This window comes from Desulfovibrio cuneatus DSM 11391 (assembly GCF_000430005.1).
Classification (GTDB): Bacteria; Desulfobacterota; Desulfovibrionia; order Desulfovibrionales; family Desulfovibrionaceae; genus Frigididesulfovibrio; species Frigididesulfovibrio cuneatus.
On the sequence record NZ_AUCY01000025.1, the window covers coordinates 1 to 50,184 of the forward strand.

The following is a 50,184-nucleotide window of genomic DNA, read 5'->3' on the forward strand; positions in this document are numbered from 1 at the left end:
TGCTGTCGCAAACCTTCGGGTAGTTGTTCCACCCCTTTCCCATCAATGGTCTTTGGTATTTCCCCTACTGCGCTTTCTCCATGAGGGGCACCAAAGGGGTGCGAAATGCCTTTATGTGAAGCGCCGCCAGAGCTTGCCTCGGCCGCAGTAAATTCCAACCCCTGCGGGTCAATACAACTTACGGGGTCATCCACACAGTAGTCGTACAAATCAGCATCGCCGCGCAAGTCGCGGGCAGGGTCTTGGGCGGTGAAGCGTCCGGTTTGCGGGTCATAGTCGCGGTAGCCGAAGCGCACGAAGCCCGTGTGTTCATCCACCAGCCCACCCGCAAAACCGAGGGGAAACGACAGTTGCGGGAAGGAGTCACGCAGGACGTTACCAAAGCTATCGTAGGTAATTTCCTTCACCATGCGCCCGTCTTCCGTGCTTAAGGTGCGGATGCTGCCCACCTGGTCGGCCCCGATGTGCAAAAATAGGGAGTCTGTGGCCCCTTGTGCTTGGAACATTGGGGAATACTGATCCAGATTGCCGCGTTGAAAGCGCTCCTTAATGAAGGCCGCCCCCGTACCACTAATATTTACCCCGGTGGGAGCACGTTGGCCCTTGTACTGGAATGTGTAGCGGGTTTTCTATGGGTGTACGAAGTTTTTTGCGGCGTGCCGTCGCGTCCTACCTCTTTTCTTCATTAGTTTGCCGCTCCGCTAGGGTTAGGGGGCCCTTGTGCGGCCCCCTAACAACCCCACACCCACGGGGCTGCACCCCGTGACCCCGCTGGGCCAGTGGCCCGCGCTCAGGTAGATTTGTTCCGCTCACTCGAAGACTCGTACGCTGCACAAATATATTCGCGCGGGAGGGCACCGTGCTGCCTATAAGTAGGCTCGTCTAAGGTGGTGAAGCGGTACAGAGATGGCTAGTGCCACATAAGGTCATTGCCACGCAGGCAGGGAGTGCTGCAAAAGCGTTCCACACTCCGTATGAGTGGGCGGGCGCAGCAAAGCGCGCGTAGGGTGGGGGTGACTCGAAGAATTACCTGTAAGGTGCGGCGAGGACGCCGCGATTTTACATACATACTGGGCAATTTCCCAGGATAGGAAAGTTTTTTGTACAATCAGATAATTTACTCTTGGAGAAGTAATAAGCGTTGCAACTGCAATTGAACGTTGGTGACAATTTTTTGCTCTAATTCTTGGCGAGTAATAAGAAAATCTTTTAATTCAAAATCGATATTTTTCTTTGCATAGATATGTTCAACTAATTCATTACTCATTGCAGTTGCTTTTCCATACAAAACATCAACTTCCTTTGAAAGATCACTATCGAGCAATGGCTTAATTAATTTATACTTTTTTTCAATTTTGTTAAATCGTTCTGACACTTTGCTTACAGTATCTTTTTCACGCTTTGAATCAGAGAGATCAAAAGTTACGTCCTCTAGATTGGTTATTTCTGATAAGTTGGCGTGCAGTGTTGTATATCTATATTTAATCAAATCATTAATTGCCTTTTGGCTTTCGATTTTGCGTATATTACGGTTGTTGCTAAATGAAATTATTACATTAAATATACCTGTTAGCGCGGCTACAATTACAGCAGAAGAAATCAGTATGTTAAATATTGTATTTTCCATGCATTCACTCCGTTTTGTTTCTGTCTTTCAATAGTCAGAAGTGAAAGAAAAAGGCAACCTTTCTGATGTATCAAGATGTACGGATGTATGAAGCGCCTTCGGCAAATATGTGTACAAAATCAGTGAGTACTCGACACCTTTCCTCGTCATGCAGAATTGCCCGCATGCCCACTTATGCTAATTGCGATTATTAAATTAACACTTCCATGCTTTTTGAGAATGAACTTCTGTGGCAATTCCCATTGCTCCTTCGCCACCCTTATCAGACGAGCCTACCCATAGCCCCCCCTAGCCCACGCGCGCTTTGCTGCGCCCGCCCGCCCATACGGGGTGCGGTAGTTTTGGTGTTGCTAGCCAGATTCGAAGCAATTACCTTTTGTGGCACAGCAATTAATTGCAGCAAGCAACCGATAAGCGCCATTACTCATTTCCAGCAGGGTGTACTCTCCGCGCGAATATATTTGTGCAGCGTACGAGTCTTCGAGTGAGCGGAACAAATCTATCTGAGCGCGGGCCTCAGGCTTAGCGGGGTCACGGGGTGCAGCCCCGTGGGTGTGGGGTTGTTAGGGAGCCGCACAAGGGCCCCCTGACCCAAGCGGAGCGGAAGAATAAAGAGAAAAGAGGAATGGTGTGGCGCTTGCGCCGCAAAAAATTAGCCTAACATCCTAAGAATACTGGATCCCTGCCTTCGCAGGGATGACAGTGCTTAGGCTGGGGTGGCGGCACGCCGTACAAAACTACGCGCTATCATATTGAAAATACTGGATCCATGCCTTTGCAGGGATGACGGCGGCTGGTGTGGCGGCACGCCGCACTCTCTCACCCCCTCCCCCCTCTAAACCAAAAAAGGGAGGGGAGGCCCCGCCTCCCCATTCCCCCATTCTCTTATTGCCCCTGCGCTTCCGCATGTGTTTTATGCTTCAAGCTGGTGCCTTCCACCATAAAATACGCATGTTCCGCAATGTTGGCCGCACGGCCATAAATCCTCGTTAACGCCCGCGCCACCAGCAATTGATGCATGGTATGCAATTGTCTGCCATAGCTGTTTGGTTCTGCGCTTTCCGGGCTTGGCAAGCTGTCATGCAGCAGCCGCACTTCCAGTTGTGTTACGTCGGCACTGCCCCTGCTTACCTGCAAGGCCAGTGGCATGTCTTCCTGCTGGAAGGCGGTAAGGGCGCTTTGCAGGGCACGCCGGGCCACCTGCATAAGCTCGCGCAGTTGCGGGCTGGTGCATTGGTCTTTGTCTTGTTGTATAAGCAACGCGCGTTCCGCAATGCTTACCGCTTCATCCCCAATGCGTTCCAAATCTACTGCCATGCGCAGGGTGCTTACCAGAAAGCGCAAATCCCGTGCCACGGGCTGGGCGCGGGCCAGAATGGAAAGGGCAAGGCTGTCAATTTCATTTTCCAGGGCATTAATGGTGTGGTCGTGGTCAATAACCTGAACCGCCAGGGGGGTGTTGCCCTCTTCAAGGGCGATGCAGGCGCGTTCCACCGCTTCGCGTGCTTCTGCGCACATCACAAGCAGGCGGGTGCGCAGGTGGGTAAGCTGGGTGTGCAGGTGTGTGTCGTGTGCTGTCATGTGGTTACCCGAACCTTCCTGTAATGTAGTCTTCAGTTTGTTTTTTCGCGGGGCGCGTGAACAGGGTGTCGGTTTCGCCGTGTTCCACCAACGTGCCCATGTAGAAAAAGGCTGTGTAGTCGGAAACACGCGCGGCCTGCTGCATGTTGTGCGTTACAATGATAATGGTCAAGTGGCTTTTCAGTTCGTGAATGCTTTCTTCAATTTTTTGCGTGGCAATGGGGTCAAGGGCGCTGGCTGGTTCGTCCATAAGCAGTACTTCTGGTTCCACGGCCAGGGCGCGGGCAATGCACAGGCGTTGCTGCTGCCCGCCGGAAAGCCCCAGGGCGGAAGCGTCCAGCCTGTCTTTTACTTCTTGCCAAATGGCGGCGCGTTTCAGCGCGGCTTCTACCCTGTCGCCTATTTCCGTTTGGTTTGCAAGGCCGTTTACCCGCAGGCCATAGGCCACATTTTCAAAAATGGTTTTGGGGAAGGGGTTGGGCCGCTGGAACACCATGCCCACCCGGCGGCGCAACTCCACCACATCCAGGGAGGATGCATAAATATCTTGCCCGTCCAGCAGGATGCTGCCTTCCACCCGCGTGCCGGGAATAAGGTCGTTCATTCTGTTGAGGCAGCGCAAAAAAGTACTTTTGCCGCAACCGGAAGGGCCAATGAGGGCTGTTACCTTATTGGAAGGAAAATCAAGGGAAACATCATGCAAGGCATGATGCTTGCTGTAATAAAATTGTACATTTTTTGTTGTAATGCCAGTGTTTGATTGTGTGGTCATATGGCTCCGCTCCCGATTAGGGGAAGTGTAAATAAAAATGCGGTGGCGGCGTTTTGGCTTGGGCTTTCCACCCAAATGCGCCCGTGCAGCCGCTCAACACTGTGCTTGCAAATGGCAAGGCCAAGGCCGCTGCCACCACCCCGGTGCTTTTCCACCCGGTAGAAACGTTCAAAAATACGGGGCTGGTCAGCCAGGGGAATGCCGGGGCCATTATCAGCCACCATAAACAGGGCGTGGTCCCCGTGGGCTTGGCCTGTAACGGTTATGGTGCTGCCTTGGGGGGCATAGCGGCAGGCGTTTTCCAGGAGATTACGGAAAATTTGCTCCAGCAGTTGCTTGTCTGCCTGCACTTGTACACCAGGGGAAAACGTAGCGGTTACCTGAAGGTCATTGGCCTGTATGGGGGCTTGCAGCATATTTAGTGCCGCATCAAATGCTTCTTGCGGGGCAATGGCTTCCTGGGCCGGGGCAAATGTTTCTGCCTCCAGCCGGGAAAGGGCCAGCAGCTCGTTCACCATGCTGCTAATAACCGTGCTGTGTTTATGAATAATGGTGGCAAAGCGTTTGCCGTCTTCCGGCATGTTTTCCATGTCTCTAAGGGTTTCCGCATAGCCTTGCAGGGCCGTGAGGGGGGTGCGCAGTTCGTGGGAAACATTGGCTACAAAGTCGCGGCGTATGGTTTCCAGGCGTTTAAGTTCTGTTACGTCATGGAACACTGCCACAAGCCCCAATGAGGCAGCCGCCTGCTGGGCCGGGCGGGCCAGCAGCACCATAAACACGCTGCCATTGTGGGCGCGTACCTGCACCGTTTGGTTGGTACCGTAATTTCCTGCGGTGGCCAGCAGGGCAGTCACGGCTTCCTGCAATTCCCGGCAGGGCACTGCTTCAATAATCTGCTTGCCATCGCAACGCTGGGCCGCAGGGAACAGGTGGGAAAATGCCCCGTTCATGCGGCGAATGCCCCCTGCCGGGGCAAGCACCAGCACCCCTTCGGCCATGGTTTCCAGAATGGCGTTTAACTGGGCTGTTTGGTCGGCCTCTGCCTGCACAAATTCTTCCAGCGACTGGGCCATGCGGTTTACAGCGTGGGCCAGGGGCATAAATTCCTGCCCAGGCAGCTTGTGCAGGCGGCGGGAAAATTTACCCTGTGAAATACCTTCAACAATGTGCACCATACCGGAAAGGGATTTTTCCAGCCGGGCGGAGAACACCCAGGCCAGCAGCAGGGAAAGGGCCACAATGCCCCCGGCAGCCAGGGAAAGGCCCTGTAACTGCCCTTCCACCTGTTGGCTTACCCCGGCAAAAGGCGTGGCAAGGCGCACAATGGTGCCATCTTTTTGCAGGAAGGCGGCATACACCAATTCTGTTTGCAGGGTATTGCTAAAGCGCGTGGCAAAGCCTTGCCCTTGCTGCACTGCCTGAATGACTTCCGGGCGGTCTGCGTGGTTGTCTGTTTCACGGGTATTTTTGGCGTCGGAGTCGGCCAGCACTGCCCCGGTGGCATCCAGCAGGGTAAGGCGAATGTGGGTACGCACCACCGCTTCCAGTGCTGCATTTTTACTGTCTTTGGTGTGCAGCAGGGCTTCCACCAGCAGGGCTTCCTGGGCAAGGCGGTTGTATGCTTCCTGCAACAGGGCCTCATGCAGCATGGGGCGTATGTACAGCAGGGGGAACAAAAGCCCCACTGCGGCTACCGCAAGAAAACAGCTAAATAGCCGGAACCGGAATGAGCGGAATTTCATTGGATTTCCTTATTTTTCTTTAAAGCGGTAGCCAACACCACGAACAGTTTCCAGCAGTTCTGCCGCTTCTCCCAGTTTGGCCCGCAGGCGGCGCATGTGGGTATCAACGGTGCGGGCATAGCCTTCAAACTGGTAGCCCCACACGCTGTTGAGCAATTGTTCCCGGCTGCAAACTTGCCCTGCGTGGCGCATAAGGTATTCAAGCAGGCGAAATTCTGTTACAGTAATGTCAAGGGGAACCCCATTGAAGTGGGCTGTGTGCGCTTCCGGGTGCAGGGCAAGGCCATGGCGTTCCAGTGCCCCGGTGGGTGCTTCGGCTGTGTGGCGTTGCAGTACATTGCGCACCCGCAGTAGCAGTTCACGCACGCTGAAGGGCTTTACCACATAATCTGCCGCGCCCAGTTCAAGCCCCACAACCCTGTCCATTTCCTCGCCTTTGGCCGTTAGCATAATAACAGGGGTGGCGGCAACTTCCGGCTTTTGGGCCAGTGCCTTGAGCACGCCAAAACCATCCAGCCCCGGCAGCATCACATCAAGTAACACCAGGTGCGGCTTGCGCTGCTGTACAAGGGCAAGTCCTTTTTTTCCATCTTCGGCACTTATGGTGGCATACCCGGCTTTTTGCAGGTTGTAGGCCAACAGTTCCCGAATGTCGTTTTCGTCTTCAATAATACAAACCAGTTGCTTTTCCATGCTATGGCTCCATGCAAACACGTGGGCGGTGAACGGTTCCACTTGTTAGGCTAAGGCAACATTTAGGACGTGTTTGCGACAATCTTGTGAAGGCAGTGTGTCATTTCTGTTACAACTATCGTATTTTTTTTGTCACACAACAGTACGTTTTTTGTCACCGTTTTGCCACATTCAAATCGCATATATTTCTCACATGCAGCAAATACCGCTGTACATCACTTGTAAAAAATTCAAAGGGAGTTCTGTATGTCACTACAATCTTTCATGAAAAAGACGCTGTTCACCCTGCTTTTGGGGGCTACTACCCTGGCAACCCCCGCTTTTGCCAAAGAAGAAATTGTGATTAACGGTTCTACCACCGTGCTGCCAGTTATGCAAAAGGCTGCGGAAAGCTACATGGCCATTAATAATGATGTGGACCTGGTGATTTCCGGTGGCGGTTCTGGCAACGGCATTAAAGCCCTTACCGATGGCCTGTGCCAGATTGCCATGTCTTCCCGCGATATGAAAGATAACGAGCGTGAGCTTGCCAAGAAAAAGGGTGTAGACCCGGTGCGTATTGCTGTGGCAGTGGATGCCCTGTTGCCTGTGGTGCACCCCTCCAACCCGGTGAAGTCCCTTACCCTTGAACAACTGCGCGGCATGTATGCTGGTGAAATTACCAACTGGAAGCAAGTGGGCGGGCCAGACAAGACCATTGCCGTGATTTCCCGCGACACCTCTTCCGGCACGTACGAATCATGGAACGATTTGGTCATGAACAAGGTGAAAGTAGCGCCTTCTGCCCTGCTTCAGGCTTCCAACGGGGCTGTTGTGCAGGCTGTTTCCAAAAACCCTAACGCCATTGGCTACATTGGTTTTGGCTACCTGGATAAAAGCGTGAAAGGGCTGGATATTGGCAGCATCAAGGCCACTGCGGAAACCGCCCTGGCCCGCCAATGGCCTGTGGCACGTGAACTGTTCCTGTTCACCAACGGGCAGCCCACCGGCAATACCCAAAAGTTCATTGAATACCTGCTTGACCCGCAAAAAGGCCAAAAGGCCGTGGCTGAAGTGGGCTTTATTCCCCTGCCCAAGAAGTAGCCCGCTGTTTGGTGGTATTCTAAGAAAAGAGCATTATGCACGGGTTTTACTTGCTTTCATTGGGGACGCTGTCCCCTAGCCCCTGCAAGGGGCGTGACGCCCCTTGACCCCCATTTGCGCTTACGATCCAGCGTTGCGGGAAAGTAAGCGCTGATGCGGGTTCCAAGGGCATCATGCCCTTGGCGGAGGGGGCTGGGGAGGCAGAGCCCCCCCAAGTAAAAAGAGTAATAGCACTAGGCTAATTGGCCCAAAAAGGATTTCCCATGGGTTCTTCCTCATCACTCAGCGCCCTGCACAGGGAAAAAGCCGCCCACTGGTTACTGGCAGGGGTGGCTTGTACTGCCTTGTGCGTGCTGTGCGCCATTATGATTTTTCTGTTTGCCGAAGGGCTGCCCCTGTTTTTTGAATACAGTCCGGTGCAGTTTTTTGGTGGCAAGTTCTGGTACCCCACCTCTGAACCACCGGAGTTCGGTATTCTTGCCCTGCTGGCAGGTTCTGTAAGCGTTATGCTGCTTGCCACCGCCATTGCCGCGCCGTTGGGGGTGCTTACCGCAGCCTACCTTACGGAAATAGCCCGGCCCGCAGTGCGCCGCGTGGTAAAGCCCTTTGTGGAACTGCTGGCCGCGCTGCCTTCCGTGGTTATTGGCTTTTTCGGTATGGTGGTGGTTGCCCCGTGGATGCAGGAAACCTTTGGCCTGAACACCGGGCTGAACCTGCTGAACGCCGCCCTGATGCTGGCGTTTATGAGTGTGCCCACCATTTGCTCCATTGCGGAAGATGCGCTGTTCGCCGTGCCCCGGTCCTTGCGGGAAGCTTCCCTGGCGCTGGGGGCCACCCGGTGGGAAACCACGTTCCGGGTGGTGCTGCCTGCGGCCCTTTCCGGCATTGGCACGGCCCTTATGCTGGGCATGTCCCGTGCCATTGGGGAAACCATGGTGGTACTTATGGTGGCAGGCGGTGCAGCCATGCTGCCGGGTTCCATTTTCGACCCGGTGCGCCCTATGCCTGCTTCCATTGCGGCTGAAATGGCGGAAGCCCCGTTCCGGGGGGAACATTACCACGCCCTGTTTGCCATTGGCCTGGTGCTGTTCCTGTTTACCCTGTGTTTTAACCTGGCTGCCAGCTTTATTGCTGAACGCTACAAGCAAACCGGGAGTTCTGCCCTGTGAGTATAAGCACCGCACGAAACCGCCACCGCACAGAATTTTTGATGTTTGGTGTGCTGCGCCTGAGCGCCCTTATTAATATTGCGGCCCTGCTGGGCATTTGCGTTTTTTTGGTGGTGCAGGGTGCCCCTGCCATTACCTGGGAATTTTTAAGCCAGCCGCCGCGCCGTATGATGACAGCCGGGGGCGTGTGGCCCTGCATTGTGGGTACCTTGCTGCTAAGCTGCGGTGCCTTGCTGGTGGCTTTTCCCACCGGGGTGGCCACGGCGGTGTATTTGCATGAATATGCTGGCAGAAGTCCCTTTGCCCGTGTTATTCGCCTTGGGGTGGCCAACCTTGCCGGGGTGCCTTCCGTTGTGTTCGGCCTGTTTGGCCTGGCATTTTTTGTGACGTGGTGCGGCTTTGGGGTGAGTATTCTTTCCGGCATTTTAACTTTGGCAGCCCTTACCTTGCCAGTGGTTATTGGTACGGCGGAAGAAGCCCTGCGCCAGGTGCCGGATACCTACAGGGAAGCTTCCCTGGCCCTGGGGGCCACCAAGTGGCAAACCATAGGCCGGGTGGTGTTGCCTTCCGCCTTGCCGGGTATGCTCACTGGGGCCATTCTTGGGGTGGCCCGCGCCGCAGGGGAAACAGCCGCCATTATGTTTACGGCAGCGGTGTTCTACACCCCCAAAACGCCGGATTCCATTTTCAGCGCCGTTATGGCCCTGCCGTACCATATGTATGTGCTGGCTACTGCCGGAACAGATATTGAAAAAACACGGCCCCTGCAATACGGCACGGCCCTGGTGCTTATTGTGCTGGTGCTGGGCATGAACATTGGGGCTATTGTGCTGCGCGACAGGTTACGGGTGGAGTAGGGGGTACACTCTGCCATTTTGCCCTCTCACTGCGTCAGATTTCGCCGCGTATTTCAGTCGAGTACCGTAAGAGTACACTCCTTCATACGCGACTCATCTTTTTTGTGAGAGAACAAAATTGCTAGAGTGTACATGGGCAGTGAGAGAAGGGTAGAGGAATGGTATATACCCTTGCCTTGCTGTGCGCAGCAGCTTGGGCAATAGGATTTAGCTTTTCTTCAGTTGCTCAATCTCCACAAGGTTGTAGAGGTTTAGAATTACTTCAATAACACTCTGGCTGGCGTTATGTGCTACAGATTAAAATTTTGCCTATGGGTTTGGCGCAAACCAGTCAGTTTTTCGATAAGAAGCGTAAACATGCTTAAGGGCAGCAACGAATGCAAAAACGCTACTAATCTTGTGTCTGCGCCAGATCTGTAACGCATCCTCCACGTGTTTTCTGTTGCTGCTTGATAGATTGTTCTTGCACTCACATTCGGCATAAATCCTTTCTCTATATTTTTTAACAAGGATTTGTACGATGCTCTGAAATTTTCTACATAATCGGTGTGAATAGTGTCATTAACACCAGTAAGCGTGTCATATAAAGACGTTTTTACAACTCCTGGCTCAACGATTTTCACTTTAATATTTAGTGGTTTAAGTTCATATTGAAGCGATTCTGACAAGCCTTCCAGCCCCCACTTACTGGCATGGTAAATTGTCTGGAACGGAAAGGTGGTAAACCCCGCTATGGATGAAATATTAATTATAGTGCCAGACATTTTTTTTCTAAAATGTGGCAATACAGATTGTGTGCAGGTAATGACACCTTTGATGTTGGTATCAAGTATATCCGCGACTTCACCTTCTGACATGGATTCGAGCGGCTTGGTGTTATAAATACCGGCATTATTTACCAGAACATCTATTTCTCCGAAAGTTTCCAGAGCGATTGCAAACGCTTTTTTTACACTTTCCGGTTCTTTCACATCGCACCGAACTTGAATAATGTTATCAAAAACACACGATTCCATATCATTTTCAGGATTATGCATTGCCGCAATGACATTCCATCCTTTGGTGGCAAAAATTTTTACAGCTTCTTTGCCGATTCCAGATGATGCTCCAGTGATAAAGACTGTTTTCATGATTCTCTCGTTGTTGTTAAATTAATTTTTTGACCTGTAGATTTGATAAATCGACAAGCATCGAATTGTTATTTGAATTTTTTTTGTTCCCTCACTATTTATGAAAGACCAACTGAAATACCTCCTCTACGATGTCTTGGTTGACTCGGCAAATCAAAAGTTTACCTTTTTTTTCAGTTTCGATGAGCCCAGCATTTACAAGTTCCTTTATGTGGTGCGAGATTGTAGGAGCGCCAATACTGAAAGAGTTCATAATATTAATAAGAAAACATTCGCAACCAGCATCAAATTCGGATTCATGGCACTCCATTATTTTCAGGTAAAGCTCAAGCCTATTCGGGTTTGACAATGCCTTAAAAATTTTCGCAGCTTTTTTAGGTTCCACGCCATCATCCTTTATGTTTTGATAGTTGTCGAAACGTAAATTAATAATTCCTGCGTGTCAATTGTTATTGATTATGCTCAGAGTAATCCTCTTTACCATTTTGACGGATGGCTACTTGCCTCTCTTGCATTGCACAACCCAGTCCACTAATGTTCAATCCTGCCCACAAAAAATGCTGGTATGAATGCTGGTACAATTCCCGTTCGCTTTCTGTTTATCCATATTTATCGAGCACATAAAACTGCTTGACGAACAAGGCGGAAGAGCGACCAGTAAAACCACATGCCCGCAGAAATAGTGGGTAGCCCCAGCATGCCTGCGCCAATAGACGTGCCCGCAATAATCATGGAGCCGCCAAGGATACTGTTTTTCCGTCCTGGATCTGTCATGTTGCACGCTCCTTGTGAAAAGAGGGGAGCAAAGCCCCCCTCTCTAGTAGACAAGTTTAACTTTGAGAAGTTACACCCTGTTGCCGTGAAGCGCGTGAGATGCTCTATGTAACACATGGAGATATATAATAAAATGACACGCTTCGCGAGTGTCCGCTATGCGTCCACTGAACAATTTCAAAGTGAAATTGCTCTATCCACTGGTTATGATAACGGCTCAAATCTGGCAGTAAAGAACCGCAACACTTTGGGTTCATACACCATTTTCAGGCCCTTGATGTTGTTGCGATGTTTGTACAATTCAATACATGCCTCTGCCACTACGTCAAGGTGGGCATAGGTATATACGCGGCGCGGAATGGTAAGGCGCACCAGTTCAAGCTTGGGCCGGTTGTGTTCGCCTGTGTCTTTGTTGCGGCCTGAGGAAATAATGCCGCGCTCCATGCTGCGCACGCCGGATTCAATATAAAGCTGGGCTGCCAGCATTTGGGCCGGGAATTCTTCTTGCGCAATGTGGGGCAAAAAGGCCCGTGCGTCCAGGAACACGGCATGCCCGCCAATGGGGCGCACCACGGGCACGCCAGCTTCAATGAGCTTATCCCCCAGGTAACGGCACTGGGCAATGCGGTGGCTGATGTAGGCGTCGTTTACAGATTCCTTGATGCCCTGGGCCATGGCTTCCATGTCGCGCCCGGCAAGGCCGCCATAGCTGGGCATGCCTTCATACAGCACCACCAGCTCTGTGGCTTTCTGGTATAGCTCGTCGTCGTTCATGCACAAAAAGCCGCCAATGTTCACCAAACAGTCTTTTTTACCGCTCATGGTGCAGCCGTCGGCATAGCTCATCATTTCTTTGAGAATGGCGCGCACAGGGGTGTTGGCATAGCCTTCTTCCTGTTCCTGAATGAAAAAGGCGTTTTCCACACAGCGGGTGGCGTCATACATGACCTTGATGCCGTACTTGCTGCACAGCTCCTTCACCGCGCGCATGTTGGCCATGCTCACGGGCTGGCCGCCCGCCAGGTTTACGGTGACTGCCAAACACACATAAGGAATCCGTTCCGGGCCCACTTCATCAATAAGGGCTTGCAGCTTTTTCAGGTCAATGTTGCCTTTAAAGGGCACGTCAAGCTGGGCGTTGTGGGCTTCATCAATAATAATATCGCGGAAAGTGGCCCCGTTGAGTTCCTGGTGGGCTCTGGTGGTGGTAAAATACATGTTGCCGGGTACATAGTCCCCTGGTTTGATGCAAATGGAGGAAAGCAGGTTTTCCGCACCGCGGCCCTGGTGAGTGGGCACAATGTGCTTGAACCCGTAGTATTCACGCACTGTTTCTTGTAAGTGCATGAAGTTGATGCTTCCTGCATAGGCTTCATCCCCCAGCATCATGCATGCCCACTGTTTGTCGCTCATGGCGGTGGTGCCGCTGTCGGTGAGCAGGTCAATGTACACTTGGGAAGATTCCAGCAGGAACGTGTTGTACCCGGCTTTCTTGATGTATTCCTCCCGCTCTTTCTGGGTGGTCATGGTAATGGTTTCCACAGCCTTAATCTTGTAGGGTTCTGCCTGATACTTTTTCATGACGACCTCCAGTCGCGGTTGCAAATACGTGACAATTATGACCCTGTGGCACACCTGTGCAGCAAGGGAAGTTTCTGTTCCGTGATGCCACCATAAACAAAATGCACAGGGCATGCCTGTAGCCGCAACTACAGAAAAGCGAGTTTCTTCGATTTGCATGGAGTAAGCGCCAAGGGCACAGGGCAGGAAAACGGCCTGTGCAGCAGTTGCAATAGCAATTTTATTGGAAAAAGGGGGGCGGATAGCGTTGGACAAATAAAAAGGCTGCACTCTAAGTTTATTCAGAGTGCAGCCTTTTTGCGCCCATTGCTGGGCGAAAAACTGGTAGCCGGGGAGAGATTCGAACTCTCATGACCGTTGGCCGTCGCATTTTGAGTGCGATGCGTATACCATTTCGCCACCCGGCCAGGTGGGAAGTGCATTTACGAAGATGCGGAATCTATTTGCCACAGCTTAAGGGGATTGGCAAGCCTTTTCTGGTGGTGGCCAGCAGGAAGCCGCCATGGGTCTTTTTTGCTATGAAATAAATCAGCGTTTTCCTGCCGCTACTGTGGAGCGCCTTTCAGGACAGGCACTTCCGAAGGCAAGCCAACTGGGGCAACAAATTTGGCAAAACCTGTACTGTTCCAGCGAAAGAACACCCGGTTGGCCACAGGCACCTGCACCATGCCTTCCTTGCCCCAAAAACTTGGTTTTGCTTCAAGCTGTGCCCCTTCCAGGCAAATTTTGGTGGTGTACGTTATGCCGGGGGCCAGCAGCACATTGGGGGAAAGAAAGTCCTGCACCGGGGGGTCTTCCGGGTTTTGCAGGGGCACAATGCGGCCGGAAGCGTCAAAATTCCACAGTTCTGCCGCGCAGTTGTCCTGGGCGCGGGCGCCAATGGCCACCACGCCCCCCCCGGCGTTGCGGAACACATGCACAGCCACGTCGGCAAATTCACCCTTGATGGTGGAAATGAACAGGGTGTCTGCGTCGCTATGGGAAACGGCCCAGGTGGCGCTGTAACCACATTCCAGAATCAGTTCTTTTTCTTCTTCTGTAATGGAACTGGGGGTGTTGTCAAAAATACTGGGAGGAATTTGCATGAACAACTGTTTTGGCGTTAATTGGCGGGTGGTTTCTGCTGCATGGGCCGTTGTGGGCAGGTTTATAACCAGCAGGGCAGCCAGGGCAAACGCCGCAACAAAAGGGAGCACAGGGGGACAGAAGCAAAAATGGAACCGCATATTCCACTCCTTACGCATTGCGCGCAGATTCGTTGTATTCTGAAATGTCGTCATGCACTTACTATACGCGTAAAAGCGGAAATTGTCATGCCCGGGAAGCGTGTATTATGGTGTTTTTGGAAGGAAAAAGGTTCCTGCTTGCATTCCTGGCACGGCAGGTATACCGTGCCAAGGTGCAAACCGCATTGTAGCCTTCTGTGCGAAAAGGATGCCGAATATGATTCTTCCCATTGGTTCCCTGATAAATGCCACGGCAATTGTGGTGGGTGCGGGCATTGGCATGTTGCTGGGCGACAGGCTGCCCGGACGCATGCGTGAAAGTGTGTTCCAGGGGCTTGGGCTGTGCACCATGGCCATTGGCATGAGCATGACCTTGAAGACGCAAAACCCCCTGTACGTTATCGGCAGTATTTTGGTGGGTATTATTATTGGGGAAGCCCTGGACCTTGAAGGCCGCATTAACCGGGGGGGCGAAGCGCTGAAAAGAATTTTGCGTTCTCGTAACGGTGGTTTTACAGAAGGCTTTGTTTCCGCTTCCCTGCTGTTTTGCATAGGCTCCATGGCTATTATTGGCCCACTGAATGAAGGACTTTCCGGCGACAAAAGCATTGTGCTGACCAAGACAATGCTGGACTTTTTCGCCTCCATAGCCTTTGGTGCCGTGTATGGTTCCGGGGTAATGGCATCGGCCCTGCCCTTGCTCATTTACCAAGGCAGTATTACCTTGTTCGCTGAAGGCATTCGCCCTTACCTTAACGACCACATTCGGGCAGAACTGGAAGCCACAGGTGGTATTGCCATTATGGGCATCGGGCTCAACCTGCTTGGGCTGCTTAAAATACGGCTCTCCAACTTTTTGCCAGCCTTGCTGGTGGTGGTGTTGCTGTGCCTTCTCATTGGCTCCCTTATTTAGAGAAATTAACGAATGAAATGAGTCAATTGCTCTAGGGAAACACTGATTACATGATATTTTAGAAACGCGCAGTTATTTCGTTTGGCAAGGCGCGAGCTTTTTTTGAAGCAGGAGTGGACTCTTCCGTCCTCGACTGTTTCAAAAAAAGTGATGCAACGCCGCCAAACGGAATAAATCAGCGTTTCCCCTTACTATACGGGGGAAGCGTTGCCTCTTTCCCCTTTCCTCCTTTTACCCACACTGAACATAACGATAATGAGCGATACAAACAGCACCCAGCGTAAAAACAGCATTTATATTGAAGGCGCCCGCCAACATAACCTGAAAAACCTTACCCTGCATATTCCGCGTGAAGAACTGGTGGTTATTTGCGGGCCTTCCGGCTCTGGCAAGTCTACCCTGGCCTTTGACCTTGTGTACGCGGAAGGGCAGCGCCGCTATGTGGAATCGCTTTCCGCCTATGCCCGCCAGTTTTTACCGCAAATGGACAAGCCCGCCGTAGATAAAATTGAAGGGCTTTCCCCTGCCATTTCCCTGGAACAGCAAACCACAGGCCGTAACCCGCGTTCCACCGTGGGCACGGTAACGGAAGTATACGACTTTTTACGGGTGTTTTTTGCCCGGCTTGGGCGCATGCATTGCCCCAAGTGCGGCAAGCCCATTGAATCGCGTGCGCCCGACGAAATTATTGCCGATATTCTGGCCCTGCCGGAAGGCACGCGCTTTCTGGTGCTGGCCCCCCTGGTGGAATTGCAAAAAGGCACCCATGTGGACCGCCTGAAAAAGCTGCGGGCCGAAGGCTTTGCCAGGGTGCGGGTGAACGGGGAAGTGTATGCCCTGGAAGAGGTGCCTGCCCTTGATAAAAATAAAAAGCACCGCATTGACCTGGTGGTAGACCGCCTTGTGCTGCGCGAAGGCGTGCGCGGGCGGCTGGCCGATTCTGTGGAACTTGCCCTGCGTTATGGTGAAGGGCGGCTCACCGTGGTGGAACTGGATAAGGACGGGAAGGAAGAGCGGGAAACCATTCACAGCACGCTTTCTGCCTGTGCCAGTTGTAAAATCAGCCTGCCTGCCCTTTCCCCCCAGCTTTTCTCCTTTAACAGTCCGCAAGGAGCTTGTTCACGTTGCCTTGGCCTTGGCACGGTGGAGTATTTTGAGCCGGCCCTGATAGCGCCCAACCGGGGGGAAAGCCTTTCCACCGGGGGGCTTTTACCTTGGAAAAACCCCAAAGTGGCGGCGAAGTATGCCGATGAACTGCGCGCCCTGGGCAAGCGGTTTGGTTTTACCCTGGAAACGCCCCTGAAAGAATTTTCAGCCGATGCCCTGGACGCGCTGTTTTATGGGGAAGAAGAGCCCGGCACCCCCCGGCGCGCAGCGGAAAGTAACTTGCGGCGCAACTGGATGGGTGGTTCTGTAGAACGCGCAGGCAAGCGCGGGGCGGCTGGCGGGTGGCCCGGTGTGCTGGCCATTCTGGAGCGCGGCATGGCCTATGGCGACGCCTGGCGCGACGAACTTTCCCGCTACCGCCAAACCACACACTGCCCTGAATGCGGCGGTGCCCGCCTGAACCCCACGGCCTGTTCTGTGCGCGTGGGGGATGTGAGCATTGTGGATTTTTGCAATCTTTCCATTGAGCGTGCCCACGCCTGGGTGACAGAGCGTGAGTTTACGGGCAGGCAAGTGCTGGTGGCAGAACCACTGGTGAAGGAAGTGGGGCACCGCTTGCAGTTTATGGTAAGCGTGGGCCTTGGCTACATTTCCCTTGGGCGGAACATGGCCACCCTTTCCGGCGGGGAAGCGCAGCGCATTCGCCTTGCCTCTCAACTGGGTTCCGGCCTGGTGGGGGTAACCTATGTGCTGGACGAACCCTCTATTGGTCTGCACCCGCGCGACAACCTGCGCCTGATTGAAACCCTACGCAGCCTGCAACGGCGTGGTAATTCCGTGCTGGTGGTAGAACATGACGAAGCCACCATACGTGAGGCCGATAACGTTATTGAACTTGGTCCTGGTTCAGGCGAACTGGGCGGGGAAATTGTCTTTCAGGGAACTGTGCCGGAACTTTTGGCTTCCTCTTCCCTTACTGCCAAGTATTTGCGCGGCGACATGAGTGTACCGCGGCCTGAAAAGCGGCGGGAAGCCAAGGGCGAGTTATTAATGCAAGGCGTGACCACCAACAACTTGCGCAACATTGATTGCCGCATTCCCCTTGGGGTGTTTGTGTGCGTTACCGGGGTGTCTGGTTCGGGCAAAAGTTCCCTGGTGGTAGATACGCTGTACAAGCACCTGGCCCTTTCCCAGGGGCTGAAGGTGGAAAACCCCGGCACCATTGCAGGCTTTACCGGGGCAGAAGCCATTGAGCGCATTATTGCCATTGACCAAACCCCCATTGGCCGCACCCCGCGTTCCAACCCGGCTACCTATACCAAAATATTCGATGAAATTCGCACCATTTTTGCAGGCACGCCAGACGCCAAAAAACGGGGCTATACCCCTGGGCGGTTCAGCTTTAACGTGAAGGGCGGGCGGTGCGAGGCATGCAGCGGCGACGGGCAAATTCGGGTGGAAATGCACTTTTTGCCAGACGTGTTTGTGCAGTGCGATGTGTGCCAGGGCAAGCGCTATAACCATGAAACCCTGGAAGTGCGCTATAAAGGGCTGAACATTGCGGAGGTGCTGGATTTAACTGTGCATCAGGCCCGTGAGTTTTTTACAAACTACCCCATTCTGGAACGCCGCCTTGTGTTGCTTGAAGAAGTGGGCCTGGACTATTTGCGCCTGGGGCAACCTGCCACCACCCTTTCCGGTGGTGAAGCGCAACGCATTAAGGTTTCCCGCGAGCTGGGAAAACGCAACCTGCCCGGTACCATATATATTCTGGATGAACCCACCACAGGCCTGCATATGCATGAGGTGGGCAAACTGATAACCGTGCTGCACCAGTTGGTGGAACGCGGTGCCAGCGTTGTGGTTATTGAACATAACACCGACGTGATTATGTGTGCCGACCATGTTATTGACCTTGGCCCTGGGGGCGGGGAAAATGGCGGGCTAATTGTGGCCCAGGGCACGCCGGAAGAACTTCTGGAAGATGCTCAGTCTGTAACCGGAAGTTTTTTGAAAAATAATGGGTGATGTTTCTGATTACTTCCAGACGTTGGCGAACATTTGCGAGCTTATAGCCTTGCCAACGCTGTAGCGATTTCCCCCTGTTTCTAGGATTGAAAACTCTTTAGGTGGCTTCCCGCAGGGGAAACGTGCCAAAATGCATGAATAAAGGAAATAATTTCCCCTGTAAGATGAGTTTTTTTTGTGATTTAGGCCCTATTTCGCCCTGCCTGCGCAGAGCGGAATAGGGCGGGAAAAGTACGCAGAGCGCAAGCTGGCATTGCTCTTATTGCAGGCTGGGGGGCAAAAAAGACATTAGGTAGCCTATATGCTTGCTGTACTTTTCTTGAGAAAACCGTTATCATGGTTGTCAGGTGTTGTCATGCTGTGGTATGAGGTGAGTATGCACAGTGTTTTATATACTGTTGTGCACTCAGGTGTATTGGAATTGATGGCTTTTTTGTGGAAAGCAACGCTCTAGACAAAATAAATGACCATTACACGTGCAGCATCTTCTGTAGAGACCCATTGATTAATTATTATTAATCAACTCTATGCCCAAACAAACGAAAACCCGTTTGCTTGGTAACGTTACAGAGCCCGCATATTATACAGGAAAAGTGACTTCTCCTTATTCTTGGATTCTGGTCTTTTTATTACGTAAAAAGACACAGGGCAACACGTAAGCAGTGTTTTCCTTACTGCGCACAGGGAACTGCATTCCCTTTATTCGTGCCTGTTGGGTACCTTTCTTGCGGAAACCGCCATAAGGCTATGTTGTTATAGGCTTGTTTTGGAATTCTCTTCGCTGTTGGTGATAGTGGAGGAGAAAATAGTGAAAAAACCGTTTTAATTTAGGGTATTTACGAATGGAATGAGTTAGTTGCTCTATAAGGGTTTTTCGTAAAATCCTCGCCGCGACAATTCTGCAGGACAACGGAATTGGACGGGGGACCAACGTGACCCCGGCGTAAGGCGAGCCACAGGATGTGGCGAGTCAAATAGACGCAGCCTAGCTTTGCTTACTGTTCAGCGACTATTTCAAGGGCTACATGTTTCAGGGGGACTGGCTGTAAAAAAGAAGTATCCCAAGATGCTTGAAAGAGATACTGGACTAGAAACAAAGCGTTTATGCCGAATCTCCTATTAATGGGATTGCATAAATGGCGTTTTTGAGTATAAAATACCTCTCTTGCAGTGTACCGGCATGTACGGCTTTTTCGCTTCACTTTTTTCATGTTTCAGGAGTTTTTCATGGGACGTTTTCACAGCATTGATGAAGTCTACAGTGCACTTTTTGTAGACTTTGATAATATTTTTGCACGCCTTACTGAGCAGGACCCAGCGTTGGCACGCACTTTTGGTTCCTACCCTCAGCGTTGGCTGCGCTGGATTGAAAGCCATGCCTTGCGTATGATGTATGGCGACAACGTTCGGCGCCGCATTTTGAAAAAGGTGTGTTATTTAAACCCGCAGCGTTTTCTTGAATTCCGACCTTATTTTGTACGTACTGGCTTTCATGTGGTAGATTGCGCCGCCCATTCCAGCAATGGCCGTGCCAACACCAGCGTTCACGTTACCCTGGACTGTCTTGACGTGCTGAACCACTCTGTGCGCTATGACGAAGTTATCCTTCTTTCAGGCGATGCAGACCTGACTCCGCTTCTGCTCAGGGTGCAGGAACATGCAAAACGCAGCCTTGTGCTTGCCATTGGGTACACCCCGCCCGCGTTTTCTGCTGCCTGTTCCTGGCGCATTCGGGAAGACTGGTTTATTACTCAAGCCCTTGAAGAATCTCGTTTTGAAGACAGCGAGGCACCTGGGGGGGAGCGTGTAGCCGAAGCGCGTCATGAAGAGGCCCGCGACCTTCGGCCTGCTGAACCCAAGGCCTTGGCCCCGGTGGAAGCTCCTGCGCCTGCTGCCCCTAAATATGCCCCTGCCCCACATGCGCCAGCACCCAGCGCACCCCCTGCTGTGCAGCCTGCACAGCTGAAAAGAAACGTACGGCAAAAAGAAAAAACGGTGGAATTGAATATTCCTGTTTCCCGCCGTATTCGCCTTGTGGAAGTCATCAAGCAGTTGGTGCTTGAATCCAATGTGCCCATTCCGCTGCCTTCCATTGCCCAGGTGTTGCAGCATGAACAGGAATCTACCCCCGACTGGTTTGGGGCAGGTACCCTGCGCGAGCTTTTGGACCTTCTCGACCTTACCCCCCTGGCTTTTTCCCATGCCGGGCAAGGGTTTGTATACGACCCGCAACGCCATGAAAAGCCTGATAATGCCAGCATCCGCAGTGTGTTCAAGCAAAGTCACCCGGAACTGTATGATTTTGCCCTGCGCGTAAATCAACTGACAGATGTGCCCATGCTCAAGCCGGAATTGTATGCCCAGCTACTGCAAATGCTTTCAGAAGAATTGGCCGTGAACGGGTATTCCCGCAAGCACACTGTGCAGAATATTGAAGACCGCTGCTACGATGAAAGTGTGGGCGTGGATTCAGAACAACTCGGCTTTATTCTGGATGCTATTCAGCAAGGCGGGGCCACATTGCCCCCCCGCGCTGCTACGGTAACGGTTGACGTTTTGGAAACAGCCCTTTTGGAACGCGCTACCCAGCTTTGCAGGCAAGCCATGTTGCCGTGCGGTAAAGACGAAATGCGCCTGTTGCAACAGTGGCTTACCAGCCAGCCTGTTGCCCCAAAACCTGTGCGCCGCCGGACGACTCGCCCGTAACATACTGTATTTAATACCTATGCACGCAGCCCCATGGTGTGTGCTTATGCAAGGCATTTGCTGGCACTGGCTGGCAGGTGCCTTGTTGCTTTTGCAGGGGTGGGGCATGGGTAAGGCAGTTGCAGTCGGTATTATTTTCGTCCTGTTTTTTTAAAACCAATGCAGAATCAGGGGATTTTAGTAAAATATTCAGTGATTTCAGGCGAATGATATTTTCTTTGAAACGCTGGGGAAATAGGGTACTATGCAGGGCGCGGCGGTGCAGTTGGGCTTTATCTGCTGCTCGGTTCTTCTTTTCTACAACATCATGCCACCAGGTATTTTGCGTATATGACAACACCTTCTTCTCCTCTTGGGCAATCCTCTCCTTTTGGGCGTAAGCGCAGAATAGTATTATACGGTATCATTGCTTTGCTGGCCTTTGTTGGGTTCGGCGTGGGCGGCTATATGTATTATGCTGCCAACTACGACCTGGACAGCCCCGCAGTGGACCCTTCTGTGCTGTATTCGGAACAAACCAACAGTACCGCTGGCGCCACGGTAGACGAAGATTTGGCCCAAACAGAAGAACCTGCTGCCGAAGAACCCCCCACCAATGTGCAGCGCGGGGTTGTGGGCAAGGGTACCACCGCTGGCAACCTGTTGCAGGAGTGGCTGCCCCCGGCAGACGTGCAGTCGGTTCTTTCTGCCTCGCAAAAAGTGCATTCCCTCAGCAATATCCGTGTGGGGCAGCCCTTTGAGGTAACCCAAGAAAACGGTGGGCTGACCAAATTTGAATATGAAATTGATGACGACAAAAAACTAGTTGTTTCAAAGGATGAAAATGATGAATTCAGCGCATGCGTATTGCCCATTGAATACGACGTGCTGCTGGACAGGGTGGAAGGCACCATTGATTCCAGCCTGTTTGAATCCATGGCGGCCCTGGGGGAAACCCCTGTGCTGGCGGTGAACCTGGCAGAAATTTTTGCCTGGGAAGTGAACTTTATTCGCGATATCCAGCCCGGCGACAGCTTTAAGGTGCTGGTGGAAAAGCGTTTTCGCGATGGAGAATTCAAGGGCTACGGCAAGCTGCTGGCTGCGGAATTTGTGAACCAGGGCAAAAAGTTTGAAGCCTTTTCCTACAAAGATCAGTTTGGCAAAATAGTGTATTATAATACCAAAGGGGAAAGTGTGCGCCGGGCCTTTTTGAAGGCTCCCCTTTCCTTTTCCCGCATTACCTCGCGCTTTACCAACAGGCGCTTTCACCCTGTGTTGCAAACCTGGAAGGCACACCCCGCCGTGGATTATGCCGCCCCAACGGGCACCCCGGTAAAAGCCATTGGCAATGGGCTGGTGGTGTATTCCGGCTGGGGCACAGGGGCTGGTAACTATATCACCCTGAAGCACTCAGGCGGGTATGAATCCATGTATTTGCACCTTTCCGGGTTTGCCAGGGGGCTGAAAAAAGGGAAAAAGGTTTCACAGGGTGAGGTTATCGGGTTTGTGGGTAGCACAGGCTATTCCACTGGGCCGCATCTGGACTTTCGTATGAAACAAAACGGAAAATTCCTGAACCCGGAAAAAAGCCTTTCCCCACGGGCAGAGCCCATTACAGGCAAAGCGTTGCAGACCTTTCAGGCCCGCAGTGAACGCCTGCGCGGCTATATTTCTGGCACAAAAAGTTTGACCGAATACAACCGCGAGAAGGATTCTTTGTAACCATGAGCAACGAACTACTGACGCATAAAGCCCTTGCAGAATTACTTGGCGTTTCGGAAACCACGGTAAAAAGTTATCGCCGCAAGTTTCCTGGCTGTATTCCCGTTGCCAACCAGGGTAAGCCCATTCGTTTTACGTCGGAAGCAGCCGCGGTGGCCTTGCGCATACGCGACCTGTTTTCCACAGGCATGAGTGTGGAAGAGGTGCGCCGCCGCCTTGCTTCAGAATTTGCCTGGATTCAGGCCGAAGCGCCTGAAGACAGCCCCCCCCAGGCCGCCAGTGCCCTTGCCAGTGCAGCCATTGCCCCGGAGCTGACCTTGGGCGTGAGCAACATGGCAAAAAGCATGGTTACCATAACGGGGCAGCAAAAAACTATTCTTGAACGGGTGAAGGGCATTGAATCTGCCCTGGAAGATATGGGAGTTGCCGGCGTTGCTGTGAGCGAGGAAGAACGCCGCAAAAAAGCCGATGCCGCCCGGTTGAAGGAGGAACGCCTGGAAGCACGCCTGACCCAGCTTGATGCCGTTACCCAGGATTTGGCTGGCAGCCTTGCCGTGCTGGCAGACCAGTTTGGCAAGTTTGTGGTAAAGCAACAGGTTCCAAGCCAAGTAGCCTTTGCGGCTGCGCCTGCGGCCCCTGCTCATGGTACAGAAGCCGTGCCCCGTGCTGCCACAGAGGCGGCTGTGATAATAGCAGAAGACGCTACCGGCGAGAGAACCCCCACCACGTTGGCCGGAGCCAACCCGGAAACCCCAGGGCCAGAAACGTTGCGTCCGCTGCCTATGGAAGAAGCTGTTGCTGCAGAAGAACCGGCACGGTCATTTTTTTCCTTGCGTCTTATTGTACGCTTGCCAGACGGAAGCTATTCCAGTGTGGGGGGCCGCAGCCGGGGGCGTTTTTCCCTGGAAGATTTCAAGGCCCTACTGGCCCACCGGTACCCCGCAACCCGGCTTGCCCCCCTGCGTTTTACGGCGGAGAATAATTTTTGGCGTATGCAGGCCACCTTGCCCGAAGAAGAAGCCCCGGTGCAGCTAGAACTGCTGCTGGAAGAACGCATGACCCACAAAGGCTTTGCCGTGGTGGAAGTGGCTGAACTGAAAATAAGCAACCGGGCTGTGCATCCTTCGGAAGTGTGCAATCTTATTGACACCCTTGTGGGGTGAGCTCTGTAAAAGCTTTTTCCGTAATGGTAATAAAAAATGGGCCAGCACTGCAAAGTGTTGGCCCATTGTGCAATGGTCTTAATACTGGCTGCTGCCTGCGTGAAAAACGTTACTGCTGCTCCAGCCATTGCCGCATTGCAGCAATGTGGGCATCCGGGGTGGAAGCCCCGGCGGTAAGCCCCACCACGCTTGCCCCGTGCAGCACATCAGGGGGCATGTCTGCCACTTGTTCCACGTGCACAGTGGCGGCGCCCTGGGCCTTGGCCACTTCTGCCAGGCGGCGGGTGTTGCCGCTGTTCAGGCCGCCCACCACCACCATAAAATCCACCTGGTTTGCCAGGGCTAGCACTTCCTGCTGGCGTTCACGCGTGGCATTGCAAATGGTATGCAGCACAGGGGGGTTGCCCCCGCATTGTTTTTTGACCCAAGCGGCTATTTCTGTAAACGCTTCCTCGTCTTGCGTGGTTTGAGCGGCCAAAAAATAGCGTTTGCCTTGGGCCAGGGGTAAGCGTTCCAACTCGGTGAGGGACCCAAACACATGGGCGTTGTGCCCGGCATAGCTCACAAGGCCTTGCACTTCCGGGTGGTCTTCTTCACCATACAAAAGCAGGGTACGGTTTTTGGCAGCTTCTTTGGCAATGGCAAGCTGAGCTTTTTTCACCTTGGGGCAGGTGGCGTCAATAATGGTGGCCCCAGAAGCTTGCAGTTCTTCCTCCACTTCTTTGGGAATGCCATGGGCACGAATAACCACCCTGTCGCCAGGTTGCACTTGTGTTGCCGTGTTCAGGCAAAGAACGCCCTGTTCCTGGTAAGCCTGCATAACCAGCGGGTTGTGAATGATGGGGCCAAGGGTAATGAGCCTGCCAGGGACGTTCTTTCCCTCTGCCAGAGTCTTGTCCAATTTTTTCAGAGCAAGGCTTACCCCAAGGCAGAAGCCTGCGGTTTTAGCCTGGAGTACTTTCATAGTGCTTCTCCTGCCAGTTGCGTTGTGCGGAAGAATCGTTGCATAATGGCTTCAAAGGCTTCCCAGCTTTCACATTGGGTCAGTTCCTGGCGTAAAGCCCGTGCCCCGGACAATTGCTTCACATAGCGCGGCACAGCGGTGCGCATTTTTACCAGGGCAGGGGAAAGGCCACTGCGCCCCGGCTTGCCTGTGCTGTGCAATTGGGCCAGGGTGGCATGGCGGCGAATAATGGTTTCCAGTTCCTTGGGCTGCATGGCAGGTGGCGCTGCACCAGTGGTCAAAGCTGCTGTATATTGCTGGAAAATTGCCGGGTTGGCCAAAGCCCCACGGGCAAACATAACGCCGTTTACCCCGGTTTGGGCCACGCAGTGCACGGCATCTTGGGCGGTAAACAAATCGCCACTGGCAATAACAGGAATACGCAGTTCTGTGCGTAGGGTTGCCAGGGCGTCCCACTGGGCCACACCGGTAAACGCCTGTTTGGCAGAGCGCGGGTGCAGGGTTACCCAGGCTGCACCCATGGCTTCCAGTTCTTTTGCCAGGGCAAGAAATACCTGTTCCCCATCACGCCAGCCAAGGCGCAGTTTAAAGCCCACGCTGCCAGGTTCTGCTGCCTGCACCATGGCCTTTGCCACCTGCAAGGCGTTGGGAATGTCTTGGAGCATGGCAGAACCAGCCCCGGTTTTGGTGACCTTGGGTACAGAGCAGCCCATGTTCAGGTCAAAGTAGCGATAGCCCCTGGCCCGCAATTCTTCCACGGCAGGGCCAAGAAACGCCGCCTCATTACCAAAAAGCTGCACCACCAGGGGCGTGTCTTGGGGCAAGGTCTGCAACAACGCTTCCGTGCCGGAAAGGGCCGCTTCACGCGCTTTTGCTCCCTTGGCTTGCAGTCCGTATATAAGGCCCTTGGCGCTGACCATTTCCGTGCAGGTAATGGCGGCCCCCAGTTCCCGGCACAGCAGGCGAAAAGGCAGGTCGGTGTACCCGGCCAACGGGGCCAGCCAGGGCAGGCCAGGGGCAATGGTCAGGCCAGCGGCAGTGGTGCAGGATTGGGAGAGTAGGGGGGACGTATGGCTTGTGGCTGGTGATGTCATTGTGTATAAAATGAGTCTGGGTTGTTCTGTGCAGATGCATGCGCGGGCGCTGTGCAGAAAAAGCACATGGAGGGTTTTCTTGATTTATAACGGGCTGCGCGCTATGAAGCTGCACTGCCAACAAGAAGGGAAGAAGGGCACACCGTTGTGTGATCTTCCTTTCACAAGGGAATACATGGGCTTTTTCAGCCTGCAAGTCAACAGGTGGGCAGGCAACTGCTTGCTGCATTTCACCCTATTTCACTGTTTTTAGCCATGCTATACGCAGTGCTACCAGCACTGCCACAGGATATTTATGAGCCGTCTTTCATTTAATTATGCCCAGGAACGTTGCGTGCGCCTTGCAGGCAAGGCCATGCAATCAACAGATATGATATACCCTGGTGCGCGCATTGGCGTGGCGGTTTCAGGCGGGGTGGATAGCTGGGTGCTGTTGCAAGTGCTCAAAATTCGGCAGCGCATTGTGCCGTTCCATTTTGATATTATGGCCCTGCACGTAAACCCCGGCTTTGATGTTACCAGCCATGCCCCCCTGTTACCCTGGGTGCAGGCCAATGGCGTTGCCGCCCACGTGGAAGTGACAGACCATGGCCCGCGCGGGCACAGCCCGGAAAACCGCAACCGCTCGGCCTGTTTTTATTGCGCCATGCTGCGGCGCAAGCGTCTTTTTGGCCTGTGCACCCATTATGGCCTTACCCACCTGGCCTTTGGGCACAATGCAGATGATTTGGTTTCCACCTTTTTCATGAACATGTTCCAGGGTGGCCGGGTGGACGGCATGAGCATGAAGGAGCCGTTTTTTGGCGGGGCGCTTATGGTTATTCGCCCCCTGATGCTGGTGGAAAAAAAGCTCATTATTAAGGCGGCCAAAACGTGGGAGTTGCCCGTGTGGAGCAACCCTTGCCCTTCCGCCATGAATGGCACGCGGCGCAGCAGCGTACTGGAAGATGTGGAGAATTTGTGCCGGGAGCATAAGGAACGCAAGAAAAATATTTTCAATGCCCTGTGCCGCTGGCAGCATGGCCTGCACCTGGCTGCGGGTAAGCAGGCCGGGCCAGAGGCAGAGGAAGAGTAGTTCCTGTCTTTTATCGGGGAGGGCGCTGTCCCCCAGTCCTTCTGCACGGGACATGACGCCCTTTGCCCCCCATTTGTGCAGAAGACAAAATTGGGCATTGCGGTGCCTTGGGCGGTGAGCACACCATAAAAAAACCCCTGCAAGCAGGGGTTTTTGAAAAGCATGTACTGCGAAAGTCTTATACGCAGCCAGTGGGCTTGGGCAGGCCAGCCATTTTACAGGCGCCTTTACCAGGACCAGAGGGGAACAGCTCGTACACTTCTTTCAGCTTAAAGCCAGTGTTCTTGGAAAGGATACGCACCATAGGAGCGATGCCGTTCTTCTTGTAGTAATCTTGCAGGAAGTCCAAGATTTTCTGGTGATCAGGGGAGATTTCGCTGATGCCTTCGGAGTCTTTTACATACTCCATCCACTCTGGGCACCAGTCGTCGAAACGCAACAGGAAACCGTCTTCATCCACTTCGAACGATTTACCCTTGTAGGATACATCTGCCATCGTGTCCTCCTTGGACTAGTATAGCGGTGCGTTATACATACATGGCCTGGGGCCGAAAGGCACCAAGCATCTTTCCAGCAGCACGACACTGCTTGCTTTTCTATTATGGCGTGCCACCACAAACCCTGTTCCCATGCCCACACAGTGTGCATGGCTGCCCTTTTGGCAGTGGCCGTTCTAGCACCCCACAAAAAAGTGGAGCGTGTCTGCACACCCCTTCTTCAGTAAGGCGTTACCGAGACTATCTATACCCCATGCCTGCTGAATTTGCAAGGGGAGGCATAAGGAAATACGCAGGCTTTATGGAGTGTTTTTTACCCAGCTCCTAATTTTGGCGCTTGTATGCTACTGCCTGTGTACTGTGCCATAAAAAACTGGCGTACCCTGGTAAGCGCCTTTCCCCGCCCATGCTGCGGCCGGGGCCGTTATTCCATGGAAATGCCCTTTTCCCAATAAATGAGTGGGAAGCGTTGCCCCATGGAACCAATAACGGCGTCGCGCTTGGCAGGTTCCAGCGGGCGCAGGCGAATATATACCCGGCGGCTGGGGGCATCCTGGCTGTTTTGGGAGGTCAGCACAGAAACAGTGCTGACTTCCAGTTCGCGCAGGGCGTCCATTATGGGGCGCAGCGTGCCTGGCTTGTTGGCAATTTCAAAGGCAAGCTGAATGCCGCCGCTTTCTGCCCCGGTAATGTTCAGCAGCAGTTTAAAAATATCGGAATCAGTAATAATACCGCAAACTTTTCCTTCTTCATCCACCACGGGCACGCCACCAAAGCGTTTGGTCACCATGAGCCGGGCAATGCCTTCCACAGAATCGTCTTTTGCTGCCTTTTCCGGGTTTTTGGTCATAATTTCTTTGACCTTCATTTCCGAGAGCAGGTAGTACAGCTCGTGCATGTCTAGTGTGGTGGCCTTGGAAGGGGAGGCGTCTTTAATGTCCCTGTCGGAAACAATGCCCACAAGCTTTCCGTTGTCGTCCACAACAGGCAGCCTGCGTATACGGTTGTCTTTCATCATGCGCGAAGCCTTCATAACAGAGACTTCAGGGGTAACGGTAAGTACTTTTTGTGTCATCCATTCTTGAACAAGCATGCAACCTCCGAAGGTATGTAACGCACCACTTGGGTGTTGCGGTTATGGAACCGCGGATTAAGGAAACGTTGTGGAGTCCGTTAGGCACGCACGATTTTTTCAAGCGGCAGCCATCATGCACAGGGCATGGTATATTGTGGCAGTATCTGTTTTCTCTATTTCTGCCAGTATCTGATTTTTTTATTAGTATATGCTTTTTCGGTTTGGGGAACAAGCCACTACTCGCTTTCTTTTTTGCTTTTTGGTATATAGCCAAAAGGGGCAAAATTGGCCACATGTTGCAGTAGGTATGTTACACAATGCAATGCTGATGGTTGCGAACATTCAGCCGCCCCATAAGGAATTTCAATATGCAAAAATCATTCTCCCCCAACAGTCCTGCCAGCATTGCCTGGAACATGATGCTGTTGACAGTGGGCGCCCTTTTGTTTTCATTTGGTGTTAAATGCATTGCCCAGCCCCACGGCTTTGTTGCCGGGGGTATTTTTGGCACATCCCTTCTTATTTCCTACATAGACGATCGCTTGAGTGTGGGTGTGCTGTACGCCCTGCTCAACATTCCTGTGCTGCTTTTGGGGTGGTGCTTCCTCAGCCGTCGCTTTATTTTGTATACCATTTACAGTATTACCGTGGCCTCCATTGCCAGTGAACTGCTCACCTTCAATGCTGGGGTAACACAGCCCATTCTGGCGGCTGTGGCTGCGGGCATTGTGTGCGGGGCGGGTTCCGGCATTGCGGTGCGTTCCCTTGGTAGCGACGGCGGACTTACCGTTATTTCTTTGATTTTACACGATAAATACAACCTGAATGTGGGTACATTCAATACGGCCTTTAACGCGGTGCTGTTTTTGGTGGCCTTGCCCATTATTAAGGTAGATAACGTTATTTATTCCATGATCATTACCTACCTGACCTCTACGTTAATGAGCTATTTCATGGGAATGTTTGATGAACGCAAGCTCATGTTCATTATTTCCGACCAGTATGAATTGATAGCCAGCAATATTTTGAAGTACCTTGGCCGTGGCTGCACCATGCTACATGGGCGCGGGGCCTTTACCATGCAGGAACGTGAAGTGCTTATGACCGTGGTGAACAACTACCAGTTGCGCCGGGTGGAAGAAATTGTGTTTGCCGCAGACCCTTCTGCCTTCGTGATTATTGAAAATACCCAGCAGGTGTTGGGGAAAGGGTTTTCTTCGCGCAAGCGGTATTAAGGAAGCGCAGATATATTTCATCAGGGACGCAAACAACGCGCCCGGCTTCCTTGAGGGGAAACCGGGCGCGTTGTTATGGTGTGTGTTGTATTATGGGGAGTGCGTTCTGCCTGTTCTGTGCTCTTTATCCGCTCGGGCTTCGGCTCCCGCCCTGCGGGCGGTTCTCAATTCCGCTTATTTCCCTTTCTGGGCCATAATTCTATACAGTGTGGCAAGGCTTATGCCCAGCTCTTTGGCTGCAGCCCGTTTGCCGGGAACAGATTTGCCATGTTTCACGAGCATAGCTTGCACCATGGTTGTGGTTATGCCGGAACGCGGCTGGTGCTGGGGTGTTTGTACAGGTGTTCCTTCTTGTGGAAGCAGGTCATACGGCGTTTCAAAACGCGGTGCCAGGTCTTCCCAGGTAATGCGCCCGTTCTTGCTGAAGGCAATGCCGTATTCCATGAAGTTTTTCAGTTCGCGCACGTTGCCGGGCCAGTGGTATTCCATGAACTTGGCCATAAGCACAGGGTCCACCACCACGGTATGCGAGCCAACGGCCCTGCATTCACGGGTGATGAAGTGCATGATAAGGGGGCGGATATCTTCCTTGCGTTCACGCAGGGGGGCCAAATACAAGGGCATAACGTTGAGTCGGAAGTACAGGTCTTCGCGAAATGAGCCCTGGCGCACCATGTGGCGCAGGTCTTTGTTGGTGGCCGCAATAATGCGGGTGGGCACGTGGGTGAGTTTGGCATCTCCCACCTTGCGCACCATGCCGTCTTGCAGAATACGCAGCAGTTTTACCTGCAACAGCATGGGCAGTTCGCCAATTTCATCCAAAAACAGGGTGCCCCCGGCGGCCTGTTCCCACAGCCCTTGCTTGCCTGCGGCATTGGCCCCGGAAAAGGCCCCAGCCGCATAGCCGAACAGTTCGCTTTCCATAAGCGCTTCCGGCAACGCTCCGCAATTTATCGGTACGAAAGGGCCGGCAGCGCAGGCGCTGTTTGTATGAATGGCCTGGGCGGCAAGTTCCTTGCCTGTGCCAGATTCGCCAAACAGGAGCACTGGGGCCGTGGTGGGGGCTACGCGAATAATGTGTTCTTTCAGGGTGGCAAGGGCCAGGGAATGTCCCACCAGGGCGTCCAGGCTGTTGCGGCCTTCCGCATTTTCTGCCCGTGTTTCCAGGGGTAAGGCCCCGGTGCGGTGCAAAAGGTCCACAAGCTGGCGCACCAACATAAAGGCCCGTTCCGCGCATTCCAGCAAGGCCATGCGCTGGCCCTGGTCGAAGGTGACTATTTGCACAGCTCCGGCAATGCGCCCTTCCAGCAACAGGGGGGCCGTGTAGTTTGCCTGATCTTTGCACTGGGCGTTTTGCGAACAGTGCAGGCATGTGCCTTCTTCCCTGGGGCGCAGCATAACAGTTTGCACGCCGCTGTGAATACTTTCCGCAAGGCGGGTGTCTTTGGGCGCTGCCAGGCCAATACCCAACTTGTAAGGGCCTGTACCGGCAACGCAAATACAGTGGGCGTCAATTACTACGACCTCCACTGAAAAAAGGCCCGTGAGAATTTCCAGAAATGACTGCAACGGCTCCCAGTGTTTTGTTTGCGCCATATGGCGCTTGCCTTTGCTGTTGCTGACCCAGGCCGGAGAACCTTTGTGTATGCTGTCTGGTGACATACTCACCTGCTGTGCAAAAAGATTATGTTGCTATGAAACGCGGAGTTATTCCGTTTGGCGGCGTTACTTCATTTTTTTTTGAAACAGTCGAGGACGGAAGAGTCAACTCCTGCTTCAAAAAAACTCGTGCCTTGCCAAATGAAAAACTGAGCGTTTCCTAAAAAACGATGTACCCAGTGGTTCCCTCAACGCGAAAAGGAAAATCCGAACAAAATCGTTGTGTTACTTCGTTGGTTTGTGCTCTGCCTCGGACTTCTGGAGCATCATGGTGGCCATGTACTGGTCAATAACCTGGAACAGCCCGTGGGAGAATTTGTCCAGAATTTCTCCGGTTTCATGCAGGGAAGTGGCACTCAGGCCCTGGTTTTCCCGCAGGCCGCCACCGTGAATGGCCAGGGAGGCTGCATTCCAGGCTTCCGCTGCGGCAGTACCCACTTTCAGGCTGCACGTTTCCTTGGCACCATCGCACAGCATGCCCAGCAAGCTGGCTACAAACGTTACCACGGCCCGTTCTGCCTGTTCGGCTGTGCCGCCCTGCAAGCGCACAAGCCCTGCCGCCGCCCCTGCCCCGGCTGCCACGGCGCACCCACACACAGGGGTAAGGCGCCCGGTGTGGGCTTTAAGGAAGCCACACACAAGGTGGCTTAAAGCAAGGGATTCAGCCAGTTGCCTTTCACTGCATTTCAGGCTGCGGGCCGCCACCACAATGGGCACAATGGCTGTAATGCCGTGGTTGCCGCTGCCTGCGCTGCTCATTACCGGAAAGTCGCCACCGCTCATGCGCACTTCTGAAGCCCCTGCCGCGGCGTTACGAATTTGATCTGCCAAGGAGGCGTGCCCGTCTTCATCCAAAAGGCCGGAGCCCATGCCCCAGTCTTCATGCTGGCTGGCGTCTGCCACCACCATGTTCATGCGTGCCCCTTCCAGCAGCAGCACTTCATCGACAGCGTCCACGGAAGTAGCAAATTGCCACAGGTCTTGGATGGAGAACTGGCGAATTTCTTCATACAAAGCGTCTACGCTTTGGGCAGCGGCAGGGGGTGCCTGGAACAGGCAAACATCGTCCCGGTACAGTTCTTCAATGCGGTCGTGGCGGTGGGCAATGGTGCAGTGTGCGGTGTGCCCGCCCCCATGCACCGTAACCCGCACCCACACCGGGGGCACGTCAGGCGTAATGGATTCTGTTACCTTGCCCGTATCAAGAAGAGCCTGGGCCTTGGCAATAACAGCATCGCTAATGCCGTGCAGCACCATAAGGCCCTGGTCCGGGTTGCCCCCAAGGGCACCCAGGGCGGCAGCCATTACGTTGCCGCGCAGGTTGGGCAGGCCGGGCAAGCCTACGGAGCGGCCATTTTTGAAGACGTTCAGGGAAAGCGCAATTTCCATATGTTCCACAGGCAGTTCCAGCGCCTTGGCGGCTTTGCCCGCTGCAAGGGCAACTGCCCCTGGTTCTGTGCATCCAAATGAAGGCTTCACTTCCTGAGCTAAAAAATTCTTCATGTCCATTGTGGGCTCCTTGTACGCTTGCCAGGGCGTGATGTTTCTTTTAGTTTAGCATCTTTTATGCCAAAGCACCAAAGTATTGTGCCCCTGTGATTATTCCGACTTGCTCCCTGCCGCAGCATGAGAAATTATCGCAAACAAATGAGGATTTCTCAAGTGAGAATACTGAGACCCCCCCAGGGCGTGCCTGCAAGGGCTGCTTTGAGGGTGTGTGGCTGGGAATATGGGGATGGTGGCTATAGACATTCCTCTCTTTTCAAGACAAAAAAAGGGAACGTACCTGCGTACGTTCCCTTTGGGAAAATCTGGTCGGGATGAGAGGATTCGAACCTCCGGCCCCATACACCCCATGCATGTGCGCTACCAAGCTGCGCTACATCCCGACGAGGCAGATATCTACCCCAGGCGGCGGCGTGAGTCAACCCTTTGTGGCGGCTTTTTGCAAGAAAATGCAAATTTGTGGGTGCTCAGCAGTGGGTTGACAACCCTGGCGTTGGCGGGCAAGTTGACTGATCGTTTTTGGCAGCAACGGCTGGCGTTCTTTTGTCCATGAACTACCCTTTTTGCAGGAAGACCATGATAAGTGCATACCTAAGCGGCTTTGCCACAGGGGCCAGCTTGATAATAGCCATTGGCGCGCAAAATGCCTTTGTGCTGGTGCAGGGCATTCGCCGGGAATACCACATTATATGCGCCGCCCTGTGCGCTACTTTGGATGCGTTGCTTATAGCCGCCGGGGTGTTGGGGGTAGGCACGTTTGTGGCTTCCAACCCTTACCTGCGCCTTGGTTCCGGCATTGGCGGGGCGCTGTTTTTGGCCTGGTTTGGGGCTGGTGCGTTGCGTTCTGCCATACATGCGGGGAAAATGGACGTTTCCACCCAGCAGGCCGGGGGCAGGGGGCTGCGCCAAACGGTGCTGGCCCTGCTGGCTGTTTCCCTGCTCAACCCCCATGTATACCTGGACACGGTGGTGCTGCTGGGGGCCATAAGCGGCAACTACGCAGGCGATGGGCGCTATTTTTTTGGGGCAGGGGCCATAACCGCTTCTGTGGTGTGGTTTTTCTGCCTGGCGCTTGGGGGTGCGTTGCTGGCCCCGGTGTTTGCACGGCCCCTGGCCTGGCGTGTGCTCTACCTTATTGTGTGCGGCATGGTGTGGCTTGTGGCGGCTGGCCTTGCTGTGGATGTGTGGGGGCAGGTGATTTTGTTACAAGGATAATAGTTTTGCTACAGAATAATAAACAGCCGTGCAGCACGCTTTTGGGTGCTGCACGGCTGTTTGTTTGTGGGCATAATTTACTGGTTAAGCGCCTGCTTGTTCTGGCTTGAACGCAAGGTTATGTGGGTAATTTCAGCAGGTACACCAAAGCGGCCAGGGAAGCCGCTCCAAAGCCCTACGCCGTTATTCACGTACAGCAGCATGTCGCCCACCTGGTACTGCCCGGAAACAAAGCCCTGGTTAAACATGGCGATAATGCTGTCCAGCCCGGTAATAATTCCACCGTGGGTGTGTCCGGAAAGTTGCAGGTGTGCGCCTGCCGGGGCATTTTCCAGCGCCCCTGCTGGGCGGTGGTCTAACATAATGGTGAATGTGCCCGGTGTAATGCCCTGCATGGCCTGCTGTGGGTTGGGCGTTATCAGGCCATACCGGCTTGCGGCTGGGTCGGAAACACCCGCAATGGCTACCGGGCCACCGGGCAGGGGCACAAGTTTGTGGCTGTTTTCCAGCACAGGCAGGCCCAACGCTTCATACCCCTTACGCCAGGGGGAGTAACCGGAATAGTATTCATGGTTGCCAAATACGGCAAATATTCCGTGGGTGGCCTGTAAGCGGGTAAGGGCAGCCATGTCTCCTAAGCGTTGTTCTGGGGTGCCATCCACCAGGTCGCCTGTAAGCAAAATAAGGTCAGGGTGCAAGGCATTGACTATTTCCACCACAGCTTCCACGCGGGGGGCGCGCAGCATGGCACTGGCATGCAGGTCACTCAGTTGTACCAGGGTCAGGCCGTCCAGGCTTGGGGGCAAGGTGGGCAGGGTAATTTCCATCGTGCGCACATCCGGCACCCGAATGCCTTCCCACATGGCATAGGTGGAAAGAAGCATGGCAAGGCCAACCGTGGCCGTTGCCATGCGCGGCGTGTTGGGCAGGGGGCGCGTGTGCAGGCCAGCCTTGCGGGCCATAAACAGCACAAGGGAGGTAATGTCACGCAGGAGCAGCAACACCACCAAAAAGAATAACCCCATGAACAGCCAGCCCATAAGGAAAAGCGCAGGTCCGGGCACGTTTGCCAACACAATGGAGCCAAAAAAAAGGCGCAGCCACATGAGTTTTTGGGCAATAATAAGCAGGCTCAGGCCTGCCAGCCATTTTACCCACCTGGGGGCTGGCAATGGCAGCACAAAGCGGAACAAGGGGTAAAGGAACAGGACCAAGCCGTAATAAAGAATCATGTATGCTCCTGGCAAAAGCAGGGGAATGGTGTTGCCTTATAGGTCTGATTGGGTATGAAAGGGCGCACGGATTCTGTGATTGCCCAACTTGACATATTGTACTGTTCTTGCCCGTTGTCAATGGCAGTGCCAGTACAAACGCCGGGTGAGCCCGTGTGAGCCAACCCGGCGCAATCCCGTTGCTGAACGTTTGTGTCCTGGGGGTAATGTATTATAAAACGCCCAGCGCTTTCAAACAGGCTTTGCCCAACTCCACCCGGTTGGGAGCATTGGGGGTGGGCATGTCTATGTTCAGGGCGAAAGCATAAATTTTTCCGTCTTTTTGTACCCAGCCAACCCACCAGCCAATGTTGGGGTCTTCAGCATCGGCAGTGCCCGTTTTGCCATGCAGTTCCCAGTTGGCCCCTTTTTCCAGAAGCGTAATTTCACGGGTGGCGGCCTGGGCTTCTGCTGAAATAGGCAGGGTGCCCTTGGCAAGGGCGGCCATGAACCGGGCCTGTTCAAGCGCACTAATGGCAAGGGGACCCTTCAGCCAGAAGGTGTCTGCCACGGTGCCGGGGTTTGCGTTGCCGTATTCCATGGCGTCCAGCATTTCTTTGTACGGCTGCAAACCCACGCGGCGGGCCAGTTCCTGGTATACTGGCACGTTGGAAACCGTAATGGCTTCACGCAGGCTCATGTCTTTTTCCCATTCCTTGCGTGGCTGTGGCTTGCCGCCATAGGGCAGTACCTCGTCCACACTTTTCACCGCCCCGGTGGCAAGGCCAATAAGGGTGTTGGGAATTTTAAAAGTGGAGGCAGGAATAAAGCGCTCTTCTGCCCGCAGGCGGTTGTAGCCTGTGTACACACCGTGCTCCACATCGTACAGCACAAAGGTGCCAATAACACCATTCTTGGCAAATACATTGGCAGCTTCCTGGCTGTCGCGCCACTCAGCAGCCACGGCAGGCATACACAACAAAAGAGCAACGGCAAAGCTCAACAGGCGGGTGATGGAGCGCATGGGAAACCTCCAGGGGAATGACTTTTGATGAGCAGTACGATTGGGAAGGCTCTGCCTCCCCAAGCCCCCTGCAAGGGGAATCATTCCCCTTGCAGGGGGCTTGGGGGACAGCGTCCCCCAAAGTATAGCAGGCTACTTCTTTTCTTCTTCGCGTAATTTCAAGTGGAGTTCCCGCAACTGGCGGGCGCTTACGGGGGAGGGGGCATCTGTCATGAGGCAGGTGCCTTTTTGTGTTTTGGGGAAGGCGATAACGTCGCGAATGGAGCTGCTGTTGGTCAGCAGCATCACCAGGCGGTCAAGGCCAAAGGCAATGCCGCCGTGTGGTGGCGCGCCAAATTCCAGGGCGTTGAGCAAAAAGCCGAACTGGGTTTCTGCTTCTTCCTGGGTAAAGCCGAGGGCTTCAAACATATCACGCTGAATGTGCCCTGCGTGGTTGCGTATGGAGCCGCCCCCCACTTCACTGCCGTTAAGCACCATGTCGTAGGCACGGGCCAAGGCGTTGGCAGGGTCGGTGCGCACAAGGTCCATGCTTTCCACTTCAGGGGAGGTGAAGGGGTGGTGGCAGGCCACATACCGCTTTTCTTCCGGGTTGTATTCAAACAGCGGGAAGCGGGTTACCCACAAAAAGTTGAAGCTGTTTTCATCAATAAGCCCAAGGTGGTGCCCAAGCTTTACGCGTAGGTTGCCAAGGGCGGCGTTGACCATGTCTGGTTCGCCAGCCTGGAAGAACACAATGTCGCCCACTTGCAGGCCAAGGGCTGCGGTAAGGCCAGCGCGTTCGTCCTCAGAAAGGAACTTGGCAATGGGAGACTGCCATTCATCTTCGCGGATTTTGATCCAGGCAAGGCCTTGTGCCCCGTAAATTTTCACAAACTCGGTGAAGTCGTCAATTTCTTTGCGGGTCAGGCTTTCCCCGCCGGGTACGCGCATGGCTTTTACCAGCTTTGCCGTGGCAAACAGGCGGAAGCCAGAACCGGATACAATGCTGGTAACGTCCTGCAAGGGCAGGTCAAAGCGGGTGTCGGGTTTGTCCACACCGTAGCGGCCCATGGCCTCGGCATAGGGCATGCGGGGGAAGGGGGTGGTAATGTCCAGCCCTTTCACTTCCTTGAACACGCGGGCCATAAGCCCTTCAGCCATGCTCATAACCGCTTCTTCATTCACAAAGGACATTTCAATGTCTACCTGGGTGAATTCCGGCTGGCGGTCTGCGCGCAGGTCTTCGTCACGAAAACAGCGGGCCACCTGGAAGTAGCGGTCAAGGCCGCTCACCATAAGGAGCTGCTTGAACAACTGGGGGCTTTGGGGCAGGGCGTAAAATTCCCCTTCGTTGGTGCGGCTGGGCACCAGGAAGTCGCGGGCCCCTTCCGGGGTGGACTTGGTGAGGAACGGGGTTTCCACTTCCACAAACTCGAGTTCGTCCAGGTAGCGGCGCACGCTTTGGCTCACCCTGTGGCGCAGCATCAGGTTTTGGGTCATGCGCGGGCGGCGCAAATCCAGGTAGCGGTATTCCAGGCGCAGGTTTTCGTTGGGGTCGGCGCGGTCTTCCACCACAAAAGGCGTGGTTTTGGAGGTGTTCAGCAGCTTCCATTCTGTTACGACCACTTCAATGCCGCCAGTGACCATGGAAGGGTTGGCCATGCCTTCAGGCCGGGCCCGCACAGTGCCCGTAATGGCCAGCACGTATTCAGAACGAATGATGTGGGCCTGCTCGTGGGCTGCGGGGGCAACTTCCGGGCTGAATACCACCTGGGTCAGGCCAGCACGGTCGCGCAGGTCAATAAAAATAAGGCCGCCGTGGTCGCGGCGAAACTGCACCCAGCCAGCCAGGTTGACTTCGGCTCCAATATTATTGGTGGTAAGCTGCCCGCAGGAATGGCTGCGAGTGAACGCACCAAGGGGTTGAATGAACTGCTGATGCTCTTCCTGAACTGAATGTTGTGAAGGTTGTTGGCTCATGTGTGGTCCTTGTATTTCACCGGATAGCGAATGGTGTGGCAACTCAACGTAAGTATTGGGGAATGCTGTCCCTGCTCAATAAAATGAACAATGCAATGACTAGCTGGCATTTTGGAAACGCGCAGTTATTTCGTTTGGCAAGGCGCAAGCTTTTTTTGAAGCAGGAGTGGACTCTTCCGTCCATGACTGTTTCAAAAAAAGTGAAGCAACGCCGCCAAACGGAATAAATCAGCGTTTCCTTAGGAAACACTTTGCGCCCAGGCCGGCAACGCATCAAACGCAACAGAAACCTGCTCGCTGGTGTCCATATTTTTAATGGTGACGCTGTGTTCCTGCAACTCAGTTTCCCCCAGCAGCAGGCAAAAGCGGGCAGCGTTTTTGGAAGCCAGGCGCATTTGGCTTTTCAGGCTTTTGGCTGCAAAGGAAAGTTCCCCGGCAAGGCCGCTTTCACGCAGGCGCTGGGCCAGGCGCACTGCCGTTGCCGGAGCTTCCGGCGCTTGGCAGGCAATGTAAAAGTCCGGGCGCTGTACGGGCTGTTCTTTTTCTTGCAGCATCAGGGCAAGGCGTTCCATGCCGCAGGCAAAGCCGATACCGGGCATATCAGGCCCGCCAAGCTGGGAGACAAGACCGTCGTAGCGGCCACCACCAGCCACAGAGCCTTGTGCCCCAATGCTGCTTGAAATCACCTCAAACGTGGTGCGCATGTAATAATCCAGCCCGCGCACCAGGCGTGAGTTGAGCTCGTAAGGGACATTTTCCGCGTCCAGCAGGCTTTTTACGGAGCCAAAATGTTCGCGGCACGGTTCGCACACGCTTTCGCCAATGGTGGGAGCGTTTTCGGTTAAGGCCTTGCACCCCGGTTCTTTGCAGTCCAGCACGCGCAAGGGGTTGGTGGCCATGCGGCGGCGGCAGTTTTCACATAATTTGTCTGTGTCCAGCCCTTCCAGATACCGGGTGAGGCTTTCGCGGTAGGCAGGGCGGCATTCCCGGCAACCCAGGGTGTTCAGTTCCAGGCGCAGGCCTTCCAGCCCTGCTTCCTGCAAAAAGCGCATGAGCATGAAAATAACTTCTGCATCTGCTTGCGGCTCATGGGCACCAAGGCATTCACAGTCTAGCTGGTGAAACTGGCGCATACGTCCTTTTTGAGGACGTTCATAACGGAACATGGGGCCGTAAGAAAAAAGTTTGCTCACCCCTTCACGGTTGGGGCAGCCCCCTTCAATGTAGGCCCGCATAATGCCTGCGGTGGCTTCCGGGCGCATGGTAAGCATACGGCCCTTGCGGTCGGGGAAGGTGAACATTTCTTTTTGTACCACGTCTGTTTCCGTGCCAATGGAACGGCAGAACAGGTCGGTGTATTCAAGAATGGGCACGCGCAGTTCTTTATAGCCGTAGCTTCCAAACACGCGCAGGGCTGTTTGTTCCAGCATGCTGAACACGGTGCTGTCGGGCTCAAAGAGGTCTGCAAATCCCTTGATGGTAGAAAACTTGGTCATTGAATATTGTCCTTAAAAAGAAGAAACTTGGTGGAAGTTATTTGGCTATCATAACGCGCAGCATGTCAGCGCAGTCTTCAACACTGTGGCTCATGACAAGCAACTTTTCCACAAAGTGAATAAGCTGGTAAATGTCTTTAAAATCCATTTTAGAATTGTAAAAACGCGAGCGCAGGTCATGGGCCAGTTTGCTCACTACTTTGTGCTGCTGCCGAACGTTGCGGTACAGTATTTTTACTTCACTGCGTTCAATGCCTTCATCATGCACCCAGGCCACCGTCCCTTCCAGGGCAGGCTTGAGCAGTTGGACGCACTTGGAAACTTCATCAATAAAAATAAGAACATCACGCTGGAATTCTTCGGGCACTGTAACGTCGCGCATGGCAATCCATTGCAGGCTGTCTTGCGCGGCGTCCAGAATATCGTCTTGGGTACGGGTGTAAGTAAAAAACAGGTGCTTATCCACAGGGAAAAAGATGCCGGAAGGCAAATGGTTGCGGATATAGCGCTTAATGGTGTCGGCATGTTCTTCCACAGCATTCAGCTCGTTTTGCAACATACTGAATTCCTGGCAGGCGTGGCCGTCGCTGGTAATGTAGCACTCCATGGAACCTTCAATAAGTTCCATGCCTTTGGCTATTTGTTCGTAATGCTCCAGCAGGCCCAGCATGGGAGAACGCAAGGAAATAAGCCCAAAAAAAGGAATGCGCATTGCCATAAAAACCTCTCTACCTGAACCAGTTCAGGCCGCCGGGCAAGCATGGTACCTGCCGGGTAAGAATGCCGCAAGGGCGGCTAGTGTATTGTTGTCTAAAACAGGGTACCCGGCATGGTCCAGGATGAGACCCTAAATGGAGAAAATGGCCCGGAGTATCTGAAAAATAACGAGGCAGCTAAACCCTGCAATGGGTACGGTAAGCACCCAGTATAATAAAATTTTGCCCAGCACGCGAAAATCAACCGCCTGGAAGCCCCGCGCAAGGCCCACACCCACTACAGAACCCACCGCCGCATGGGTGGTGGAAACAGGCAACCCCAGGTTGGAAGCCATAAGCACCGTTGTGGCAGAAGAAAAAGCCACGGAAAAGCCACGGGTGTTGTTCATTTTGGTAATGCGTTCACCCACTGTGCCCATAACCTTGTGCCCCATAACCATAATGCCAAAGGCAATGCCAATGCCCCCCAGCACGAGAATCCATAGGGGAATGGGGGCGTTGGCGGCAAGTGCCCCCTGGGTGGCAATGTAATAAATGGCAATAACAGGGCCAATGGCGTTGGCAACGTCGTTGGCACCCTGGGAAAGGGCCACATAGCACGCCGTGCCCACCTGCATACGCTTGAACACTTCTTCCACCTGTTCCCCCGGCTTGAGATGGCTGGGTAAAAAGCGGTGCAGCACCCTGTTGCAGGCAATGCGCGTAATAATAAACAGGGTAACGGCAATGCCTATGCCATGCTTCCAGTTCAGGCCCAGGCTTTTGCCAATGGGTGTTTTAAAGCAGAAGGAAAGCACCACCAGAATAAGGGTGAGGGATATCCACACAGGTACCCAGCGTTTGGTGGCGGCAACCCTGTCGTTACTGTGGATAATGGTGCGCCGTATATGCATGAATACCATGTAGGCGATAAGTGCCCCAAAGAAAGGGGAAACCACCCAGGAAAGAACAATTTCAAACATGCGCGACCAGTACACCACTTCATAGCCGCCTGTGGCCAGGCCAAAACCCACAATGCTGCCTACAATGGAGTGGGTGGAAGACACAGGCAGGGCGGTGTAGGTGGCAACAAGCACCCACAGGCCGGAAGAAAGCAGAGCCGCAAACATGCCCAGCATAAGCACTTGGGGGGGGATGAGTTCTGCGTTGATAATGCCCTTGTAAATGGTGGAAGCAACGTGCGAACCTAAAAATACGGCACCGGCAAAGTTCAGTACGCTGGCAATAAGAATGGCCTGGCGCACGGTAATGGCCTTGGCCCCCACGGCTGAAGCCATGGAGTTTGCCACATCGTTTGCACCCAGGCTGAAAGCCATTAAAAAGCCGCCAAAGGCTGCGGCAATGAGAATTATATACGAGATGTCCATGCAAGGTCCAGGTTGGTGATAAATGCTAAATCTCATGTGAAAAAATCACATCGGCGTACCATACCTGCCCTCATGCCATTTGTCAAAAAAAGCTTGTTTTGTCTGGTGCTGCGGGCTGCCATTGGGGGAATACGCACTGTTCTGCATTGCCTGCAATGAGGGCATGGTCGGCATTGACCACATGTGCCCGAGCCGCGTGTGCTAGCCCTGGGCTACAGGGTAAATGCGGCAAAAAACAGGGCAACCCCAAGGGCCATGGCAGTTTCGTGCCGGGGCAGGGGGGGCAGGGTCAGCCATGCGCTGTTGGTGTCCAGCCCCCGGCTGGCAATGGCCATGGCTTGCTGCATGGTGCGGCTGTACAGCAGGCGAAACAGGTGGGGCAGGGCGTTTTTCCAATAGGCAAAGCCCTGTTCCGGCAGGCCGCGTACCCTGGCGGCAAGGCGCACGGCGTGGGCTGCGCTGTGTATGGCAGGCAGGTAATGCACCATAAGGGCAAGGCTCAGGGCAGGCTTCCAGGCGTTTTGGCGCAGCAATGGAGCCACAAACCATACTGCGGCCCGTCCTAATGCGTGGGGGGAAAGATGCAGGGTAAGGCTAAGGGCAAAGGCCATAAGCAGGGCAAGGCGGCACAGCAGCAGGGCAGCGCCGGGCAAGGTAGCCCATAAGGCAGGGGGCAGCGCTATGCGCAGTGCATGGGGAAGGGTGGCAATGTCCCCCCAGTGCATGGGGGGCAACACTTCACTTAAGGTAAAGGCCCAGGTAATGGTTGCCCAGAACAGGGAAAAACGCACGGTGCGGGCCATGGTGCCCTGGGGGGCGAGTTGGCATGTGCCTGCCCGGTGCCATACATATAGCAGGGCTGCGGCATAGGCACACAGCCCTGCCCACCCGGCGTGCCACACGCACAGGCTGGCAGCAAGGGTTAGCCCCAGGGCCAGGCGCGGGTCGCGCAGGGGGCGGGGCAAGGCCGCGCCACGGGATGGGGGCGTGGTGTTAGCGCACAAGGGTGTAAAGCATTTGAGTGGCTACCACATACAGCAGTAGGGCAAAATAGCGCTTGAGCTTGGGAATGGGCAGCGTGTGGGCAAGTTTGGCCCCAAACGGTGCGGTGCATACGCTGGCTACTGTAATGCCAGCCAGGGCCGGCAGGTAAATAAAGCCCAGGGTGTAGGCTGGCAGGGCTTCTTTACCAAGGCCGTTGAACACGTACCCCGCTGCCCCCGCAATGGCAATAGGAAAGCCAATGGCGGCTGAAGTGCCAATGGCGGTACGCATGGGCACGTTGCACCATGTCATGTACGGCACGGAAAGGGTACCCCCGCCAATGCCCACCAAACTGGAAACAAACCCGATAACGCTGCCTGCCAGAGAGTTGCCCACAATGCCGGGAATGGTGCGCGAGCCGCTGGGCTTGATGTTCAGCACCATTTGGGTGGCAACGTAATATAAAAAAACAATGAAAAAGCCTTTCAGCCACACAATGGGCATAAGGGTTGCCACTTTGCTGCCCACAAATGTGCCCACAAGAATGCCCATAGTGACCTGGCGTACAATGTGCCATTGCACGGCTTTGTTCCGGTGGTGGGCCATAAAGCTGGAAACAGAGGTAAACATGATGCTGGCAAGGGAAGTGCCAAGGGCAATGTGGTGGCTGTATGGGGTGGAAATGCCCTGTAAGGCCATGGCGTAGGTTATCATGGGGACAATAACCAGGCCGCCGCCCACGCCAAGCAGGCCGGCAAGCAGCCCGGCAATGGCGCCAACACACATATACACAACGATAGCCGTAAGCATGGTGCCTTCTTGTGGGTTAAGGATGCACGAAAAAAAATAGCTTGCGCCCCCCTGGCAAGGGGAAGCGTGGTGCTGCGGACAACGCAGCCCAGCGTAACTGCCTTGGGGCATTTAAGTTTTGCCTGTGAAAACAGCGCACCATAGGCACGTGCCGTTGAAGCTGGTCAATCTTTTCGGCAATGCCTGGGGAAAGATTGGCAGGTGGCCAGTACGCCTGTGTGGTGAATTTCAAGGAAAAACACGTTGCCGTTGCGCCGTCAGCATTACACCCGCCCATGGCTTTCGGCAAGTTTTATATGAAAGCAAGGGGTATAAAAAAGAGTGCTTGCGAAGAGGCCCCATTGCTTTTTCAGGAAAACTGGGTATATAAAATACAAGTGCACCGAGCCTTCTTTTGGGCAATTTCATGCTCCATGGCAAAGGCTTTGGTGCCTATGAATGCAAAATAATATGCCGGACAGTATTGTTCTGGCGTCATGGTTTCTGGTGTTGTCAATACCCATAAGGCAGAAAGGGCTTGCGCGGGCTTGCCGTTTATTGTTTTATGTTACAAGAAAAATGGGGCATGTGCAGGGTGGGTGTGCTGGCAGCACTGCCAGGCCAATTGCCAGAACTGCCAGGAGTAAATTTGATGATGAGCAATGTAGAAATAGCAAAGCCCTTTGTTGTGGCAACGCGCGATATTCTTCAAACAATGGCCAGCATGACAGTGGAAGCCGGTGCCCCGTATGTAAAGCAGAGCATGGTGGCCAATGGCGATGTTTCTGCCCTGGTGGGGGTAACAGGGGACAAAAAGGGCACCATTGCTGTTTCCTTCAGCAAGGCATGTGCTGTTGCCCTGGTTAAGGCCCTGCTGGGAGAAGATATTCAAGACCTGATGCAAGACGTGCAGGATGCTGTGGGTGAATTTACCAATATGGTTTCCGGGCAGGCCCGGGCCAGCCTGGCTGCCAAGGGGCTTACCCTGCATGGCTCCACCCCCACAGTGGTTATGGGCACAAACCATATTCTACGCCACACCGCAACTGGCCCGGTGGTGGTTATTCCCTTCACCTCCAGCGCTGGTTCGTTTACCGTGGAATTTTGCTTTGAATAGCTGCCAGAACAACGCGTAACGAAAGACACAGGCTGTGTATACCAAACAAAAAGCCCCCACATGGGGGCTTTTTGTTTGGCTGGTGCCATGCAGGGCAGTGGCGTTATTTTATTTCGCCTTGGGGGCGGAAAATTGCCACAGCTCTTTGGCGCTTGGGTTCACGCTGCCTACCCCTGGGCGCGGCTGGGCAGGGGAACTGGCATTTTGCCCTGTTGGGGCTTCAGCTGGTGCGCCCCCTTGGGCATTGGCACCAGGGGTGCCTTCCGGGGTGGCATCGTCTGCATCGCGCATACGGCCCTCAGGCAGTTGCCCGGTGTGTTGCATGTCTTGCGGTGTGCCAGCCTGCTGTGCTGCCGGGGGTTGTTCACTGGCAAGGGTGGGGTCGCCCCCTGGTTGCAGGGCCGGGGGCACGGGCGTTGCCACTGGCGGGGGGGCTGTTGGTGGTGCTGGTGGTGCTATTGTTGGGAGTGCTGCTGGGGGTGCCGGGGGTGGCCAGTGGGTTACATTGCCTTTTCCCCATGCATCGGCAAAGTCGGCAAGGTTTCCAGGTGCCCCGTGTGCGGCTGCATTGATGAATAACATGGCAAAAAAACTTGCAAGGGCAATTGGGCGCATGGGCTCTCCTTCCTGTTTCTTGTTTCATACCTTTTGGGGCAGGCTTAGGCAAGGGGGGGGAATGGTGGGCCGTTTTCCCCGCGGCGGAACAGGGCAAGAAGACAGAAATAAAATATAATTTTTGGGTGAATTTGGTGTGTTTGCTGCCCTGTGCAGGGGGCAGAAGGAGAAAATCGAATGTGGGGGCTATTTTTGTGTTGTATTTAGGGGGGGGCTCTGGTATAGAAGGCGAACCCAAATTTTGGGAATTTTTTTTGGTTGGAGAACGTGTATGGCAACAAATGCGGAACTGGAAATGGGCCTTGATGGCGATTTGTGCTTTGAAAGCGCCCTGGAGAACTACCTTAACCCTGATTTTGGCGACCTTGAAGAAGGTTCCATTGTAAAAGGGGAAGTAGTACGGATTGATGACGACCACATTCTTGTGGACGTGAACTTCAAGTCTGAAGGGCAGATTCCCGCTGGGGAATTTCGCGACGCTTCCGGCGTAGTGAACGTAAGCGTGGGCGACAAGGTGGATGTCTTTGTTGTGCGTAAGAACGAAAGCGAAGGCACCATCGTTCTTTCCTACGAAAAGGCAAAGCGCATGCAGCTGTTCGACCAGCTGGAAAACGTGCAGGAAAAGAACGGCATTTGTACTGGCCGTATTCAGCGCCGCATCAAGGGCGGCTACACAGTGGACCTTGGTGGCGTGGAAGCATTCCTGCCCGGTTCACATGTGGACCTGCGCCCCGTGCCCGATATGGACGCCCTGGTAAACCAGGAGTTCGAGTTCCGTGTTCTGAAAATCAACCGTCGCCGCAGCAACGTTATCGTTTCCCGGCGCGTGCTGCTTGAGGAAGAAAGAGATGCCAAGCGTCATGATTTGCTTGGCACCCTCGAGGAAAACCAGATCGTCAAAGGCCGCGTGAAGAACATCACCGAATACGGTGTGTTTGTGGACCTTGGCGGCCTCGATGGTCTCCTGCACATTACCGACATGTCCTGGAAGCGCATCCGTCACCCCAAGGAAATGGTTACCATGGGTCAGGAACTGGAACTGCGCGTTCTGGCTTTCGACCGCGACAACCAGAAAGTTTCCCTTGGTCTGAAGCAGCTTGTTGCAGACCCATGGCAGGATATTACTGCCAAGTTCCCAGCCGGTGCCCGCTTTAATGGCAAGGTAACCAACCTGGTGGACTACGGCGCATTTGTGGAACTGGAGCCCGGCGTTGAAGGCCTGGTACACATTTCCGAAATGTCCTGGACCCGCAAACTGCGTCATCCTTCCCAAATGGTGAAGGTGGGCGAAGAAGTGGAAGTGGTTATTCTGGGCGTTGACCAGGATAAAAAGCGCATTTCCCTTGGCATGAAGCAAGTAAAGCCCAACCCTTGGGAACTTGTGGCCGAGAAATTCCCCGAAGGCACAGTTATTGAAGGTGCTATCAAGAACATTACCGAGTTCGGCATTTTCATTGGCATTGAAGACGGCATTGACGGCCTGATTCATGTTTCCGACATCAGCTGGACCAAGAAAATCCGTCATCCCAACGAAGTGTATCAGGTTGGCGACATCGTTCAGGCCAAAGTGCTTACCGTTGACCAGGAAGCTGAAAAGTTCACCCTGGGCATCAAGCAGCTGACCGAAGACCCATGGAGCTACGTGCCAGACAAGTACCCCGTGGGCGGCATGGTGGAAGGTGTTGTGACCAACATCACCGACTTTGGTGTGTTTGTTGAAGTGGAAGAAGGCATTGAAGGCCTGATTCACGTTTCCGAAATCAGCAGCAAAAAGGTGAAAACCCCTGCTGAAATGTTCAAGGAAGGCGTGGTTATTCAGGCAAAAGTGATTCATGTTTCCGCTGAAGAACGCCGCCTTGGTCTTTCCATCAAGCAAATGAAAGAAGAAGAAGAGCGCAAGAAGCCCAAAGACTTCCGCACCGGTGGCGACACTGGTGGGCAAAGCCTGGGCGACCTGCTCAAAGCAGCCAGCGAAGACGCACAGGCTACCGAAGAGTAAGCGCTTCCACGATATGCGGCCTTGCCCGTGGCTTTCCCCCTTGGGGGCCACAGGCAAGGCAAGTTTACAAAACGGGCTTTTTCAGGCATTCCCTGAAATAGCCCGTTTTTGTATTTTTTCTTCAATGCTCGTGCAAGGCGTAATGCCATTACCCAGCCCCACAACCCCTGCTTGCAAAGGAACGTTATGGAATACCATATTCAGTTTACGCCTGAAGTGCCCGCCCTGTTGTTGCTTGACCAGCGTTTTTTGCCCAGCCGGGAAGAATTTTTTACCTGCCGCACTGTGCAGGACGTAGTGTATGCCTTGCAGGAAATGGTGGTACGCGGTGCCCCTGCCATTGGCGTTACTGCCGGGTTTGGTTGCGTTCTGGCGGCCCATGAAGTGGCAGGTACGGAAGACTGGCACGCCCGGTTAGACGAGCTGTTGACCTCCCTTGCCGCCGCCCGCCCCACAGCCGTGAACTTGGCCTGGGCCGTACTGCGCATGCGCAGTGTATGGCGCACGCTTGCCCTGCCCAGCCTGGAAACACTTACCGCTACCTGGCTGGCAGAAGCCCTGGCCATGCAGGCGGAAGATGTGGCCATTAACCGCCGCATGGGGGCCCATGGCGCTGCATTGATTGCCGATGGCGATACCGTTATGACCCACTGCAACGCAGGTGCCCTGGCTACTGCCGGGTTTGGCACCGCCCTTGGGGTTATTTACGCCGCCGTGGAAGCGGGCAAGAAAGTTCATGTTATTGCCAATGAAACGCGGCCCTTTTTGCAAGGGGCTCGCCTCACCGCCTTTGAACTGCACAAGCACGGTGTGCCCGTGACCATTGCCTGCGACAATGCCTGCGCCCTGCTTATGCACCAGGGCCGGGTGAACAAGGTAGTGGTAGGGGCAGACCGCATTGCCGCCAATGGCGATGCAGCCAATAAAATTGGTACCTTTGGCGTGGCCCTGCTGGCAAAGCATTTTGGCATTCCCTTTTATATCGCTGCACCTCTTTCCACCATAGACCGCAGCACTGCCACCGGGGCTGATATTCCCATAGAGCAGCGCACCCCGCGGGAAGTAACCCACGTGGGCGAAACGTGCATCACCCCCGAAGGTGTACCTGTGTTCAACTTCGCCTTTGACGTGACCCCCGCAAGCCTCATTGCGGGCATCATTACCGAAAAAGGCGTGGTGCCTGCCAACCAGCAGGCCATTGCCGAGCTGTTTGTGGAATAGCATAGAATTTGGTGAGGCTCTGCCTCCCCAACCCCCACCGCCAAGGGCATGATGCCCTTGGAACCCCGCATCAGCGTTCATCTTTTCGCCTTGCAAAAAGATGAACGCAAATGGGGGTCAAGGGGTATCATGCCCCTTGCAGGGGGGCTGGGGGACAGCGTCCCCCAGAAAAAAACGAGGTTTATTATGAACTACCAGTGGCTTGATGCGTATTGTACAGGAAAGAAAGGTTGTGAGAGTGACTATAAGGAAGAGTGGGGTGCGCGGCGCTACATGCTGTTTGGCAAAATGTTTGCCATGCAGGGGAGCGACAAGGAAGGCAACGCTATTATTACGTTGAAGATAGAGCCCAGCTATGGGGCGCAGCTTCGGCAAGAGCATGAAGACATTGTGCCGGGTTACTACATGAATAAGCTGCACTGGAATTCTGTGCGCCTCAACGGGGTCGTGCCGGAAGCGTTGCTGAAAGAAATGATTGATGAGTCGTATGATATATTGCGGCTGTCGTTGCCCAAGAAGCAGCAAAAAGAGCTGGAATAGCGGCGGGGGGGTGCACCGTGGGCAATGCGATGCGCGGAAGCGAGTATTACTATACACAGGGCGGCAGGGCAGAGGTTGTGCTTTCCGGCGGGAAAGCGCAGCACTTTCCGTGGCATATGCACATGCAGCATTGGACAGTGGGTGTGGTGCTGGCTGGCGCAGTGGTGCTTGGTCAGGCGCAAGAACAGCACACATTTGCGCCAGGGCAACATTTTGTTTTGCGCCCCTGTGTGTCGCACTGCCTGACGCTGGATTCCCAGGCGCAAATGCTGACAATGTGCATACCCTGCGGCAGTGAACCAGATGAAGTAAGGGAAAGCCTTGGCTGGTTGCTGCAACGTGCGTGCGGTACTGCTGGTGTACATGTTCCTGCGGGATATGAGCAGAGGGTGGCAGTACTGCTGGAAAAGAGTATTATCTTTTCTGCTGCACGGGATGGTTCCCAAAGAAATGACCACAGGCCGTGTGCGGGCTTTTCCGTGGCGCAGGCCATTGTGCAGCGGATTCTGGAGGCACCGGAGCAGCCATTCTCTCTTGTGCAAATGGCGCAAGAAGCAGGGTACAGCCCATGGCACTTTTTGCGTATGTTCCAGCGGCTTATGGGGCTAACGCCCCATGCCTTGATAAAAAATCGGTAAACCCCAGGCTCTGCCTGGGGACTCCCAAAGTTTGACTTTTCCAGAAATAGAAGAGACCTCCGTTGTTGAACCGCTCAAAGTTCATCAACAGGAGGCCCCAAATGGATGGAGCCTTGAGTTTAAGTCACTCCAAATGGGTTTGCAAGTACCATGTGGTTTGGATTCCAAAGTACCGCAAGAAAAAGCTTTTTGAAGGTTTGAGAAAGCAGCTTGGTGATGTCTTCCACGCTCTTGCCCAACAGAAGGAATGCAGGATTTTGGAAGGGCATTTGCTCACAGACCATGTGCACATTCTTATCTCAATTCCACCAAAGATGGCAGTTTCTTCTGCTGTT

At 53.8% G+C, this 50,184-nt stretch carries 42 protein-coding genes, 2 tRNA genes and 1 pseudogene; 17 read left to right on the forward strand and 28 right to left on the reverse strand.

The features are described 5' to 3' along the window. The 6 genes from G497_RS17255 to G497_RS0107550 all read right to left on the reverse strand — a co-directional run. The coding region (locus G497_RS17255; RefSeq protein WP_034637170.1) for an RHS repeat domain-containing protein at positions 1 to 506 on the reverse strand (506 nt) is incomplete at its 3' end. 611 nt (positions 507 to 1,117) lie between these two features. Beyond that, positions 1,118 to 1,627: a hypothetical protein gene (locus tag G497_RS0107525; protein ID WP_027187689.1), complete on the reverse strand. Its 510-nt coding sequence runs from the start codon at positions 1,625 to 1,627 to the stop codon at positions 1,118 to 1,120. Positions 1,628 to 2,512: 885 nt separating this feature from the next. Continuing rightward, on the reverse strand, positions 2,513 to 3,208 hold the full coding sequence (gene phoU, locus G497_RS0107535) for a phosphate signaling complex protein PhoU (RefSeq protein WP_034637173.1): 696 nt from the start codon (positions 3,206 to 3,208) through the stop codon (positions 2,513 to 2,515). A 4-nt stretch (positions 3,209 to 3,212) separates the two neighbouring features. Then, positions 3,213 to 3,980, reverse strand: a complete 768-nt coding sequence (gene pstB, locus G497_RS0107540) for a phosphate ABC transporter ATP-binding protein PstB (protein ID WP_027187691.1) — start codon at positions 3,978 to 3,980, stop codon at positions 3,213 to 3,215. Beyond that, entirely contained in the window at positions 3,977 to 5,722 is a 1,746-nt protein-coding gene (locus G497_RS0107545; protein ID WP_027187692.1) for a sensor histidine kinase, read from the reverse strand. The genes pstB and G497_RS0107545 overlap by 4 nt, the downstream gene beginning before the upstream one ends. A gap of 9 nt (positions 5,723 to 5,731) precedes the next feature. Next, positions 5,732 to 6,415 carry a winged helix-turn-helix domain-containing protein gene (locus G497_RS0107550; protein WP_027187693.1) on the reverse strand — a complete coding sequence of 228 codons (684 nt, stop codon included), beginning with the start codon at positions 6,413 to 6,415 and terminating at the stop codon, positions 5,732 to 5,734. Between the two features lie 246 nt (positions 6,416 to 6,661). Between G497_RS0107550 and G497_RS0107555 the strand changes: the two genes are divergently transcribed. The 3 genes from G497_RS0107555 (at position 6,662) to pstA (ending at position 9,524) form a co-directional block, all read left to right on the forward strand. Next, entirely contained in the window at positions 6,662 to 7,498 is an 837-nt protein-coding gene (locus G497_RS0107555; RefSeq protein ID WP_439328860.1) for a phosphate ABC transporter substrate-binding protein, read from the forward strand. Between the two features lie 263 nt (positions 7,499 to 7,761). After that, positions 7,762 to 8,667 carry a phosphate ABC transporter permease subunit PstC gene (gene pstC, locus G497_RS0107560; RefSeq protein WP_034637177.1) on the forward strand — a complete coding sequence of 302 codons (906 nt, stop codon included), beginning with the start codon at positions 7,762 to 7,764 and terminating at the stop codon, positions 8,665 to 8,667. Between the two features lie 41 nt (positions 8,668 to 8,708). Next, positions 8,709 to 9,524 (forward strand): phosphate ABC transporter permease PstA, encoded by an 816-nt coding sequence (gene pstA / locus G497_RS0107565; RefSeq protein WP_051257956.1) that lies wholly within the window; start codon positions 8,709 to 8,711, stop codon positions 9,522 to 9,524. Between the two features lie 290 nt (positions 9,525 to 9,814). On the opposite strand, the gene G497_RS0107570 is transcribed toward pstA, so the two are convergent. The 6 genes and pseudogenes from G497_RS0107570 to G497_RS17260 all read right to left on the reverse strand — a co-directional run bounded on the left by G497_RS0107570 (position 9,815) and on the right by G497_RS17260 (position 14,235). Continuing rightward, positions 9,815 to 10,654 (reverse strand): SDR family oxidoreductase, encoded by an 840-nt coding sequence (locus G497_RS0107570; RefSeq protein WP_034637181.1) that lies wholly within the window; start codon positions 10,652 to 10,654, stop codon positions 9,815 to 9,817. Positions 10,655 to 10,748: 94 nt separating this feature from the next. Next, positions 10,749 to 11,039 carry an ArsR/SmtB family transcription factor gene (locus tag G497_RS0107575; RefSeq protein WP_027187698.1) on the reverse strand — a complete coding sequence of 97 codons (291 nt, stop codon included), beginning with the start codon at positions 11,037 to 11,039 and terminating at the stop codon, positions 10,749 to 10,751. A 251-nt stretch (positions 11,040 to 11,290) separates the two neighbouring features. After that, positions 11,291 to 11,428: pseudogene (locus G497_RS19820) on the reverse strand (aromatic amino acid transport family protein); the annotation flags it as partial. Between the two features lie 204 nt (positions 11,429 to 11,632). Continuing rightward, positions 11,633 to 13,009, reverse strand: a complete 1,377-nt coding sequence (locus G497_RS0107585) for a tyrosine phenol-lyase (protein WP_027187699.1) — start codon at positions 13,007 to 13,009, stop codon at positions 11,633 to 11,635. Positions 13,010 to 13,331: 322 nt separating this feature from the next. Then, a tRNA-Leu gene (locus G497_RS0107590) sits at positions 13,332 to 13,416 on the reverse strand. Positions 13,417 to 13,554: 138 nt separating this feature from the next. Then, on the reverse strand, positions 13,555 to 14,235 hold the full coding sequence (locus G497_RS17260; RefSeq protein WP_051257948.1) for a hypothetical protein: 681 nt from the start codon (positions 14,233 to 14,235) through the stop codon (positions 13,555 to 13,557). Positions 14,236 to 14,452: 217 nt separating this feature from the next. Between G497_RS17260 and G497_RS0107605 the strand changes: the two genes are divergently transcribed. From G497_RS0107605 to G497_RS17280, 5 genes are all read left to right on the forward strand, one after another. Further along, a complete protein-coding gene (locus tag G497_RS0107605) occupies positions 14,453 to 15,148 on the forward strand; it encodes a DUF554 domain-containing protein (protein WP_027187700.1) in 696 nt (231 codons plus the stop codon). Positions 15,149 to 15,403: 255 nt separating this feature from the next. Further along, a complete protein-coding gene (gene uvrA / locus G497_RS0107610) occupies positions 15,404 to 18,283 on the forward strand; it encodes an excinuclease ABC subunit UvrA (protein WP_034637183.1) in 2,880 nt (959 codons plus the stop codon). Positions 18,284 to 19,510: 1,227 nt separating this feature from the next. Continuing rightward, a complete protein-coding gene (locus G497_RS20585) occupies positions 19,511 to 20,989 on the forward strand; it encodes an NYN domain-containing protein (protein WP_051257949.1) in 1,479 nt (492 codons plus the stop codon). Positions 20,990 to 21,319: 330 nt separating this feature from the next. Further along, positions 21,320 to 22,690 (forward strand): M23 family metallopeptidase, encoded by a 1,371-nt coding sequence (locus tag G497_RS17275; protein WP_084516109.1) that lies wholly within the window; start codon positions 21,320 to 21,322, stop codon positions 22,688 to 22,690. Between the two features lie 2 nt (positions 22,691 to 22,692). Next, the gene (locus tag G497_RS17280; protein ID WP_051257951.1) at positions 22,693 to 23,853 is read left to right on the forward strand and encodes a MerR family transcriptional regulator; all 1,161 of its coding nucleotides are present in this window, start codon (positions 22,693 to 22,695) and stop codon (positions 23,851 to 23,853) included. A 109-nt stretch (positions 23,854 to 23,962) separates the two neighbouring features. Here the strand turns inward: G497_RS17280 and ispH are convergent, their stop codons facing one another. Together ispH and G497_RS0107640 are read right to left on the reverse strand one after the other, a co-directional pair. Continuing rightward, positions 23,963 to 24,817 (reverse strand): 4-hydroxy-3-methylbut-2-enyl diphosphate reductase, encoded by an 855-nt coding sequence (ispH, locus tag G497_RS0107635; protein ID WP_027187702.1) that lies wholly within the window; start codon positions 24,815 to 24,817, stop codon positions 23,963 to 23,965. Beyond that, the gene (locus tag G497_RS0107640) at positions 24,814 to 25,911 is read right to left on the reverse strand and encodes a tRNA dihydrouridine synthase (RefSeq protein WP_084516111.1); all 1,098 of its coding nucleotides are present in this window, start codon (positions 25,909 to 25,911) and stop codon (positions 24,814 to 24,816) included. Before G497_RS0107640 ends, ispH begins: the two co-directional genes overlap by 4 nt. A gap of 295 nt (positions 25,912 to 26,206) precedes the next feature. Between G497_RS0107640 and G497_RS0107650 the strand changes: the two genes are divergently transcribed. Continuing rightward, complete coding sequence (locus G497_RS0107650; RefSeq protein ID WP_027187704.1) at positions 26,207 to 26,986, forward strand: tRNA lysidine(34) synthetase; 780 nt, start codon at positions 26,207 to 26,209, stop codon at positions 26,984 to 26,986. A 178-nt stretch (positions 26,987 to 27,164) separates the two neighbouring features. Here the strand turns inward: G497_RS0107650 and G497_RS0107655 are convergent, their stop codons facing one another. Both G497_RS0107655 and G497_RS0107670 read right to left on the reverse strand, forming a co-directional pair. Next, complete coding sequence (locus tag G497_RS0107655; RefSeq protein ID WP_027187705.1) at positions 27,165 to 27,482, reverse strand: TusE/DsrC/DsvC family sulfur relay protein; 318 nt, start codon at positions 27,480 to 27,482, stop codon at positions 27,165 to 27,167. Between the two features lie 425 nt (positions 27,483 to 27,907). Then, on the reverse strand, positions 27,908 to 28,576 hold the full coding sequence (locus G497_RS0107670) for a CBS and ACT domain-containing protein (protein ID WP_027187706.1): 669 nt from the start codon (positions 28,574 to 28,576) through the stop codon (positions 27,908 to 27,910). 350 nt (positions 28,577 to 28,926) lie between these two features. Here G497_RS0107670 and G497_RS0107680 point away from each other — a divergent pair, with 350 nt between their 5' ends. Beyond that, positions 28,927 to 29,793 (forward strand): YitT family protein, encoded by an 867-nt coding sequence (locus G497_RS0107680; RefSeq protein ID WP_027187708.1) that lies wholly within the window; start codon positions 28,927 to 28,929, stop codon positions 29,791 to 29,793. 174 nt (positions 29,794 to 29,967) lie between these two features. Here the strand turns inward: G497_RS0107680 and G497_RS19115 are convergent, their stop codons facing one another. The 3 genes from G497_RS19115 to G497_RS0107695 form a co-directional block, all read right to left on the reverse strand. Then, positions 29,968 to 31,455: a sigma-54 interaction domain-containing protein gene (locus tag G497_RS19115; RefSeq protein ID WP_051257952.1), complete on the reverse strand. Its 1,488-nt coding sequence runs from the start codon at positions 31,453 to 31,455 to the stop codon at positions 29,968 to 29,970. A 222-nt stretch (positions 31,456 to 31,677) separates the two neighbouring features. Beyond that, positions 31,678 to 32,961 (reverse strand): L-serine ammonia-lyase, iron-sulfur-dependent, subunit alpha, encoded by a 1,284-nt coding sequence (locus G497_RS17290; RefSeq protein ID WP_051257953.1) that lies wholly within the window; start codon positions 32,959 to 32,961, stop codon positions 31,678 to 31,680. A gap of 303 nt (positions 32,962 to 33,264) precedes the next feature. Then, positions 33,265 to 33,341, reverse strand: a tRNA-Pro gene (locus G497_RS0107695). 193 nt (positions 33,342 to 33,534) lie between these two features. On the opposite strand from G497_RS0107695, the gene G497_RS17295 reads away from it, so the two are divergent. Beyond that, the gene (locus G497_RS17295) at positions 33,535 to 34,173 is read left to right on the forward strand and encodes a LysE/ArgO family amino acid transporter (protein WP_051257954.1); all 639 of its coding nucleotides are present in this window, start codon (positions 33,535 to 33,537) and stop codon (positions 34,171 to 34,173) included. Between the two features lie 77 nt (positions 34,174 to 34,250). Here the strand turns inward: G497_RS17295 and G497_RS0107710 are convergent, their stop codons facing one another. The 8 genes from G497_RS0107710 to G497_RS0107745 all read right to left on the reverse strand — a co-directional run bounded on the left by G497_RS0107710 (position 34,251) and on the right by G497_RS0107745 (position 43,740). After that, positions 34,251 to 35,405 (reverse strand): metallophosphoesterase, encoded by a 1,155-nt coding sequence (locus G497_RS0107710; protein WP_027187710.1) that lies wholly within the window; start codon positions 35,403 to 35,405, stop codon positions 34,251 to 34,253. Between the two features lie 211 nt (positions 35,406 to 35,616). Next, entirely contained in the window at positions 35,617 to 36,408 is a 792-nt protein-coding gene (gene blaOXA, locus G497_RS0107715) for a class D beta-lactamase (RefSeq protein ID WP_034637188.1), read from the reverse strand. Between the two features lie 132 nt (positions 36,409 to 36,540). Continuing rightward, entirely contained in the window at positions 36,541 to 38,367 is a 1,827-nt protein-coding gene (gene aspS / locus G497_RS0107720) for an aspartate--tRNA ligase (protein WP_027187712.1), read from the reverse strand. Positions 38,368 to 38,606: 239 nt separating this feature from the next. After that, positions 38,607 to 39,863, reverse strand: coding sequence for a histidine--tRNA ligase (hisS, locus tag G497_RS0107725; RefSeq protein WP_027187713.1), 1,257 nt, complete (start codon positions 39,861 to 39,863; stop codon positions 38,607 to 38,609). 37 nt (positions 39,864 to 39,900) lie between these two features. Next, positions 39,901 to 40,581, reverse strand: a complete 681-nt coding sequence (locus tag G497_RS0107730) for a DUF47 domain-containing protein (RefSeq protein WP_027187714.1) — start codon at positions 40,579 to 40,581, stop codon at positions 39,901 to 39,903. 129 nt (positions 40,582 to 40,710) lie between these two features. Beyond that, complete coding sequence (locus G497_RS0107735; protein WP_027187715.1) at positions 40,711 to 41,946, reverse strand: inorganic phosphate transporter; 1,236 nt, start codon at positions 41,944 to 41,946, stop codon at positions 40,711 to 40,713. 212 nt (positions 41,947 to 42,158) lie between these two features. Next, the gene (locus G497_RS19120) at positions 42,159 to 42,911 is read right to left on the reverse strand and encodes an energy-coupling factor transporter transmembrane component T family protein (RefSeq protein ID WP_051257955.1); all 753 of its coding nucleotides are present in this window, start codon (positions 42,909 to 42,911) and stop codon (positions 42,159 to 42,161) included. 28 nt (positions 42,912 to 42,939) lie between these two features. Continuing rightward, on the reverse strand, positions 42,940 to 43,740 hold the full coding sequence (locus G497_RS0107745; RefSeq protein ID WP_027187716.1) for a sulfite exporter TauE/SafE family protein: 801 nt from the start codon (positions 43,738 to 43,740) through the stop codon (positions 42,940 to 42,942). A 631-nt stretch (positions 43,741 to 44,371) separates the two neighbouring features. Here G497_RS0107745 and G497_RS0107755 point away from each other — a divergent pair. Next, on the forward strand, positions 44,372 to 44,836 hold the full coding sequence (locus tag G497_RS0107755) for a chemotaxis protein CheX (RefSeq protein WP_034637205.1): 465 nt from the start codon (positions 44,372 to 44,374) through the stop codon (positions 44,834 to 44,836). 108 nt (positions 44,837 to 44,944) lie between these two features. Here the strand turns inward: G497_RS0107755 and G497_RS0107760 are convergent, their stop codons facing one another. Then, complete coding sequence (locus tag G497_RS0107760; protein WP_027187719.1) at positions 44,945 to 45,451, reverse strand: hypothetical protein; 507 nt, start codon at positions 45,449 to 45,451, stop codon at positions 44,945 to 44,947. 271 nt (positions 45,452 to 45,722) lie between these two features. On the opposite strand from G497_RS0107760, the gene G497_RS0107765 reads away from it, so the two are divergent. The 5 genes from G497_RS0107765 to tnpA form a co-directional block, all read left to right on the forward strand. Then, the gene (locus G497_RS0107765; protein ID WP_027187720.1) at positions 45,723 to 47,450 is read left to right on the forward strand and encodes a 30S ribosomal protein S1; all 1,728 of its coding nucleotides are present in this window, start codon (positions 45,723 to 45,725) and stop codon (positions 47,448 to 47,450) included. Between the two features lie 186 nt (positions 47,451 to 47,636). Further along, positions 47,637 to 48,671, forward strand: a complete 1,035-nt coding sequence (gene mtnA / locus G497_RS0107775) for an S-methyl-5-thioribose-1-phosphate isomerase (protein ID WP_027187721.1) — start codon at positions 47,637 to 47,639, stop codon at positions 48,669 to 48,671. Between the two features lie 186 nt (positions 48,672 to 48,857). Continuing rightward, entirely contained in the window at positions 48,858 to 49,211 is a 354-nt protein-coding gene (locus tag G497_RS0107780; protein WP_027187722.1) for an MmcQ/YjbR family DNA-binding protein, read from the forward strand. A gap of 122 nt (positions 49,212 to 49,333) precedes the next feature. Then, positions 49,334 to 49,849, forward strand: coding sequence for an AraC family transcriptional regulator (locus G497_RS0107785; protein WP_169726984.1), 516 nt, complete (start codon positions 49,334 to 49,336; stop codon positions 49,847 to 49,849). 101 nt (positions 49,850 to 49,950) lie between these two features. Beyond that, positions 49,951 to 50,184 (forward strand): IS200/IS605 family transposase (gene tnpA / locus G497_RS19825; RefSeq protein WP_027187536.1); only part of this gene is annotated, 234 nt, incomplete at its 3' end.

What these genes read in the sequence shown, in the direction of transcription:
- G497_RS0107525 (WP_027187689.1), bottom strand. Translation starts at nt 1,627, where the DNA reads ATGGAAAATACAATATTTAACATACTGATTTCTTCTGCTGTAATTGTA.
- phoU (WP_034637173.1), bottom strand. Translation starts at nt 3,208, where the DNA reads ATGACAGCACACGACACACACCTGCACACCCAGCTTACCCACCTGCGC.
- pstB (WP_027187691.1), bottom strand. Translation starts at nt 3,980, where the DNA reads ATGACCACACAATCAAACACTGGCATTACAACAAAAAATGTACAATTT.
- G497_RS0107545 (WP_027187692.1), bottom strand. Translation starts at nt 5,722, where the DNA reads ATGAAATTCCGCTCATTCCGGTTCCGGCTATTTAGCTGTTTTCTTGCG.
- G497_RS0107550 (WP_027187693.1), bottom strand. Translation starts at nt 6,415, where the DNA reads ATGGAAAAGCAACTGGTTTGTATTATTGAAGACGAAAACGACATTCGG.
- G497_RS0107555 (WP_439328860.1), top strand. Translation starts at nt 6,662, where the DNA reads ATGTCACTACAATCTTTCATGAAAAAGACGCTGTTCACCCTGCTTTTG.
- pstC (WP_034637177.1), top strand. Translation starts at nt 7,762, where the DNA reads ATGGGTTCTTCCTCATCACTCAGCGCCCTGCACAGGGAAAAAGCCGCC.
- pstA (WP_051257956.1), top strand. Translation starts at nt 8,709, where the DNA reads ATGTTTGGTGTGCTGCGCCTGAGCGCCCTTATTAATATTGCGGCCCTG.
- G497_RS0107570 (WP_034637181.1), bottom strand. Translation starts at nt 10,654, where the DNA reads ATGAAAACAGTCTTTATCACTGGAGCATCATCTGGAATCGGCAAAGAA.
- G497_RS0107585 (WP_027187699.1), bottom strand. Translation starts at nt 13,009, where the DNA reads ATGAAAAAGTATCAGGCAGAACCCTACAAGATTAAGGCTGTGGAAACC.
- G497_RS17260 (WP_051257948.1), bottom strand. Translation starts at nt 14,235, where the DNA reads ATGCGGTTCCATTTTTGCTTCTGTCCCCCTGTGCTCCCTTTTGTTGCG.
- G497_RS0107605 (WP_027187700.1), top strand. Translation starts at nt 14,453, where the DNA reads ATGATTCTTCCCATTGGTTCCCTGATAAATGCCACGGCAATTGTGGTG.
- uvrA (WP_034637183.1), top strand. Translation starts at nt 15,404, where the DNA reads ATGAGCGATACAAACAGCACCCAGCGTAAAAACAGCATTTATATTGAA.
- G497_RS20585 (WP_051257949.1), top strand. Translation starts at nt 19,511, where the DNA reads ATGGGACGTTTTCACAGCATTGATGAAGTCTACAGTGCACTTTTTGTA.
- G497_RS17275 (WP_084516109.1), top strand. Translation starts at nt 21,320, where the DNA reads ATGACAACACCTTCTTCTCCTCTTGGGCAATCCTCTCCTTTTGGGCGT.
- G497_RS17280 (WP_051257951.1), top strand. Translation starts at nt 22,693, where the DNA reads ATGAGCAACGAACTACTGACGCATAAAGCCCTTGCAGAATTACTTGGC.
- ispH (WP_027187702.1), bottom strand. Translation starts at nt 24,817, where the DNA reads ATGAAAGTACTCCAGGCTAAAACCGCAGGCTTCTGCCTTGGGGTAAGC.
- G497_RS0107640 (WP_084516111.1), bottom strand. Translation starts at nt 25,911, where the DNA reads ATGACATCACCAGCCACAAGCCATACGTCCCCCCTACTCTCCCAATCC.
- G497_RS0107650 (WP_027187704.1), top strand. Translation starts at nt 26,207, where the DNA reads ATGAGCCGTCTTTCATTTAATTATGCCCAGGAACGTTGCGTGCGCCTT.
- G497_RS0107655 (WP_027187705.1), bottom strand. Translation starts at nt 27,482, where the DNA reads ATGGCAGATGTATCCTACAAGGGTAAATCGTTCGAAGTGGATGAAGAC.
- G497_RS0107670 (WP_027187706.1), bottom strand. Translation starts at nt 28,576, where the DNA reads ATGCTTGTTCAAGAATGGATGACACAAAAAGTACTTACCGTTACCCCT.
- G497_RS0107680 (WP_027187708.1), top strand. Translation starts at nt 28,927, where the DNA reads ATGCAAAAATCATTCTCCCCCAACAGTCCTGCCAGCATTGCCTGGAAC.
- G497_RS19115 (WP_051257952.1), bottom strand. Translation starts at nt 31,455, where the DNA reads ATGTCACCAGACAGCATACACAAAGGTTCTCCGGCCTGGGTCAGCAAC.
- G497_RS17290 (WP_051257953.1), bottom strand. Translation starts at nt 32,961, where the DNA reads ATGGACATGAAGAATTTTTTAGCTCAGGAAGTGAAGCCTTCATTTGGA.
- G497_RS17295 (WP_051257954.1), top strand. Translation starts at nt 33,535, where the DNA reads ATGATAAGTGCATACCTAAGCGGCTTTGCCACAGGGGCCAGCTTGATA.
- G497_RS0107710 (WP_027187710.1), bottom strand. Translation starts at nt 35,405, where the DNA reads ATGATTCTTTATTACGGCTTGGTCCTGTTCCTTTACCCCTTGTTCCGC.
- blaOXA (WP_034637188.1), bottom strand. Translation starts at nt 36,408, where the DNA reads ATGCGCTCCATCACCCGCCTGTTGAGCTTTGCCGTTGCTCTTTTGTTG.
- aspS (WP_027187712.1), bottom strand. Translation starts at nt 38,367, where the DNA reads ATGAGCCAACAACCTTCACAACATTCAGTTCAGGAAGAGCATCAGCAG.
- hisS (WP_027187713.1), bottom strand. Translation starts at nt 39,863, where the DNA reads ATGACCAAGTTTTCTACCATCAAGGGATTTGCAGACCTCTTTGAGCCC.
- G497_RS0107730 (WP_027187714.1), bottom strand. Translation starts at nt 40,581, where the DNA reads ATGGCAATGCGCATTCCTTTTTTTGGGCTTATTTCCTTGCGTTCTCCC.
- G497_RS0107735 (WP_027187715.1), bottom strand. Translation starts at nt 41,946, where the DNA reads ATGGACATCTCGTATATAATTCTCATTGCCGCAGCCTTTGGCGGCTTT.
- G497_RS0107745 (WP_027187716.1), bottom strand. Translation starts at nt 43,740, where the DNA reads ATGCTTACGGCTATCGTTGTGTATATGTGTGTTGGCGCCATTGCCGGG.
- G497_RS0107755 (WP_034637205.1), top strand. Translation starts at nt 44,372, where the DNA reads ATGATGAGCAATGTAGAAATAGCAAAGCCCTTTGTTGTGGCAACGCGC.
- G497_RS0107760 (WP_027187719.1), bottom strand. Translation starts at nt 45,451, where the DNA reads ATGCGCCCAATTGCCCTTGCAAGTTTTTTTGCCATGTTATTCATCAAT.
- G497_RS0107765 (WP_027187720.1), top strand. Translation starts at nt 45,723, where the DNA reads ATGGCAACAAATGCGGAACTGGAAATGGGCCTTGATGGCGATTTGTGC.
- mtnA (WP_027187721.1), top strand. Translation starts at nt 47,637, where the DNA reads ATGGAATACCATATTCAGTTTACGCCTGAAGTGCCCGCCCTGTTGTTG.
- G497_RS0107780 (WP_027187722.1), top strand. Translation starts at nt 48,858, where the DNA reads ATGAACTACCAGTGGCTTGATGCGTATTGTACAGGAAAGAAAGGTTGT.
- G497_RS0107785 (WP_169726984.1), top strand. Translation starts at nt 49,334, where the DNA reads ATGCAGCATTGGACAGTGGGTGTGGTGCTGGCTGGCGCAGTGGTGCTT.